Source organism: Wenzhouxiangella sp. 15190 (assembly GCF_003417465.1).
Classification (GTDB): Bacteria; Pseudomonadota; Gammaproteobacteria; order Xanthomonadales; family Wenzhouxiangellaceae; genus Wenzhouxiangella.
This window is the reverse complement of the sequence record NZ_QVMV01000028.1, coordinates 115139-171981: the sequence shown is the minus strand read 5'-3', so window position 1 is coordinate 171981 and position 56843 is coordinate 115139. Positions and strand designations below refer to the sequence as shown.

The window sequence follows — 56843 nt, the reverse complement described above, 5'->3', positions numbered from 1 at the left end:
ACGTTTGGGGTGCCGTGGCGCAACCGACCAGCATGAGCGCGACCAGCCCGAGCAACGTCGAGCCACCGCCCGGCAATCGCGGGCGGTAGGTTTGCCCAGACCGGCCGGGATCAGCGTGCTTCGGCATTCGGATTCTCGCTCCAGTCGAGCAGCAGGGCGGGGTCGATGCGCACTTCGCGAAGATTCATGCGCCAATCCAGGTGAGGCCCCGTGGCTCGCCCGGTCGCCCCCACGTCGGCGATGAGCTGGCCGCGGTCGACCTCGTCGCCGACATCGACGTGAATGGCGTCGAGGTGCAGGAAGGCCGACACCAGACCGTGTCCGTGATCGATGAACAGGGTGGCGCCGGAAAAATACATGTCGGGATGGGCCAGGGTCACGACGCCCGGGGCCGGGGCGCGCACCGGCGTGCCGGTGTCGGCGGCGATATCGATGCCCCAGTGGGGATTGCGCGGCTCGCCGTTGAGAATGCGCTGGCTGCCGTAGACGCCCGTGACCGGCCCTGTAAGCGGCCAGTCAAAGCCGCTCGCCCAGTCGGCGCGTGCGTCACGGCGACGGCGCGCTTCGCGGGCCTGGCGAGCATCGTCGCGAATCCGTGCCAGCACCGACTCCGGCGGGGTAACCTGGTCCTGCGGCAGTCCGTCGATGCGCTGGATATCGAACTCGCGTGGTTGCGGTTCGAGTCGACGTTCGAGGCGCATGCCGGTGGGCAGCGTGACCTCGACCTTTTCCGGCTGAGTCTGTTCGCGCTCGAAAGCGACGAGAAAGCGGCCGCTGTCACTGGTCACCACCGGTTCGCCGTCGATGCTGACCGAGCTGCCGGCGGGTGCCTGGCCGATGACCAGCCCACCCTGAACCATTTCACCCTCGAACGAGACAGGTTCCTCGGCGCCCTGGGTGGTCGTTGTCGCCACGAGCGCGATGACAGCGGGGACGATGCGGAGTGGAGTGGGCTCAGGCATTGCCACCCCCGCGGATTGTCAGAGTCTGACCGGGTCGAAGGATGCTGCCTTCGGCCAGTCCGTTCCAGCGCATCAATTCACCAACCGACACATCGTGGCGCTGGGCGATCGTCCATAGCGAGTCGCCGCTGCGGACCGTGTACTGGCGGGTCTGGCTGGTGCCGGGTTGCGACATGTTGACCAGAATACGATCGCCCGGCCGGATAAGGTCGTTGTTGCCGAGACCGTTCCATTTTTGCAGGTCATCGACCGTCACGTCGTATTGCCGTGCGATGAGCCAGAGGTTCTCGCCCGGACGAACCTGGTGCTGAAAGCGTCTTGTCGGCAGCAGGCGTTGCTGCAGGCTTGTGAGTCGGGCGTAGCGTTCGGCGTGCGGCGAGTTCTCGGGCGTGCGCCCATTGTCGGCCAGACGCAGCGTCTGGCCGGTGCGAAGAAAATCACCGTTGAGGTTGTTGGCGTCGCGTAACTGGCGCACCGTGGTGTTGTGGCGCCGCGCGAGATGCGAGAGCGTATCTCCGGGGCGCACGCGAATTTCTCGCCAGACGATCATATCCTCGGTGTCGAGCTGGTCGATGACCTCGCGTACGCGTTCGGCTCGTGCGGCGGGCACCATCAAGTAGTGGGGCCCGCCCGGTGGCGTAAGATGGCCGTTGAGCCCCGGGTTGATGGCGACCAGTTCGGCGATGTCGATGTTGGCGGCGGCTGACAGGGCAACGATATCGACCGGGCCGTCCAGTTCGATGCGCTCGACCTGTGGACGGTTGTCCCAGATCGGTATTTCGAAGCCGTATCGGGCGGGTTCCTTGAACAGACAGCCGAGCCCGTTGAGTTTGGGTACGTAGCCAAGGGTTTCTCGTGGAAGGGGCAGCACCTCCCAGGTGGTGGCCCGGCCGGCGCGGCGGTTGCGCTCGATGGCCCTTTGGACACGGCCCTGGCCGCCATTGTAAGCGGCCAGGGCCAGGTTCCAGTCGCCGAACTTGTTGTTGAGGTACTCGAGATAATCCAGCGCGGCGCGGGTGGCGGCCCAGACGTCGCGCCGTCCGTCGTAGAAATCGTTGATCTCGATACCGCGCTCGCGCGCGGTGGCGCTGACGAATTGCCAGGTGCCGGCGGCACGCCCGTGCGAGTAGGCGAAAGGGTCGTAGGCCGATTCCACGATGGGCAGCAGCGCGAGTTCGCCGGGCAACTGCCGGCGTTCGAGTTCACCGGCGATGTCGTACAGCCATGGGCGCGCCCGATTGAGAACACGCTCCATGTACTCGTCGCGGTCGCCGTACCAGTGGGCCCACTGTTCGGCCCGACTGTCGGCCGGACACTCGGCAAACGCGAGACGATCGACCACACGCGCCCAGAGATGAGGCGGCCGGGCCGGTTGCGGTTCGGTTCCGAGATCGTTTTCCAGGTGGCGCGTGGCTTCCTCGACCACCGTGAATGGATCGGGCAGGTCCGCAGGGTTGCGTTCGGCAACGGACTCGGCTGCCGGTTGCTCGGTTTCGATCATGGCGCAGCCGGAACCGAGCAGGATGAGGGTGGCGATGCTCAGCTGCAGGACCTTTCGGGTTCCGGGCAGGGCGGAGCGTGACGGATGCTGTGATTGCATGAATTCGTTCGGGCTCGTGCAGCGGCCAATTATGCCGGCATGACAGGTCAGGTCAACCAACGGCGGATGGAAGGTAGATGTGGCATCCGGTGAACGTGTGGACAGGTACAATAAAGGGCATGAGCAAACAATCTTCGCATATCTCGCGCGAACGCATTCGCGCGGCCTTGGACGAGGCTGGTCGACCGGTCACGCGTCGCCAGCTTTCCCACCTTTTCGGCCTGGACAAACCGCAGTCGGACGAGTTTCTGAGACCGGTTCTGATGGAGATGGTTGCATCGGGCGAGTTGGTCAAGAACCGGCGGGCGGCCTATGGACTGCCTTCCCAGATGGATCTCGTCTCCGGTCGGATCAGTGCCCACCCGGACGGCTACGGCTTTGTCGTCACCGACGGCGACAGCGAGGATCTGTTTCTGGCACCCAAGCAGATGCGCCAGGTCTTCAACGGCGACCGGGTGCTGGCGGCGGTTACCGCGGTCGATCGGCGAGGCCGGAAGGAAGGCGCCATCGTCGAGGTCGTCGAGCGCGTCCACGCGCAGGTGGCCGGTCGCCTGCTGATCGAGTCGGGTGTGGCCACGGTCGTGCCCGACGACCCGCGCCTGACACAGGATATCCTCGTGCCAGCCGAGCGCGTCGGCAAGGCCACGCCGGGGCAGGTCGTGGTGGTGCGTATCGACAAGCCGCCGGCCATGAAGCGCGGCGCGGTGGGCGAAATCGTCGCGGTGCTCGGTCACGCCGACGAGCCGGGTATCGCCACGGATATTGCCGTCTACAGCCATCAGCTTCCCTGGGAGTTTCCCGACGAAGTGGTGGGGGAGGCCGACTCGTTCGACGAGACCATCGACGCGGACTCGGTTTCCGGGCGGCTGGATTTGCGTGAACTTCCCCTGGTGACCATCGACGGCGCGGATGCGCGTGACCTCGACGATGCTGTGTACGCCGAGTCCCGGGGCGACGGCTTTCGGGTTTTTGTGGCGATCGCCGACGTCGCCGAGTACGTGAAGCCCGAAAAGCCCCTGGACGAAGAGGCGGAAAAGCGCGGCACTTCGGTTTACTTCCCCGACCGGGTCATTCCGATGCTCCCCGAGGCACTTTCGAACGGCCTGTGTTCGCTCAACCCGAAGGTCGACCGCCTGTGCCTGGTCTGCGAGATGAAAATCGACGCCAAGGGAAAGGTCACTTCCAGCCGTTTTCACGAAGCGGTGATGCGCTCGCATGCACGGCTGACCTATGACCATGTGCGACGAATCATGGAAGCGGGCGACCCGGAACTGGTCGAACGTTTCGGCCATGTGCTGGACAACCTGCAGGCCCTTTACGAGGTCTATCGCCTGTTCTTCCGTCGCCGGGAGCAGCGCGGGGCGCTCGATTTCGATTCGCAACAGGCCTACTTCGAGTTCGACACTGAAGGCAACGTGGCCAATATCCGGCTTCAGCAGCGTCATGACGCGCACCGCCTGATCGAGGAACTGATGGTGGCAGCCAATGTCGAGGCGGCCAAGTTCGTCGGTCGCGGCAAGCTCCCGTTGCTCTACCGCGTCCATGAGCCGCCACCTTCGGAAAAGCTCGAGTCACTCGAGGAATTCCTGCGCTTCAACGGCATCCAGGTACGCTGGTCGGAAACGCCCGACCCGCAGCAATTCGCCGCCATCCAGCGCAAGGTGGCCGGAAAACCCAACGAGTCGCTGGTCAATGCCCAACTGCTGCGCAGCCTGAGCATGGCCGTCTACCATCCCGACAATCAGGGGCATTTCGGCCTGGCGCTGGAGCACTATGCGCATTTCACCTCGCCCATTCGCCGCTACCCGGATCTGTTACTGCATCGCGCCATCAAGCATCTGTGCCGCGGTCGCAAGCGCGGAGACTTCCATTACGGGTATTCGCAAATGGAGGAGCTGGGTCGGCACTGCTCATGGACCGAGCGCCGGGCGGAGGATGCCTCGCGCGACGTCGAGGAGCGCCTGAAGTGCCAGTTCATGCAGCGCCATGTCGGCGATATCTTCGACGGCATCATTTCCGGTGTCACGAGTTTCGGGCTGTTCGTCGAACTCGACGGCCTGGCTGTCAGCGGCCTTGTGCACGTCACCGCGTTGCCCAATGACTACTACCATTTCGATCCGGTCAGCTCGAGCCTGACGGGCAAGCGACGCGGCATCCGCTATCGACTGGCCGACCAGGTGCGCGTCGAAGTCATCGCCGTCAATCTCGAAGAGCGCAAGATCGATTTCCGCCTGGTCGAGCGCCGGGACGACTGACTGCCGGCAGGGTTATGAAGCGCGAGTTGGCAATGGGCGTCAATGCAGTCGAGGGTCTGCTCGGTATCGCGCCCGAACGAATCGTGCGTGCCTGGCTCAAGCCGGGCGGTGGTCGCCTGAATGCGCTGGGCGAGGCGCTGAAGTCAGCCGGCATTACCGTCGAGCACGCCGACGAACATGCCCTTGACCGCATGGCCGGTCGAGTCCGCCACCAGGGGGTGATCGCCGAATTCAAACCGCGCCAGCCCGGCGACGACCGGCGCCTGCAGGAGCTTCTAGAAACGATCGACGAACGGGCCCTGTTCCTGGTGCTCGACGGCGTCCAGGATCCCGGCAACCTCGGTGCCTGCCTGCGTACCGCGGCTGCCGCCGACGTGACGGCCGTCGTCATTCCGCGCAACAAGGCGGTGGGGCTGACGCCCGCAGCGCGTCGAGCTGCCGCCGGAGCGGCCGAACGCGTCGAGCTGGTGATCGTGACCAATCTGGCCCGCAGCCTGCGGTCGTTGGCTGACCATGATGTCTGGCGCGTCGGACTCGCAGCCGGGACGGGGCAGCGTCTTTATGATGCGCGGCTCGACGGTCGACTGGCCATGGTGCTCGGCGGCGAGGAGGGCGGCATGCGCCGGCTTACGCGCGAGCATTGCGATGAACTGGTCGAGATTCCCATGCCGGGCGCCATCGAGAGTCTGAATGTTTCCGTGGCAACGGGAATCGCCCTGTTTGCTGCTGTCGAGAGGAGGATGTCATGAGGGCGGATTTCGGGATTCGGGTGGATCTTCCCGACTGGATCGAGGAATTTGCCGAAAAGCTGCCTGACCGTCTGCCGAGTGCCCGCGAACGGATGGCGGCGGCTATCAGCCTGTCCGACCAGAACGAGCGCCGCAAGACCGGTGGTCCCTTCGGCGCGCTGGTTGTCGTACAAGACAGCGGCGAGGTTGTCGCCCTGGGCGTCAACCGCGTGGAGCACCAGCTTTGTTCGGCGGCCCATGCGGAAATCCTGGCGTTGAGCGTGGCCCAGCGGGTGATGGGCTCGTGGAGCCTGGCCGACACTGGACTTGGCGCGCTCCAGCTCGTCACGTCCTGCGAGCCTTGCGCCATGTGTTTCGGAGCGATCCCCTGGTCGGGCGTGAGCTCGGTTTTGTGTGGTGCAACCAGAGCCGATGCCGAGGCGTCGGGTTTCGATGAAGGGGAAAAGCCGGCCGACTGGGTCGAGGCGCTCGAGCGGCGCGGTATCGAGGTTCGCTCGGGAATCCTGCGCGAGGAAGCGGCCCGTGTGCTGGAGCGCTACGTTGCCCGGGGCAATACGATTTACAACCCCTGAGGTGTTGTCCAGGGGTCAGGGATAAAAAAAACCGGAGCGGTCAACCGCCCCGGTTTTCTTGCTTCAGGTCTCGGCAGAGCCGAGAAATTCGCAGCGAATTACTGCTGAAGCATTTCGGTCAGCTTCTGCTGCAGTTCGGGGTCGTTCTGGATCGCCATGGCGATCTGGTTGAACGATTCCACATCCAGGCCCGCGTCCTCGACGGCAGCGGTCATTTCTTCATTGGCCTGGCGCTGCAGATCCTGAGCCTTCTCCGGATCTTCGACTTCCTGCAGGCGCGAGGAGAAGTCCTGCTGGATGCCGGAGATTTCGGTCTGCGCTTCAGCGAACTGCTCGAGCTGCTGGTCGCTGACGTCGATGGTTTCAGGCTGCTGCTGTTGCGGTTGCGTTTGCTGCCCCTCCTGGGCCACCACGGCCAGGCTGAAGGTCAGGGCAATGAGTGCGGCGAAGAGCTTGGAAGTATTGCCAATGGTCATGTTTCACTCCTTGGTGTCATGTGGGTTTGTCTTGGCGCTTCCGTATATGCAATGCGCGTGCCAAATGCGCCATGGACGAAAAATCAAAGGGTTGCAGCTGCTGGTTGGTTGGCAAGTACCCTTTTTGATGTGTCATAATGAAACATGTGACGTTTTTGAGAGCACTACGAAGCCTTCGTTTGCAGCTCGCACTGCTGGTGGTGCTGCCGCTTGCCGTGTTCGGCACACTGGCGGTGTGGCTGACCTACGCGGCAGTCGAGGATACGGTCGAGAGCCGGCTCGAGAAGGAGATCGAGCTGGTCGCGCGGGCGACCCGTGTGCCGGTGGAGCGGGCCCTGCAGGAAGGCAATCTTGACAGCATCAAGCAGACCCTCGATGCGGTCTTCGAGATCGGAAGGGTTTACGGCGCCTATGTCTACGGTGCGGGTGGGCGGCGCATCGCCGTGGCGGGTGAGGCCTATCCGGGCCGGCGCGAACAGATCGAGGCGGTCGAGCTTGTCGAGATGGGGGAGGAGATGGGTCGTTACGCCCAGCTTGCCGGTGAGGACGTGTTCTCCTATTTCGTGCCTCTGACCGGACGGACCGGCCGTATCGAGGGACTCCTGCAGGTCGTTCGCCTGGAAAGCGAAATCACGCAACGTCTCAATGAGATCCGGAACCGGACCTGGCTGGCGTGGGCAGCCGTGATGGCCGTCATGCTGATGATCGTTGGCATCGGCTACAGGCTGGCCGTGGGGCGCCATGTAGAACGGCTCGTTGGCTCGATGGCGCGCATCGAGTCCGGCGATCGCTCACATCGTGCGGAAACCGACGGCCCGACCGAAATCTCGGGCGTTGCGGCGGCATTCAACCGGATGCTCGACGGTCTCGATCGAATGGCCGGGCAACTGGCCGAGCAGCGCCGGCAACGCCGAAAAATGGAGCGTCGCATGCTGGCCCAGGAGAGCCTGGCCCGGCTGGGGCAGTTTTCCTCCGGGGTTGCGCACGAACTCGGCGCACCCCTGACGGTGATCGACGCCGACACCCGCCGCCTCCAGCGCGACGAGGGCTTGTCGGAGGATTCCGTTCGACGCCTCGAGCGCATTCGAAGGCAGGTGAACCGTACGCGCGAACTGATCAACCAGCTCATGGAGTTCGCCCGCAGCGACCGCTCCGAGCCCGAAGTCGTGGATCTCGATCGCCTGTTGCAGCGCGTGCTGGCCAGTGTGCGACCGGAGTGCGAAAGTCGGGGTATCGAGTTGGCGTACCGTTCGCCCGAGCGCCGGTTGGAGACCATGGGCTGGTCGATACGCCTGGAGCATGCGCTGCTCAACCTGGTCCGCAATGCCGTCCAGGCGGCGGAAACGCGTGTCGTGGTGAGCTTGGCACCCGATGGGCAGGGGCGCATCGTGGCGGCCGTCGAGGACGACGGTCCCGGCGTGCCGCCCACCCAGCGCAAGCGCATCTTCGAGCCGTTCCACACCGCGGGCAAGGGTCGCGGCGGTACCGGACTCGGCCTGGCCATCGTCCACGGCGTGGCCGAGGAGCACGGCGCGTCGATCGAAGTCGGTGAGAGCAGGGCGCTTGGGGGAAGTCGTATGGAACTGCATCTTCCGGAGCAATCGGAATGAACCATAGCGCCCGCATCCTGGTGGTCGAGGACGATCGCAGCCTGGCCGAGCTGCTTGTCGAGGAGCTCGAGACCGAGGGCTGGACGGTCGACGCGCAGCCGAGTGCCGAAAAGGCGCTGGAAATCATTGATGAATTCGAGCCTGACCTGGTCGTCAGCGATCTGCAGCTTCCGGACATGGACGGCCTGGCGCTGCTCGAGCGCCTGCGACAGCGCCATGCGCCGCCGGCGGTGCTGATGATCAGTGCCTACGGCACGGTCGAACGTGCGGTCGCCGCACTTCAGGCCGGCGCGGAGAATTTCCTGACCAAGCCCCTGGACATGGATCACTTCGTGCTCAGTGTCCAGCGCCTGGTCAATAATCGCAGATTGTATGAGGAAGTACGGCGTTTCCGCGAATTGCTCGACGGACCCTCCTTTCACGGCATGCAGGGCTCGAGTCGCGTCATGCGCGTTCTGTTCGATCGTGTTCGTCAGGTCGCTCGGGCCGACGGCCCGGTGCTGATCACCGGCGAATCCGGAACCGGCAAGGATCTGGTCGCCCGGGCCATTCATGCCGAAAGCCCGCGTGTCGACAAGCCGTTTCTGGCCGTCAACTGCGCCGGGATTCCGGCCGACCTGATGGAATCGGAGTTCTTCGGTCATGCCGAGGGTGCCTTTACGGGGGCCGACCGGGCCCGCAAGGGGCTGTTTCGCGAAGCCCAGGGCGGCACGCTGTTCCTCGACGAGATCGGCGAGATGCCGCTTTCCCTGCAGGCCAAGATGCTGCGTGCGCTTCAGGACGGCCAGGTCCGGCCGGTGGGCGCCGAGCGCGAGCACCAGGTGGATGTGCGACTGGTGGCGGCCACCAACCAGGATTTGCACGAGCGTGTCCAGGACGGTCGATTTCGGGAGGATCTGTATTACCGGCTCGAGGCCTTCCAGCTCGAGGTGCCACCGCTTCGAGACCGCGGCGAGGATCTGGAAATGCTGGCCATGCAGTTCGTCGGGCGCTTTGCCGCCGCACGCCAGCGACCGGCACGATCGATAAGCAACGAGGCGCTCATGCTGATTCGGGACTATGCCTGGCCGGGCAATGTACGGGAATTGAGCAACGCCATGGAGCGTGCGGTGACTTTCTGCGAAGGCCGGGAGATCGAGGCAGAACACCTGCCCGAGCGCGTTCGACGGGCCGAGGGGACCGGCGGCGCCGAACAGGGGGGTCCGCTCGCCGCATTACTCGACCAGGGCGAGATGCTGCCCACCCTGGATGAGTTGCGCCGCCGCTATGTGCAGCATGTCCTTGAAAAGGTCGACGGCAACAAGCGGCGCGCGGCCGCCTTGCTGGGCGTGGGACGACGCACCCTTTATCGTTGGCTCGATGAGGGTTGACAACCGCTGTCATTCAGCCGGGGTTGAACGGCTCGCGGTGTACCATCAGACAACAGCATATTGTGACCGGTCGCTGACCCGACCCTATGGAGCGTGTATGAGAACCCTGACACAGAAGATTGCCAAGCTGCTGACCATCGTGATGATCCTGCTGATCAGCGCTTGCGCCACCACCGACCCTTACACCGGTGAGGAACGGACCTCGCGCACCGGCCAGGGTGCGGCCATCGGCGCCGGCGTCGGTGCCGTCATCGGCGCCATCAGCGGTGGCGACCGACTCGAGCGCGCGGCCATTGGCGCCGGGATCGGGGCGCTCAGCGGCGCGGCGATCGGCAACTACATGGATCGCCAGGAAGCGGAACTGAGGCGGCAACTCGAAGGAACCGGCGTGAGCGTGACCCGCCGTGGCGACGAAATCATTCTCAACATGCCGGGCAATGTCACCTTCGATTTCGACAGCGCCAGTCTGCGCTCGGAGTTCTTCGACGTGCTCGAATCGGTCGCGCTGGTGCTCGAGGAATATGAAAAGACCGTGCTGGTCATCGACGGGCATACCGACTCGACCGGCCCGCGCAGCTACAACATGGAACTGTCCGAGCGCAGGGCCGAGGCGGTCGGAGACTACCTAGTATCCCAGGGCATCAATTCCGTACGCCTGGCCACCTACGGCTACGGTCCGGATCACCCGATCGCAAGCAACGAGACCGAGGCCGGCCGCACCGCCAACCGTCGCGTGGAACTGACGCTCATGCCGATCACGGAGGAGTGACGGGCGAAGGTCTGTCAACGACCACCGGCGCCTACGCCGGTGGTCTGCTATTGCGGCTCAAAGCCGGATGGATCGGTCATAAGACCGATTGCTCCAACGCATCAATGTCCAAGTACCAAGCACCAATTCTCAAACAAGGACCAATGTTTCAATGACCGAATGATCAAGACACGGCCTCAGGCGTTCGAAGCGCCCCGATTCGTTTTGATCACTTGAAATTTCGGTCATTGAGATTTGTTTGTTTGTGGTGCTTGGATCTTGAACATTACAAGAGTGATCCATCGCCAAGTAGCGAGGGTTTACGAATCCTCTATCGGGAACTCGAAACCTCTTCCGCCATTAGTTCCACATTTATCGAGGACAGGCCGACGTCCTCGCGCAGGACGCGGTGGTCGGCCGGTGAGAGCTCCTCGTACTGCCCGCTCTTGACGCGGGACGGCAGGAAAACGGGGCCGAATCGCACGCGCTTGAGTCGAGCGACCTGTGCGCCGACGGCTTCCCAGAGGCGGCGGACTTCGCGGTAGCGACCTTCCATGAGCGCCACCGTGTACCAGCTGTGTCCGCCGGTGACTTCTCCGGCCACGATGTCGCTGAATCGGGCCGGCCCGTCGTCGAGCTGCACGCCGCTCAGGAGTTGCTCGATCTGTTCCTCGCTGACCGAGCCGCGGACGCGGCACAGGTACTCGCGGTCGACCTGACCGGATGGATGCATCATGCGGTTGGCCAGTTCGCCGTCGGTGGTCAGGACCAGTAGACCGGCGGTGTTGATGTCGAGGCGGCCGATGGCGATCCAGCGTCCCTGCTGGAGGCCGGGCAGGCGGTCGAATACCGTGCGGCGGCCTTCCGGATCGTTGCGGGTGGTGACCTCGCCTTCGGGCTTGTTGTAGATCAGGGTGCGATGTTCGGCCGGCCGGCTCGTGATACGAAATCGCCTGCCGTCCAGCTCGACCAGACTGCCGTCACCGACGGTCGCGCCGAGTTCGGCGATACGGCCGTCGACGCGAATCTCGCCCGCCTCGATTCTCGCTTCGAGCTTGCGTCGCGAGCCCAGTCCGGCACGGGCCAGTATCTTCTGCAGACGCTCGGTTGCGCCGGACTCAGTCAGTTTTTCGCCGCTCGCCTTCGGCTTCTCCGCCCGGGCCTTCTTCCGACTGTGTTGCCGGTTCATCGTCTTCTTCGACCGATGTTTCGGCCTCGTCGTCTCGCCCGTTCGATTGACTCGGGTACTCCGCTTCCCGCTCTTCTTCGTCGTCGAATTGCGGCTGGTTGTCTTCTTTCTCGTCGACTTGCTCATGGGCGTCCTTCTGTGCATTGGACGAGTCGGGGTCGGATTCCGGACTCTGAAGTTCGAGTTCGGGTTCGAGGTTGTCGATATCCTTGATCTCGGCCAGCGTCGGCAGTTCGTCGAGCGACTTCAGATTGAAGTAGTCGAGAAACGCCTTGGTGGTACCGATCAGCTCGGGCCGGCCCGGTACGTCCCGGTGTCCGACCACCCGGATCCAGTCGCGTTCCTGCAGCGTACGCAGGATGTTGGAGCTGACCGAAACGCCGCGTATCTGTTCGATCTCGCCGCGCGTGATCGGCTGGCGATAGGCAATGATTGCCAGTGTCTCGAGCAGGGCGCGCGAGTAGCGTGGCGGCTTTTCGACCCACAGCTGCGAAATGAAGGGCATCAGGTCGGTGCGGATCTGAATCCGGTAGCCGCTGCCGACCTGTCGCAGTTCGACGGCGCGATCCTCCAGTTCGGCGTCGAGCGCGGCCAGTGCCTCGCGCAACGGGCCGTGGCCGGGTTGTTCGCCTTCGGGGAACAGGCTGTTGAGCTGGTTGAGGCTGAGCGGCTGGCCGGCGGCCAGCAGGGCGCCTTCGACAATGCGTTTGAGGTAGTCGATATCCATCGGGTCGTCTTTGAAATCAGGCGTGAGACGGGGAGCGCACGTAAATGCTGCCGAACAGCTCCTGCTGGACCAGGTCGATCAGGTGCTCGCGCAGCAACTCCAGCATGGCCAGGAATGCCACTACGGCGCCCTTGCGGCCTTCCTCGAGATCGAAACAGGCGTCGAACTCGACGTACTGGTTGTTCGAGACCAGGTCGATGATGCGCGACATGCGTTCGCGCACCGATAGCGGCTCGGCCTGCACATGGTGATGGGCGAATATTTCGGCCCGGGCCATGACATCCTTGAGTGCCAGCAGCACTTCGCGCAGGTCGACTTCCGGCGGCAACTTGACCTGGCCCTGATCTTCCACTTCGGCACTCGCCACGGCCAGGTCGCGTTCCAGGCGCGGCAGCTCGTCGAGTTCTTCGGCCGCCTGCTTGAACCGTTCGTATTCCTGCAGGCGACGGATGAGTTCGGCACGGGGGTCTTCCTCCTCATCCTCTTCGACCTGCGGGCGGGGCAGCAGCATGCGCGACTTGATTTCGGCCAGGATGGCGGCCATCACCAGGTATTCCGCGGCCAGCTCGAGCCGCATCTCCGTCATCATCTCGATGTAGCCGGTGTACTGTCGGGTGATCTCGGCAATGGGAATATCGAGGATATCGAGATTCTGACGCCGGATCAGGTACAGCAGCAGGTCGAGCGGACCCTCGAACGCCTCGAGAAATACTTCCAGCGCGTCGGGCGGAATGTAGAGGTCGTCGGGCAGTTTCAACACGGGAGCGCCCTGCACGATGGCGAAGGGCATCTCTTCCTGTCGGGCCCGGGATTCCGGTGTGTCGCTCATGGGGTGTCAGTTTAGCGGTTTACGCCGATGAAGGTGGCCCGGATATGATGAGATTGCACATCCCGATACAATGCGAAGGCGATCACTTGCCGGAGGAAACATGCTTTACATGATTGTCGGCCGCGATGCCGAGGACGGGCTGCAGCGGCGCGGCAGCGCGCGCGAGGCCCATCTGGCTCGCATCAATGCCCTGCTTGACGAAGGCCGTCTCGTCCTGGCCGGGCCCTTGCCGAAGATCGACGCGGCCGACCCCGGACCGGCCGGCTTTTCGGGCTCGCTCATCGTGGCGGAGTTCAACAGTCTTGAAGCAGCCCGCGATTGGGCCGGTGCCGATCCCTACCTCAACTGCGGAGCCTGGGTCGATACGGAAGTTCACCCCTTCAAGCAGGTGCTGCCGTGAGCGATCGGGCGGCCATGATTCGTGAGCGGCTGGAAGCGCAGCTTCATCCCGACGAGATCGAGATCGTGGACGAGTCCCATCTTCATGTCGGTCATCCCGGCGCTCGAGACGGACGCGGTCACTTTCGGGTTCGCATCGTCAGCGATGTGTTCGCCGGCCTGCCGCGCCTGGCGCGTCACCGCCGGGTCTATGCGGCGGTCGGCGATCTCATGCAGACCGATATCCACGCTCTCAATATCGAGGCTGTTTCGAAAAATGAGCTATAGACTGCTGATTCTATTGGTTGTTATTTTCCTGTTTGCCTGTGAACAACAGGATGGAGAGCCCACCGGGTCCGACGACGAGAACGTGGTGCTGGTCGAGGTTGACGGCAGGCCGATCACGCTGGCGATGCTCGAGCGGGTCATGGAAGTACGCGATATCGAAGCCTCCGATCACGAGCAAATGCGCGAAGTCCTCGATGAGCTCATCCGGATGCAGGCCGTGGCGAACGCCGCCCGATCCGAGGGTATGGCCGAGGATCCGGAGGTTCAGGCCGAACTGCGACTGTCCGAGATCCAGACGATGTATCGCCACTACATCAACCGGGCACAGCGCGCCCGGCCGGTGACCGATGAGGACATCCGTGAGGTCTACCAGGCGCAACTGGAACGCTCCGGTGACACGCAGTACCGCATCGAGACCATCGCCTACGAGGAACAGGCACGAGTGCTGCAGGCCATCAGGCGGCTGCAGGACGATGAGATGGACTACTCCGAACTGCGTGCCGAGGCACAAGCTGACGGCCTGGCCGTCGAGGAACCCGGCTGGATCGATCGCAGCCAGGTGCCGGAGGACTTTGCCGCCCGGCTGGTCGAGACCGAAAGCGGGGAAATCGTGCCTCAACCCCTGGAAAGCAGTCGTGGCTGGCACCTGGTTCGCGTGCTCGACACGCGCGACCTCCAGGTGCCGGCGCTGGAGCAGGTGCGGGAGGGCATTGCCCGCTCACTGCTGCAGCAGCGCCGCGAGGCCCTGACCGATTCGCTCTACGACCAGGCCGAGATCACCCCGATGTTGCCTTTGGACGATGTTGATTGATCCGGGCCTCCGATTGGAATTCGGTGAGACTTTGAGCTTCGAGACATCGGGTGCTGCCGTCCTACGGTAGTGCCACTGGATCGGGCGCCTGCCAGCCTTCCACGCGGTGTTCGGCCACGACCGTGGTGTAAATGCCGCCGCGTACATTGAACTCGGCCGTCAGGCGCATGAAACGCGGCTGGACCGCTTCGACCAGGTCGGCGAGAATGCGATTGGTGACGGCCTCGTGGAAGGCGCCTTCGTTGCGAAAGCTCCAGACGTAGCCCTTGAGCGCCTTGAGTTCGACGCACTCGGCTTCGGGGACGTACTCGAGCAGCAGCTCGGCAAAGTCCGGCTGGCCGGTCTTCGGGCACAGGCAGGTAAATTCGGGGATGCGAATCCGAATGGTATAATCCCGCGCCGGCTGCGGGTTGGGAAACGTTTCCAGATTTCTGCTGGGTTCGATGGCCATTTCGGTCGGCTTCCTGGCGTTGATTGCGCGTACATTACAACAACTCGAAACGATACTCTGTCCAGATGCGACTGACCGCAATGAAACTCTCCGGCTTCAAGTCCTTTGTGGAGCCGACCACGATCAAGTTTCCCTCGAACCTCATGGGCATTGTCGGGCCGAACGGCTGCGGCAAGTCCAATGTCATCGATGCCGTGCGCTGGGTGATGGGCGAGACTTCGGCCCGTCAGCTGCGCGGCGAATCGATGAGCGACGTGATCTTCTCCGGTTCGAGCTCGCGCAAGCCGGTGGCCACCGCCACGGTGGAACTGATCTTCGACAACAGTGACGGCCGGGCCGGCGGAGAGTACGCCGACTACAGCGAGATTTCTGTCAAGCGCCAGGTCACGCGCGACGGTCACTCCATTTACTGGCTCAACGGCACCAAGTGCCGCAAGAAGGACATCACCAACCTCTTTCTCGGCACCGGCCTGGGGCCACGCAGCTACGCCATCATCGAGCAGGGCATGATTTCGCAGATCGTCGAGGCCCGGCCCGAGGAGTTGCGGGCCTTTCTCGAGGAGGCGGCCGGTATCTCCCGGTACAAGGAACGGCGTCGCGAAACCGAGAACCGAATCCGGCACACCCGCGAGAACCTCGAGCGCCTGAGCGACCTGCGCGAAGAGGTGACCAAGCACCTCGACAAGCTCAAGCGCCAGGCCAACGCGGCCGAACGCTACAAGAAACTCAAGGCACGCTACCGCGGCGACGAGGCGCGTTTGATGGCGCTGCGCTGGCGCGAGATGAAGGCGCGCTCCGAGGGTGAGGAGAAGGCCTTGCGCGAAGTCGAGAACCAGTTGCAGGCGGCCTTGTCGACGCAGCGCTCGGCGGAAAAAGAGCTCGAGACGCTCAGGCAGAGCCAGCACCAGGCCCGGGATGCGGTGTCGAATGTGCAGGGCGAGCTCTACGAAGTCGCCGCCGAGATCGCCCGCATCGAGCAGGCCATCGACCACCAGCGCGAGATTCGCAAGCGCCAGCAGGCTGAATACAGCGAGACGGAGTCCCAGCTCAACGAGCTCAAGCAGCACTTGGTGCTGGACAAGGCGCAGGTGAAGGAGACTTCCGAGCTGCTGGCGCGACTCAATCCCGAACTCGAGTCCGCGCGCGAGGCAGAAAAGGAGGCACAATCCGAGGTCGAACGCATCGACGAGGCGCTGGAGTCCTGGCAGGAGCGCTGGCAGGCGCATCAGGAAGGCGCCGGCAATGCCTCCAACGAGGCCGAGCTCCTGCGCCAGCGTATCGAGCATCTCGACGACCGCATGAACCGAGCGGCCGAGCGGCTCAAGGTGCTCGATGAACAAAGCGGTGATGCCGCGGCCGATCGGCTGGGCGAGGAAAAGGCCAGGCTCGAGGAGCAGATTGCCGACAGCGAAAAGCGAATCACCGGGATGCGCGAGGCCATCGATCAAAAACGCACTCGCGTGAATGAACTGCGTTCCCGTATCGAACAGCTGCGCAACGATCTCGAGGCCGCCCGGGCCGAGCGCCACGAGCGCGAGACCCGCATGGACTCCCTGCGCCTGCTCAATCGCGGCGAGGACAATGACGAGAGCATCGCCCAATGGCTGGAGACGCAGGGCCTGGATGCCGAAGCCCGCGTCCTGCACCGAATCGAGATCGCCGACCAGGAATGGAATCGCGCGGTGGAGACCGTACTCGAGGACTGGCTGCAGGCGGTTCGGGTCGACGGTATCGAGGCCCATCTGGGCGATGAACTGCCCGATGCCGGCCTGCGCATGGCCGATGGCAGCGAGACGTCGGCCAGGCCGGGCACCCTGGCCGAGAAGGTCGGCGGCGCCGGGGCACTCGGGGCCGTGCTCGCGCGCGTCCACTGCGTTTCCGACCTGGCCACGGCGCGGAGCAGGCTGGCCGAGCTGGCCGACCACGAATCGGTCATCACGCCCGAAGGCGTGTGGCTGGGCACGGGCTGGCTGCGGCAGCCGGCCGGCGCCGCGGACGACTCCGGCCTGTTGCAGCGTGAACAGGAAATCCGCGAACTCGGCGAACAGATCGAAACCGACGATGAGCGCATCGCCGGGATCGAGGCGCAACTCACCGACTCGCGCGAAGAGCGCGAGCGCCTCGAAGCCGAACTCTCGCAGGAAGGCTCCGAACTCGAAGCCGGCCAGCGCGAGCATGCCCGTCTGCAGGGCCAGCTCAGCAGTCTGGAGTCGCGGCTGGAGAACCTCGAGCGCCAACGCAAGGCCGCTGTAGAGGAAGTCGAGACGCTCAAGGCGCGCCAGGCCGAGGACAGCGAAGCGGTAACGGCGGCCCGGCGTGACATGGAAGCCGCCCTCGAGCGCATGCAGGAAGCCGAGGCCGGGCGCGAGCCGCTGCAGCGTGAGCGCCGTGAACTCGACGAGGCCCGTCAGCAGGCGCGGGCGCGCCTGGCCGAGTCGCGCAAGCAGCGCGAGGAACTGTCGCTCAAGGTCGAATCCAGCCGGGCCGGCCTGGAGTCATTGCGCCAGTCGATCGAGCGCATGGACAACCAGGTCGGACAGTTGCAGTCGCGCTACCTGGAACTCAGCGAGGCGCTGGCCCAGGGCGACGAGCCCGTCGCCGAGCAGCAGAAAAAGCGCGACGAATTCCTCGACCAGCGCCTCAAGATCGAGGAACGCCTGCGTGAAGCCCGGTCGAAGCTCGAATCACTCGAAGCCAAGTGGCGCGAACAGGACGAGATTCGCCAGAAGGCGGCCGCTGACGTCGATCAGATCCGTGGCGACCAGTCCAGCCGCCAGCTCGCGCTCAAGGAAACCCAGCTCAAGGCCGAGACGATCGCCGAGCGTATCGCCGAACTCGACGCCGAACTCGACGAACTGCTGGGCGAATTACCCGAGGGTGCCGAAGCGGAAAAGTACCAGGACGAACTCGAATCACTGGAACAGAAGATCCGCCGTCTCGAGCCGGTCAACCTGGCCGCCATCGACGAATACGAAACCGAGTCGGAACGCAAGGAATACCTCGATCGCCAGCACAACGATTTGTTCGAGGCGCTCGAGACGCTCGAGAAGGCGATCAGCCGCATCGACCGCGATACCCGCACACGATTCCGCGAGACCTTCGAGCAGGTCAACAAGAACATGGAAACCCTGTTCCCGCGGCTGTTCGGCGGCGGCCACGGTCATCTCGAAATGGTCGGCGAGGACTGGCTGTCGGCCGGAGTCGCCATCCTGGCGCGCCCGCCGGGCAAGCGCATCGCCCGCATCCACCTGCTCTCCGGCGGGGAAAAGGCCCTCACCGCGGTGGCCTTCGTGTTTTCGATCTTCAATCTCAATCCGGCGCCGTTCTGCCTGCTCGACGAAGTCGACGCGCCGCTCGATGACGCCAACGTGGGCCGCTTCTCCGACATGCTGCGCGAGATGTCCGAGCAGGTGCAGTTCCTGGTCGTGACGCACAACAAGGTCACCATGGAGATCGCCCACCAGATGCTGGGCGTGACCATGCGTGAACCCGGTGTTTCGCGGCTGGTATCGGTCGACCTGGATCGTGCCGTGGCGCTTGCCCAGGCCTGATGGGGTTCGTATGGTCGGAAGTGTGGTAAGCCGCTTCGGTTACACTCTGGGCACTGCAACGCTCAAGGTCGAAAAACCGTGGAAAATCTGCGCCTGATCCTGATTCTGATCGGTCTGGTGGTACTGGCCCTGATCGTGCTGCTGCACAGGCCGGAAGGGGAATCCAAGCGCAACCACACGCGCTGGCGATCCGCCCGGCGCGAGCCGACTCTGGGCGACCCCGATGGCGAACCCGTCGACCCGGGCGGGGAGAATGCCACCGGGGATATCGGCGGGCACGATACACCGGAGAACGCCTCCCTCTGGCCGGCCGCCGGGGAATCCTCAAATGAGACGGCCGGCGAGCACGTTGCACGCGCAGAGCCCACGGCGCACGAGTCGCCGGACAAGATCGTCTACCTGTATATCTCCCGGCGCGGGGACCAGCGCATCAGCGGATCGGAACTGCTCGATGCCGCCATCAAGGCCGGCCTGAATTTCGGCGAGATGAACATATTCCACCGCCGGCACGAAGGGGCGAAAAACCCGGTCTTTTCCATGGCCAACCTGACCCCGCCCGGACATTTCGATCCCTCGCAGTGGAACGTCTTCGATACCCCGGGCGTGACGCTCTTTCTGACCCTGCCGGCGCCGGTGAGCGCGCTGGATGCCTGGGATGCCATGCTGGCAACCGCCGAGCGGATCAGCCAGCTGCTCGAGGCCGATGTCCTCGACGACGCCAAGTGTCTGCTCACGCGCCAGCGCATCGCTCAGATACGAGAAGAGATGCGCGAGTACGACCGTCAGTCGGGCATGATCAAGCCGGAGTAGGGCCGCCGGTCATGACAGACAAACAATCTGAATCGGCGAAGCGCATCGAACGACTGCGCGAAGAAATCCACGAGCACAATTACCGCTATTACGTCCTCGATGACCCGATCGTCTCCGACGCGGAGTACGATCGCCTGCTGCGCGAACTGCAGGAACTGGAGTCCGCGCACCCCGAACTGATCACCGAGGACTCGCCGACCCAGCGCGTCGGTGCCCGGCCCGCCGAAGGATTCGAGACGGTCGAGCATCGCATCCCCATGCTGTCGCTGGGCAACGCCTTCAGCGAGGAGGAAGTTGCCGAGTTCGACCGGCGTGTACGCGAGCAACTCGATCTCGATGAAGTCGTCTACAGCGCGGAACCCAAACTCGACGGCGTGGCCATCGCACTGCGATACGAGCAGGGGAGGCTGAAACTTGCCGCCACCCGTGGCGACGGGCGCAGCGGCGAGGACGTGACGGCCAATGTCCGAACCATCCGGGCCATTCCCCTGAAGCTGCGCGGCAACGACATTCCGGAACTGCTGGAAGTGCGCGGCGAAATCTTCATGACGCGTTCGGGTTTTTCCGAGCTCAACGAAGGTCTGGCGGACGCCGGCGAGAAAACCTTCGTCAATCCCCGCAATGCCGCTTCTGGAAGCCTGCGCCAGCTCGATTCGAAAATAACGGCGCGGCGGCCGCTGCATTTTTTCTGCTACCAGGCCGCCACCACCGAGGACTTGCCGGGCCGCCATTCCGAAATCCTGGAGCGGCTCAGGGACATGGGTCTGCCGGTCAGCTCCGAAGCGGGCACCGTGCGTGGCCTCGAGGGCCTGCTGGAATACTACGAAACGGTCGGAGAGCGTCGAGACGGGCTCGATTACGACATTGACGGCGTGGTCTACAAGGTCGATGACCTCGACCAGCAGCAGGAGCTGGGCTTCGTCTCGCGCGCACCGCGCTGGGCGATCGCCCACAAGTTTCCTGCCCAGGAGGAAGTGACACGGCTGATTTCCATTGAAGTGCAGGTTGGCCGAACCGGCGCGCTGACACCCGTGGCACGGCTGGAGCCGGTTTTCGTCGGTGGAGTGACGGTCACCAACGCCACGCTGCACAACGCCGACGAGGTGCGCCGCAAGGACGTGCGCCCGGGCGACTACGTCGTCGTGCGGCGCGCCGGCGATGTGATCCCCGAAATCGTGCGATCGATTCCCGAGCGCCGAGCGGGTGAGCTCGAACAATGGGAGATGCCGGATCATTGCCCCGAATGCGGCTCGGCGGTGGAGCAGGTGGAAGGCGAGGCCGTGGCCCGCTGTACCGGCGGGCTGGTGTGTCCGGCCCAGCGCAAGCGTGCGCTGGAACATTTCGCCAGTCGTGCCGCGATGGATATCGACGGCCTGGGCGAGAAAGTCATCGCCCAGCTGGTTGAACAGGATCTGGTGCACAGTCCGGCCGATCTGTATCGCCTGGATCGAGAGACGCTGGCCGGGCTGGAGCGCATGGGCGGGAAGTCGGCCGAGAACTTGCTCGAGGCCCTGGAGAACAGCAAGCAAGTGGCGCTGGGTCGGCTCCTGTTCGCGCTCGGAATACGCGAGGTCGGGTCGGTGACGGCCCAGGCACTGGCGAGGCATTTCGGCACGCTCGATGCGCTGTCCAAGGCCTCGGTGGAAGATCTCGAGTCCGTGCGCGATGTCGGTCCGGTCGTGGCCCGGCATGTGCACGCCTTCTTCGACGAGTCACACAACCGCAAGGTGATCGAGGAACTGCTCGAGGCGGGTGTGCGTTATGAGCCGGAAGAGGCGGCGGCCGACGCGGGTGAACTGCCGCTGGGCGGCTGCACCTACGTGCTGACCGGCTCACTGTCGGGACTGACGCGTTCGCAGGCCAAGAAACGTCTGGAAGCCCTGGGGGCACGGGTGACCGGCAGCGTGTCGAAGAACACCACGGCCGTGATCGCCGGCGACAGCCCGGGCTCGAAGCTCGACAAGGCGAAGGAACTGGGCGTCGAAGTGCTCGACGAGGCGGCGCTGGAGGCGCTGCTGGGTGAGCACGGCGGTTGAACAACTTGCTTCAAATCAAGACAGGCCGACAGCCTGTCTTGCACAATAAACCCGGGTTTTGACAACAATACGCAATGCAGGAGGATCAGCGATGAACCATCCAATCAAGGAGATTCTGGTACCGGTCGACGGCTCCGAAAACGCCAATCGCGCCACCCACTTTGCCGCTAGCATGGCTTCGGCGCTGAACGTGCCGATGCGTCTGTTCTATGTGTTCCCGGCCGCTTCGGTCGAAGTCATCGGCATGGCCGGCATGTCGCGCGACGACATAGACCAGGCTGCCCAGGCCGCTGCCCAGCGTGCTTTCGACAAGACGCGCGAGGAACTCGGCGACGATGCTCCCGGTGACCTCGAGGAAGAAACGTCGATCGGTGATCCGGCCGAAGAGATCGTGCGCTACACCGAGGATGACCCGGGCGTCATGGTCATCATGGGCCGCCGCGGCCTGTCGCGCATGAAGAGCCTGGTGCTCGGCAGCGTCAGCGACAAGGTCAGCCGCCATGCCAAGAGCCCGGTGACGATCATCACCTGATTGGCTTGCGTGTGAGGTTTGGTGTGTCCGCCGGGGGAGGTGCCTCTGGCGGACGGCACTAAATTCGAAATTCCAAGCACCAAATCACAAACAAATTCGAAATTCGAATGTTCGAATGACCGAAACGGAAAACCGCGAGCCTGTCCGTGATTTCCGTGTCTTCCGTGGTTCCATAGGTTTTCAACAGAAGTCCCGCGAGTGGCTGTCGAGTTCGGCCAGCCAGGCATCCAGGCAGTCGATCCGTTCGGCCACGAGGTGGCATACCCCTTCGACATTCTGCAGCTTGCCGCGCACGCGCAGGATGCGGCTGCCGAGGACCTCGCGGCGATAGCGCTCGAGCAGCTTCGGCCAGACCACCACGTTGATGATGCCGGTCTCGTCTTCCAGTGACAGGAAGACGACGCCCGAGGCCGTACCGGGCCGCTGGCGGTGCGTGACCAGTCCGGCCGCCGACATGCGACGCCCGTCGGCCTGTAGCGGCAGTTCATTTGCCCGGAGAGCCTGTCGCCCCAGCCGTGGGCGCAACAGTTTGAGCGGGTGCCGGTCCAGGCTGAGCCCCAGGCTGGCGTAGTCGTCGAGCAACTCGCTCCGGGCGTCCGGCAGGGACAGCTGCACCGGTTGTTCCCTGATTTCCGCATCGGCCAGCAGGTCCCCCTGGCGCCGCGCCCCGAGCGCGGCCCAGCGGGCACGGTGCCGATGCCCGGCCAGCCCCTTCAATGCACCAGCGTCGGCTAGCTTGCGCAGCCCCCGACGATCCAGTCCGGCCCGCTCGACCAGGTCGTCGACATCGCGGAAGGGATACTGCCCCCGGGTATGAACAATGCGTTGGGCCGCGTCCTCGCGAAAACCCTTGATCATGCGCAAGCCCAGGCGAATTAATGGTTCGCTGGTTCGCTGGTTCGCTTGTTGGCTGGTTGGCTTGTTTCGAACATTCGAACATTCGAATTTCGAATTTGTTTGGGATTTGGTGCTTGGTGCTTGGTGCTTGCTCTTTAGTTTGGTGCTTGGTGCTTGGTGCTTGCTCTTCAACGCTTGGTGCTTGCTTTCCAACGTGCAATCCCATTCGCTATAGCGCACATCCACCGGCAATACCCGCACTCCATGGCGTTTCACATCGTTGATGATCTGGGCGGGGGCGTAGAAACCCATCGGCTGGCTATTGAGCAATGCGCAGGCGAAGGCGGCGGGGTGGTGGCATTTCAGCCAGGACGAGATGTAGGTCAGCAGGGCGAAGCTGGCCGCGTGCGACTCGGGGAAACCGTACTCGCCGAAACCGCAGATCTGCTTGTAGATGCGTTCGGCGAACTCGTCGGAGTAACCGCGCTCGCGCATGCCCGTCAGCAGCCGTTCGCGAAACGGCTCCAGGCCGCCGCGCCGGCGCCAGGCCGCCATGGCGCGCCTGAGCTGGTCGGCCTCGCCGGGGCTGAATCCGGCCGCGACCATGGCAATCTGCATGACCTGTTCCTGGAAGATCGGCACGCCCAGGGTGCGCTCGAGAACGCTTTTCAGCTCCGCGCTGGGGTAGGTCACGGCACCGGGGTCGCGCCGACGCTCGAGATAGGGATGAACCATGTCGCCCTGGATCGGACCGGGTCGCACGATTGCCACCTCGATGACCAGGTCGTAGAAACAGCGCGGCTTCAGACGCGGCAGCATCGCCATCTGTGCGCGCGACTCGACCTGGAACACCCCCACCGCGTCGCCGCGGCAGAGCATGTCGTAGGTGCGGGCGTCTTCGCGGGGGATCGTTGCCAGCGTCAGCGGCTTTGAATCATGGAACCACGGAAAGCACGGAATACACGGAAGAGATGAATATCGTGAGTCGGATTGGTCGTTTACGGCGTTTACGCAAGTGGAGCCCGTAGTTTGCAATGCATCGTCATTGTTCCGTGTCCTTCCGTGTCTTCCGTGGTTCCATTGTTCATCCCGGTTCACTAGATCCATAGCCTTGCGGATCACGGTGAGCATCCCCAGCGCCAGGCAGTCCACCTTCAGCAGGCCCAGACTTTCCAGGTCGTCCTTGTCCCACTGGATGATGGTGCGATCGGCCATGGCGGCGTTTTCCACCGGCACCAGTTCGTGCAGGGGCGTATCGGAGATGACCATGCCGCCGACGTGCTGGGAGAGGTGGCGCGGGAAGCCGATCAGGCGGTTGGTCAGCTCGAGAAAGCGCTTCGTGATCGCCGCATCCGGGTCGAGACCACACTCGCGCAGGCGTTCGGGCCAGATACCGGGCCGGTCCCACCAGGCCAGCGAGGCGGTCAGGCGGTTGATGCGCTCGGGTTCGAAGCCCAGTGCGCGACCGACGTCCTGCATGGCGCTGCGCGGGCGGTAGCAGATGACGGTGGCGGCCAGGGCGGCGCGCTCGCGGCCGTACTTTTCGTAGACATACTGCAACACCTCCTCGCGCCGTTCGTGCTCGAAGTCGACGTCGATGTCCGGCGGCTCGTTGCGTTCCTTCGACAGGAAACGCTCGAACAGCAGCTGCTGTTTCGACGGATCGACCTCGGTCACGCCCAGGCAGTAGCACACCGCCGAGTTGGCCGCCGAACCGCGACCCTGGCAGAGGATGCCGCGCGAGCGGGCGAACTCGACCAGGTCATGCACGGTCAGGAAGAAGGCCTCCACGCCCATGTCCTCGATCAGGGCCAACTCGCGCGAGAGCAGGGCGCTGACCTTATCCGGGACGGGATCGCCGTAGCGCTTGCGGGCACCGGCCAGGGTGAGTTGGCGCAGGTGCTGGATGGGGCTGAGCGGTTGCGGCACCAGCTCGCGCGGATAGTGATAGTTCAGCTCGTCGAGCGAGAAGCGGCAGCGTGCACCCAGGTGCAGGGTTTCGGCCAGCCATTCGGCCGGATACAGCTTTTCCAGGACTTCGCGGGGGCGCAGGTGCTGTTCGCCACTGGCAGCCAGGGCCAGGCCGCAGTCGGCCACCGGCCGGCCGAGGCGCAGCGCGGTGAACACGTCGAGCAGGGGCTTGTCGCCCCGCACCGTCAGGCGCACGTCGCCGCAGGCCAGCCTCGGGATGTCGTGACGCTCGCCCAGTTCGTCGAGCTTGCGAAACCATTCGCGCTCGCCGGGGGCGAGCAGGCGGCTCGCGCCCAGCCACAGGCGGTTGCCGAAGCGCGCCTTGAGCCAGGCGGCAAGAACTTCGTTGGCTGGTTTGCTGGTTGGCTGGTTCGCCCGTTCTGTCGTCCCGGAAACCGCGAAGCGGTTATCCGGGACCTCGCACCTGGCGGAGGCTTTCCTCCATGCAGTGCTGCCGTCGAGCATGGGAGGTCCCGGCTCTTCGGCCGGAACGACACGATCAAGTGGGTTCTTCCCCACTTGTCGTGTCGGTTTCCAGATCGCCAGCACGTTTTCCAGGCCTTCGTCCAGGTCTTCCGGGTCGAGCCGGTACTCACCCTTGCCGGCACGTCGCCGGGCGCGGGTGATCAGGCGACAGATCTGTGCGTAGGCACCACGATCGGGGGCGAGCAGCACCAGATGCAGGTCATCGAGGTGGAATTCGCTGCCGACGACCAGGTGGATGCGGCATTCGCGGGCGGCCTCGTGGGCGCGCACCACGCCGGCCATCGAGCACTCGTCGGTGATCGCCAGGGTCGAATAGCCGCACTCGGCGGCGCGCCGGACCAGGGCCTCGGGCTGCGCGGCCGAGCGCCGGAAGCTGAAGGCGCTCAGGGCGTGCAGTTCGGCGTATTCGGGTGTCGGCGTGACTGGATCGGCCAAGACGGGCTCCGGTGAATGGGTGAATTCGCGGGTTTTGAGAAACTGTAAACTTATACAGTATTCTGGTCCACCCGAACGGAGCCCGCAATGTCGGCCGAAGCACGACTCGAACAACTGCTGGATCACCGTCCCGACTTGTGGCGCGGGCGTGCCCGCAGGTCTTTGCCGGCCGTGCCTACCGGCCTGGACTGGCTCGACCGCGGCCTGCCGGGCGGCGGCTGGCCGCTGGGGCGGCTGACCGAGCTTTTGCCGCGCGTGAGCGGCTGCGGTGAACTGGGTTTGCTGCTGCCGCTGCTGGCGCGCTGCACGCAACAGGGGCAGCCGGTGGTGCTGGCCGGCCCGGTCATGGTGCCGGGGCCGCAGGCGATGGCCGGGGCGGGCGTGGCGCTCGAACACCTGCTTGTGGTGCGCGAAGCCACCGAGGTGCTGTGGGCGGCCGAGCAGTGCCTCAAAAGCGGCCTGTGCGGCAGCGTCGCGGTCTGGCCACCGGCCGGGCGGGTAGGGGAGCGCGCCGTGCGCCGCCTGCAGCTGGCCGCCGAGCACAGCCCGGGGCCAACTTTTGTCGTCTATCGCCCTGAGCAGTCGCCGCCGCCGTCCGTTTCTGCCCTGCGCCTGGGCCTGAGCCCCGGTTCCGGCGTCGAGATCCTGCGCAGCCCGGCCGGGCTGGTTGAGTCGAGGCGCCTGGGCCCGGCCTCCGAGTCCGTTCTCGATCTGGAACGCTATCGTCGTCATGCCCACGCCTCATCCTGAACTCTGGCTGGGCCTGCACTGCCCGCAGCTGCCCCTGCTGGCGGCCTGGCAGTGCGACCGGGAGATGCCCGAGCTGCACGCCGTGCACGGCCATCAGCGGGGGCGCCACGTGATCCTGCAGGCCGGCGCGGCCGCGCGCCGGGTCGGGGTGGTGCCGGGCCAGCCGCTGAGCACGGCGCTGGCCGTCGCGCCGGCCCTGCACAGCCGGCCACGTCATTCGGCGGCCGAACGCTCGCTGCTCGAACAGCTGGCGCTGGGCGCCTGGCGCGGCAGCAGCCAGGTGGTGCTGGCGCCACCCGACGGCGTACTGCTGGAAATCGCCGGCAGCCGGCGGCTCTACGGCGGTCTGCGGCCGCTGGTCGAAACGCTCTGCGCGCAGCTCGAGCAAGCCGGCCTGCCGGTGCGAACCGGGTCGGCGCCGGTGGCCGTCACGGCCCGGCTGTTTGCCCGCCACGGCCTGCATGCGGCAAGCCGCGGTGCCATGCGCAAGACCCTGCACGGGCTTGCGCTGACCGCCCTGGCCCTGGACGACAGCCAGGCGCAGGCCCTGGCGGGCTGTGGGCTGAATTCCGTGGCGGAGTTGCTGCGCCTGCCGGCGCCCGAGCGGGCAAGGCGCTTCGGGCCGGAGCTGAACCGGCACCTGGCTTGCCTGGAAGGGCGGGTGTCGACGCCGCTGATCGCCTGGCAGCCGCCGGAAACGTTCCGGCTGCGTCTGGAGCTGCCCGCGGCCAGCAGCGACAGTTCGGCCCTGTTGTTCGTGCTGCGCCGTGCCGTCGCCCGCACGGCACACTGGCTCGAAGTCCGTGACCGGGCGCTCACGCGCCTGCACATCGCGCTTCAGCGAGAGGACGGCGGCGGCAGCGTACCCGTTCGGGTCGGCCTGTCGCGTCCCGGCATGGATGCCGAGCGCTTGCTGGAGTTGCTTGCGCTCAAGCTCGACAAGCTCGAGTTGCCCGGTCCGGTGGAAGCCGTCGAGCTGCGCGCCGAAAGCACCGATGAGCATCGCCCGCCCCAGGCGGACCTGTGGAACGGCAACAACCGCGGCGATGCCTGGCCGGCGCTGCTGGACCGGCTCAAGGCGAGGCTCGGAGATGAGGGCCTGTCCGGGCTGGCCCCGCAGTCCGACCACCGCCCGGAAAAGGCCTGGCGCTGGGTCGAGCCGGGCACGCCGGCAAGCTGCAGCGACAAACGACCGCGCCCGACCTGGCTATTGCCCGAGCCCCGGCCCTGCCGGCGCGAGAACTTGCGCCTGGAGGATGGGCCGGAACGCATCGAGGCCGGCTGGTGGGATGAACAAGACTGCCGACGCGATTATTTCGTCGCCCGCGACCGCCACGGCCGTCGGCTATGGGTTTTCCACGAACACCAGCCGCGGGAGGGATGGTTTATTCACGGTCTGTTCGACTGACCGAAATTTTCAAATCCGAAGCACCAAATCCGAAACAAATTCGAATGATCGAAATTCGAATGTTCCAAACGAAACCCGCGTAGGTCGGCGTTACATCGCCGACGGACGACCTACGCGGGCTTCGACGAGCCACTGGTTTTTCGTTTCGGTCATTCGAACATTGGTGCTTCGAATTTGTTTGTTATTTGGTGCTTGAGATTTGAGATTTCTCTTGATCGAAGCCCCTAAAAGCCCAGCCTGGCCTGACCTTTGGACACTTCGATGGGCTTAAGCAAATCTTCTTCTTGATATTCGGGATTGTTGACGCGGGTCGTGACCGGCTCGGCGCGCAGGCTGCCCTCCGGCGGTGGCTCGAGCAGTCGTTCGGCTTCCTCCGGCGAACCACCCAGCCAGGTGGACCACTGACCTTCGTCGAGCATCACCGGTGCGCGGTGGTGACCGATGTCGCGCAGCAGGCCGTTGGGTTCGGTGGTAATGAGCGTGAACGAGCGGCGTGTTTCGCCCTCGGGGGTGGTCGAGACGTCCCAGAGCCCGGCGAATATCAGCATCGGGGCGGCGGCCGGCATCACGCGCCAGGGCTGCTTGGGCTTGCTGCGCTGGTCCCACTCGTAGAACCAGGAAAAGGGCACCAGGCAGCGCCGGCCGTGCTTCCAGGCGCTGCGGAAAGTCGGTTTTTTCGAGACGGTCTCGGAAAACGGGGTATCGGGCTCGCTGCGACAGTTGGCGGTCGAGAACTTCGGCAGATCGCCCTTCATCCAGGCGGGAATCAGCGGCCAGACCATGTGATCGAGCACGCGGCGGCCCTGCTCGTCGAGGATGGCCGCCGGCAGGACGGTCCAGCGGACGGTATCGCCACGACGCGTGGACGGCGCGACGTTGAGCAGTCGCAGCCCGTCATCGGGCGGGTTGCCGAACAAGTCGAGGTATTCATGAACTTGCCGCCAGGAAAACTCGTGACCGCCGCGTCCGCACATCGGGCATACCCCGGAAAAGAAAAAGGCCCTGTACGGATGATACCGTGCAGGGCCTTTTCGAATCTGGCTCCCCGGGTCGGATTCGAACCAACGACCTAGTGATTAACAGTCACCCGCTCTAACCAGCTGAGCTACCGGGGAATCGTGAAGCCGCATATTTTGCTGGTTGAGCACTGATTCGTCAAGCGACTCGACGGAAATTTTTGCCGTACTCGGGGAGCCGTCCACGTTCTTGCCTCAGGACCCGTCGACGATGCGGTTGCGTCCGCTGGACTTGGCCTGGAAGACCGCATTATCGGCGCCGCGCAACAGTCGGGCTGCGAACTCGTCTGCATCGTCATCGTCGGATGTTCCGGTGGCCGTACCAATGGAGATTGTCACGCCCAGCGTGCCGCTTTCGTCGGGAACTTCGAAGGCCAGATCCGCAACGGCTCTACGCAGTTCTTCGGCAAGCTTGCGCGCGCCTTCCCCGTCGGTGTCGGGGAGCACCAGGAGGAACTCCTCGCCCCCGTAGCGTCCCAGTGCATCGACGGCACGCACGCGTTCGCGCATCACTTCGGCGACGCGGGCGAGGATGCGGTCGCCGAACAGATGGCCGTGGGCGTCATTGACGGCCTTGAAGTGATCGAGGTCGATCATGCACACGGACAACGGTGTGTTCTTGCGAACGGCGCGGGCAGCCTCGGTATCGAGCTGGCGCAGAACGACTTCGCGGCGCAACAGGCCGGTGAGCTCCTCGTAGGTCGCGTCCTGGAACAGGCGCAGGTTCTCCAGGCTCGTGGCGATCTGGTGCGAGAACAGGTCGAGCAGTTCGATTTCTTCACGGCGGAACAACTCGCCGTTGAGTTTCCTGCCCAGGCAGAGAATGCCGATCATTCGGCGCTGGAAATAAAGGGGAAGCAGGACCTCGGCACCCGCCGTGCTCAGATCTTCGGCCGCTTGCTCATTTTGTCGCCGAAGCCGGTTGACCGTGATCGGGCGACGCAGGCGGTCGAGGATCTCGAACGCCTCGGAGCGTTCGTTGAGTAGCCAGGTCAGTCGATCCCGCTGTTTCGGCTCGATACCTTCGCTGAATGCCGTGGCCAGGCCTTTCTGTGGCTCGTCCACGGCCACGACTGCCGACCAGCTCAGATCCATCGCTTCCCGGGTGTCATTGGCAAGCTGCTGGATGAGGCTTTCGAGCCGGTTCTGCGTGGACAGGCCGCGTGCGACCTGGATGAGGAGATAACGCAACGCGCGGCGTGAGGGGAAGAATCCTCGCTCGACCAGGCGTTCGATACCGTGTCGGAGCGGGCGAAACAGAACACCGATCAGTAGTGCGCAGGCCGTGATGATCCACTGACCGGTCTGGGTGCCCAGCTGGCGTTCGACCAGAGGCAGCGCCGTGGTGAGCAGCGTATATAGCACGACGATGACCAGGACGGTCACCGAGCCGTAGACCAGGCCCCGCCGGACAAGTGTTTCGACGTCAAACAGGCCGTACCGGAAGATGGCCAGGAAGACCGTGGCCGGGAAGATCAGCAGAACGATGTTTTCGATCTGTTCGGCGATGTCCGGATCCAGCCCGGCCCAGCCCGACCACAGGCTCGAGACAATGACGTAGATGGCCCAGGGCAGAAGGCCGGCGAGCACCATGAGTGCCTGGTTGGTCGCGCGTGCAGAGTCCGCGCGCCAGGCCTGCCAGGAGAGAATACCGACCGCCGATATGGCCCAGGTGAGAAAGACCGTCGTCTCGGCCACGCCCAGCAGATCGGGTCCACCGGGGGCCGCGAAATACCATTGGTGGACGGCCAGGCCCGTCAGCCCCAGGCCGGCTCCGGCTCCGATTGCGTAGTAGCCCCAGACCAGTCGAGGATGCCGCTTCAGGACGGGCAATCGCCCCGGGATGAGGCTGACGAGATGCAGCTCCATGCCGATTTGCGCACCCGTCGACAAAAGCCAGAAGAGCACGCTGGCGGTAATCGCCAGTGTGCCCAGCGTGTGACCGTCTGGAATGGCCAGTTCGATCGCAACGAGGGCGACGAAGATGGTGAGGATGCGCGCCCGTAGGTCCTGCTTTTGATAACGGCCCGCCAGGGCTGCAAGCCCCAGATACGCGGCAACGAGTACGAATTTGGCGAGCAGCCCGGCGAGATCCAGGGCGGTGCCGGGGGTCAGTTCGATATCGACCGTGCGGCCGTCACGTTCGATTCGGCCCCGAAGCGGCTTGCCGGGCTCCTGGTGTCGCTCGAGTATCTCGTCCAGTTCGGAAAGGGTCGAAAAGGCGTTACCTTCAAGGCTGAGGAGCCGGTCGCCGACCTGCAACCCGGCCTGAGCCGCCGGCGTGTCCGGCTCGACGACATCGATCATGAGCCCCTGTTCGGTTTCGTCGATGGCCACGCCGATTCTCTGCTGCGCAAATCGCCACTCGTCGACGACCGACCAGATCAGCAGGGCGGCCACCAGCAAGCTGATGGCCGTCGGCACGAGGATGCTGCCGCCGCGACGCCTGGTGAGCGGGAGACGACTCATGCGCAGTTGCCTTCCAGGCAGGCGGACACACAGGCGGCGAATGCGTGGCCGGCGAGCCGAATGCATTCGAACGGATTCAAGACCTTATACCCCTTTTTTGGATCCTTGACCAAGCAGTATAGCGAAGTCATGGCAGGCGTGAATCGCGGTGTAGCGCAAGTTTCTCCGGTGTTCGGGCGTTATTTCACGAATTGCTCGTGGAACCGTGCATTGCGACTCGATTCCGGCCTTCAGCCTTGGCCTGCATGAGCGCCTGATCGGCCTGTCGCAGCAGATCTTCATAGCTGTTCGCGTGGCGGTTGTCGCTCACGCCGAAACTGGCCGTGATGTGCAATCCGTGGGCGAGCTGACCGAAATCGGTGGTTTCGATCGACTTGCGGATACGCTCACTGATCTGCGCGGCCCGGTCACTGTCGATATCGTGGAAGGTCAGCGTGAATTCCTCGCCGCCCCAGCGCGCCGCCTGATCGCCGATGCGCACGTGCTCGCGCAGTACGTCGGCAACGACGCACATCACTTCGTCGCCGATGAGGTGCGAGTATTCGTCGTTGATCTGCTTGAAGTGGTCCAGGTCCATGACGACCAGGCTCAGTGGGCGGTTATCCTCGTGGCTGCGTTGGAATTCCTTCGCCAGCCACTCGTCGAATGCCCGCCGGTTGGCGAGGCCGGTGAGCTGGTCGATGCGGGCCTGGCGCTCGAAGTCTTCAGCCTGTTGCTTGAGTTCGCGGGTTTTTTCCTCGACCTGGGCGCGCAATTGATCGGCGCGCATCTCGAGTCGGCGCATCCGCCATTGCGTAGCGAGCGCGATCAGGCCCACCAGTCCCAGGGCGACCAGCACCCAGAACCAGGCGCGCTGCCAGGGCAGGGGTGCAATGGAGAAACGCAGGGTGGTTTCGGAACCGTTCCAGTTGCCGTACGGGTAGGCGGCGGATACGCGAAAGACGTATTCGCCTGGGCCGAGGTTGGTGTACTCGGCGACATTCTGTCCCTGGCGTTCGACCCAGTCGTCGTTGAAGCCTTCGAGCTGCGTCCGATAGCGGATTCGCTGCGGCATGATGAAACCGAGCCCGGCATACTGGACGACCACGCGTTCGGTGCCCGCCTTGAGACTGACGGGCCCGTCGATCGGCATGACTCGTCCGTCGGCCTCGAAGTGCTCGATGCTGACCGGTAGCGTGGTGTTTTCGTAGCGGGTGAGGTGTTCGGGATCAACGCGCGCTAGGCCCGCCGACGTTGCGACCCAGACCCTGCCTGCGTGCCAGGCGGCCGGCGGGCCGGCGCCACCGTTGGCTTGCGCGCTGAGCAGGCCGTCACCCTCGGTGTAGAGCTCGAAGTCGATGGTCTCGCGCCGGCCATCGGCCACGGCTTCGGCCTGACGCTTGATAACCCGGATAATGCCGCGATTGCTGGTCAGCCAGAAAGCACCGTGACGGTCGTCAACCACATGGAACAGCTTGTCGACTGGCATGCCGGCGTCGCGACCGACCAGATCGCCGTGTCCTGACTCCGGGTCGTAGCGGATTAGCCCGCGGTCGGTCGCCAGCCACAGCAAGTACTGCTCACGGTCTTCATGGATGCCGTAAACGTACATGGTTTCGTCGAGGTGGTAGAAGGAGATCGGCTCGAAATCGCTCCCTTTGAAACGCGCCAGGCCGAAACCCGTGCCGACCCAGATTTCGCCCCGGCTATCTTCCTTGACGGCGATGACAAAATCACCGGGCAACCCGTCTTCGGGCATGTAGACCTGCGTTCCATCACGATGGATTCTCGCCAGGCCGCTGGCCGTCGCCACCCATATCGCTGCCTCACTCTTCGCGTGCAGATAGCGGATGTCGTTCGACGGCAGGCCAGTGCTGCGATTGTGGCGCGCCACGATTCGGCCATCCCGCCAGTGGAGGACGCCGTCGGAATGGGTGCCGATGAGCACATCGCCCCCCGGTAATTCGGCAAGGCTGAGGGTGGACAGGGGCAGGGCGCGTTCGCCATCGCGTATGGTCGTTATCCGGTCTCCGTCAATCCGGCTGACACCCTCGCTGGTTCCGACCCAGAGGCTGCCGTCCGAGTGCGGCATGACGGCGCGCACATAGTTGCCGACCAGGCCCTGATCGCGCGTGGTGGTCACGAACGGTGCCGAGCGCAGGCGCAACAGACCACCATTGGTGCCCACCCACAGACTTTTTTCGAAATCCTGAAACAGCGATACGACGCGGTTGTTGGGCAGGCCTTCATCGGTATCGAGTCGTTGCACGCCCCGTTTGTTGAGACGAAACAGGCCCGAGTTGATGGTGCCGATCCAGAGTGCGCCGCTGTCGTCCTCGAGTAGCGTGCTTACGGCCAGGTTTTCGAATGCTTCATGCAGAAGTTCGAACGGCTTGTCGGCGGCGTTACGCACGTAAAGCCCCTGTTCGGTACCCACCAGCAACCCCCTGTCGGAGCTCTCGAGCAGGCTGAGTACCGGGGACGGGGGCAGTTGTTCGGCACCGACCAGGCTGTGTTCTCCGTCATGGGTGATTCGTAGCAGCCCCCTGGAGGTACCCGCCCAGAGCCCCCGATCGTCCTCGAGAATCTGATAGGCGGAAGCGCCTGGCAGAAGCGTTTCCCTGGCCACGGTGCTGCCGTCCTCCCGGAATTCGCGGTGAATGACGCCGGCGCCCTGGGTCGCAATCCACAGTTGGCCGCGGCTGTCGATAAGCGCGTGCGAGATCATGGTCGGAGCGGTAGGCAATGGCTGCCACCGGGGGCCATCGGCGACGGAAAGCCCGCCGCGGGCGCCGGCTGCCAGTAGCCGGCCCTGATCGTCGACCGAAAGCGACAGGGAGCCTGCATCGGGTAAGCCCGTGGTCGGGCCGCGCTGAAAGATTCTGAAGCGGTGACCGTTGAATCGCGCGATGCCTTCCCAGGTCGCGAACCAAAGGTAGCCGTCGGGTGTCTGGGCTATATCGTTGACGGTGTTGTGCGGGAGGCCCTGACGGGTGGTCCAGGTCTGGCGATGCAATTCATCGAACGGCAGTTGGCCGACCTGGGCAAGAGCCAGGCCGGGCATGATTGACCACAACAGCACACAAGCTGCCGTCACACCGATGAGTTGGCGCATTATCCCTTCCCGAAAAATGCAGCCGGACGCTGTTCGGATCGTGTGCATACGGGTATTAATCTGTTCCCCCGGTTTGCGCAGCGCCCGGATCCGGAAAGTTCATTATGAGCACCCAATATCCTCGGGTACAAGCCCTTTTGACGGGCTGATTGCGGAAAACAACCGGGTCGGGGCATGAATCGGCAGCCATTCAGGTATACAATTCGCGGTTTGCCCGATGGCGTCAAAAGGCCGTGTGGGCGAGTTACTTATTTCCAGTTTGATCCCAAGGAGCAGGAATGGAACGCACACTGTCCATCATCAAGCCCGATGCCGTGGCCAAGAACATCATCGGTGAAATCTTTACGCGCTTCGAGCGCGCCGGCCTGAAAATCGTCGCCGCACGAATGAAGCATCTTACCCGTGAAGAGGCCGAAGGATTCTACGCGGTCCATCGTGAACGGCCCTTCTTCAACGATCTGGTTGAGTTCATGACCTCGGGCCCGGTGATGGTCCAGGTGCTCGAAGGTGAGGATGCCGTCGTCCGAAACCGCGAATTGATGGGTGCCACCGACCCGCGCCAGGCCGCTCCCGGCACGATTCGGGCCGATTTTGCCTCCAGTATCGACGCCAACGCCGTGCACGGCTCGGACGGCGAGGATACGGCAAAAGAGGAAATCGCCTTCTTTTTCGGCGCTGATGAGATATACTCGCGGTAATTATCAGCGAAATCACGCACATGCCCGCAGGGCCTCAAGAAATCACGAACCTGCTCGGTCTTGATCGGGCAGGGCTGGAGCGATTTTTCGTCGAACTCGGCGAAAAACCGTTTCGTGCACGCCAGTTGCTGCAGTGGATTCACCAGCGCGGCGTGACCGATTTTTCGGAGATGACGGATCTGTCGAGGGCGTTGCGCGAGCGCCTGGCGACAGCGGCGGGTGTCGCGCCGCCGTCGGTCACGCGTGAACAGCGATCGGCGGACGGCACCATCAAGTGGCTGATGTCGATCGCCGGCGGCAACGCTGTCGAGACCGTCTACATCCCGGAAACCAGCCGCGGCACGCTGTGCATTTCCTCGCAGGTGGGCTGCATGCTCAACTGCACGTTCTGCTCGACCGCCACGCAGGGTTTCAGCCGCAACCTGGATTCGTCGGAAATTATCGGCCAGGTCTGGCAGGCCGCTCAGCGCTTGCATGAACTTTACGGCGACGAACAGCGCATAACCAACGTCGTGTTCATGGGTATGGGCGAGCCCATGCTCAACCTGAACGCGGTGAAGCCGACGCTGTCGCTCTTGCGTGACGACCTGGCCTACGGTCTGGCCGCACGCCGCGTCACGATTTCCACCTCGGGCGTCATTCCCGGAATCGACGCCCTGTCGGACGGCGAGGATTTCGCGCTGGCGGTATCCCTGCACGCCGCAGACAACGATTTGCGCTACCGGCTCGTGCCGCTCAACCGCAAGTATCCGGTCGAAGAGCTCATAGCGGCCTGCAAGCGCTTCATCAAGGCGCGCCCGCGACGCTCGGTCACCTTCGAATACACCATGATCGATGGCGTCAACGACCGCCCGGAGCACGCGCGTGCGCTGGTGCGTCTGCTCAGCGTACTGCCGTCGAAAATCAATCTGATCCCCTTCAATCCGTTTCCCGGCACGCCGTTTCGCTGTTCTTCGGACGAGGCGATCTACGAGTTCCAGAGCATCACCCGTGCGGCCGGCTTGATCACCACGGTGCGCAAGACGCGCGGCGAGGATATCGATGCGGCCTGCGGCCAGTTGGTGGGCAAGCTTCTCAGTCCGAATCAGCGACGCCAGGTTGTCCAGCAGCAACTCGCTCGCCAAGCGGTGGCCTCATGACCGGGTTTCGCCTGTTCGTGCTGTTGCTCCTGGTCGTGGTCGTCGGCGGATGTGCCACCACGCAGTCCCAGCCGGGGCAGAGCGGGCGAAAGGGGATGGACCGGGTCAGTCCGGTGCAGGCCGCCGACGTCAACACACGCCTGGGCGTGGGCTATTTCGAGCGCGGCGACCTGGAAGTGGCCATCGACAAACTGGAACGGGCGATCGAGCTGGACCCGGCACACGTTCCGGCCTATGTCACCCTGGCCCTGATCCAGGAGCGGCTCGGCCGCGAATCGCGTGCACGGCGCTATTTCAGTGAAGCGGTTCGCCTGGCGCCCGAGGACGGCGCAACGCTCAACAGTTACGCAACCTTCCTTTGCCGCGAGGGTGAGTACGAGGAGGCCGACGAGCTCTTTCGGCGCGCCATCGACGATCCGTTTTACGATACGCGGGAAGTTGCTTACTCGAATGCCGGTTCCTGCGCCATTCGCAGCAACCGGTATGATGAAGCGGAGGATTATTTGCGCGAGGCCCTGGATATCAATTCAGAGCATCCCAACGCGCTCTACCATCTGGCACGCCTGTTCCTGCAACGAGACGAGGCCTTCAAGGCCAGAGCGTTCATGCAGCGTTACGAGGCGGCCGCGGGGGTCGATCCGGAAGCATTACTGCTGGGGTACCGGATCGAGCAGCGGCTTGGCAACGAGCGGGAAGCCGCCCGCTACTTCAGACGACTCGAGGAGGAATTTCCCGAGTCGGCCGAAGCTCGAGACATAAGACAACAGACCAGCCAAGATGACTGAACACACCAGCGCAAACAACGAACAGGCACAACAGGAAGAAGCGGAACGGAAATACGAGCGTATCGGCGCTGAACTACGGCGTCGACGAGAAGAACTTGGTCTCGAACAGGACGACGTTGCCCGGCGATTGCACCTGCCCGGCATGATCATCAACGATATCGAGACCGGCCAGGTCGACCAGCTTTCCAGCATCTATCGACGTGGCTATATCCGCAATTATGCGCAGCTGCTGGATATCGAGCCCGATGCCCTGCTGGTCGATGCCGGCGAAGATATACTGCCCGAATTGCAAGAGGTTCTGCCGGTGTCGAGGGGTGAATGGCGGCTCGAGCGGTACCTCAAGATTGCAACCTATGCGCTTGTAACTGTTGCTATTGTTCCACCGCTCGTCTATTTCTTCATTGCCGGCGGGACCCGCATGCTGGAGCGTGACGTCGCCGCCGAAGAGCCGCCGACCGTGGCCGGTGCGCCCGAGGCGGCACAACAGCGTGACGCCACAGAGAATCGATCAAGCAGCGAGGAATTGCCTTCCGACGAGGCTGCGACGAATCGCCACGTCTCGGCCTCGGCCATACCACTCAAACCCATCCGGCCGGCAAGAGAATCCCGCCGTGAGCCCGCCGTGGACGCGGCTGCGGCGGAAGTCGGGAATGCATCCGATGAAGCTTTGGCCGAGGAGGCCGGGCCGCCCCCGAGTGCACTGGAGCTGGAACTGCTCGAGGACAGCTGGATCGAGATTCATGATGCCGAAGGGACCCGCCTGGAGTACGATCTGTTGCGCAGTGGGCAGACTCGAAACTACGAGGGTGAACCACCCTTTCGCCTGCTCGTTGGTCGTTCCAGTGCCGTCAAGCTGCGGTTCAACGGCCATCCCGTCACCTGGGAAGGCGATGAGAGCGGTGACATGGCCGAAATCGCCATTTCCGGTGACGGCGAGGTTCAGCGTTGAGCACTGGCTGACGAGAGACTTTAACGGTAGCCCGGGCCCGCCGTCGGCGGGCTTGTCATTTCTGACGGAAGCAAACAGATGAACAACATCCAGTCGATTCGCGGCATGCACGACATCCTGCCGGACAAGACGCCCATGTGGCGTTGGCTGGAAGGGCGTCTGGCCCGTGTTTTCGCGGCCTACGATTTCCACGAGATCCGCCTGCCGATACTGGAAAAGGCCGAGGTCTTCTCACGCGCCATCGGCCAGGCCACCGATGTCGTCGAGAAGGAGATGTACGCTTTCGAAGATCGTAACGGTGAGCTGCTCAGCCTGCGTCCGGAAGGCACGGCAGCGGTCGTGCGCTCGGCCATCCAGCACGGCTTGCTGCATTCTCCGGGCCTGAAGGTCTGGTATCAGGGGGCCATGTTCCGCCACGAACGTCCGCAGAAAGGACGCCAGCGCCAGTTTCACCAGTTCGGGGCCGAGGTGTTCGGCCTGGAACAGCCCACTGCCGATGTGGAACTGATTGCGCTGGGTGAACGGCTCTGGCGCGAGCTTGGTCTTTCGGGACGGATTCGTCTCGAGATCAACACGCTGGGTGATCGCGAGGACCGCCAGCGTTACCGGCAGAAACTCGTCGAGTACCTGACGCCGCTGAGGGATCGCCTCGATACCGACAGCCAGCGGCGACTGGATACCAATCCCTTGCGCATTTTCGACAGCAAGAACGAGGAAACGCGCGCCATCATGGCGGATGCGCCCCGGCTGGCCGACGAGCTCGGCGATGCCGCCCGCGAACATTTCCGGAACGTATGTTCGCTGCTCGATCGCCTGGGCATCGAATACAGCGTCAACACCGGCCTGGTGCGCGGGCTCGACTACTATTGCCGCACCGTTTTCGAGTGGGTAACCGACGATCTCGGCGCCCAGGGCACGGTATGTGCCGGCGGTCGCTACAATGACCTGGTGGCAATTCAGGGCGGTCGCGACACACCCGGCATTGGCTTTGCGCTGGGCGTGGAACGACTCCTGGCGATGCTCGAGGCGGCCGGCGTCGAGCATGTCCAGAATGCCGACGTCTTCCTGGTCAGCCAGGTCGATGCCGGCGATATGCTTTCGCTGGCCGAGAAGTTGCGTGACGACTTGCCGGGCCTGTCGCTGGCCACCGCGCTGGCCGGCGGCAGCATGCGCTCGCAATTCAAGCGCGCTGACCGCAGTGGCGCACGCTGGTGCGTCATCCTGGGAGAAGCCGAATTTGCCCGTGGAGAGGCGGCGATCAAGGATCTGCGTGGCGACGCCGATCAGGAAGTGGTCGCCCTCGAACAGTTGCCGCAACGCTTGCAGTCATTGATTGCCGCGCAGCGCGATGACTGATTTATCATAGACAGCTGGCTTTTTATCACGCCGACCGCAAGGATCAATTTGAAATGGCTGTAGAGCTTTACGACGAACACGAACAGGGTGAGCGCGTCCGACGCTGGATCAAGGAATACAGCTCGGCGATCATCGTCGCCCTGATACTGGCATTCGGCGGTATCTTCGGATTTCGCCAGTGGCAGGATTACCGCGCCGAACAGCAGTTGATGGGTTCGGATTACTATCAGGTCGTGCGCCAGCAAGTGGCCGACGGCAACCTTGAATCCGCGGCGTCGGAGTATCAGGCCATGCAGGATGCGGTGGGCGAGACGGCCTACACCGGTCTGGCCGGCATGCACTTGGCCGCCGCCTGGATCGAAGCGGGTCGGCTGTCGCCGGCCGCCGATGTCTACCGCGGCATCCTCGACAACGGCCGTCTTGAATCCCTCTGGCCGGTGGCCAAGCTTCGTCTGGCGCGTGTACTCGAAGCCCAGGGCCAGTACGAGGAAGCGCTGGGGCTGCTGGAAGAGTCCGCTCCCGAGGGATTCGAGGCGACATGGGCTGAGGCACGCGGTGATCTGCTGTTCGAGCGCGGACGCGTGGCCGAAGCGCGCTCAGCCTGGGAAGAGGCGTTGTCGCAGCGCACGGCCGACGGTGGGAATCCGGGGTTGCTGCAGATCAAGATCGACGCCGCGACGACGGACGGAGATGCTTCATGATCCGGCTTGGACGACTACTCGCTCTGGTCCCCGTGCTCTTGTTGTTGGCAGGCTGTCAGACGATTGGCGGCTGGTTCAGCGATGACGACGAACTCCAGCCGGCTGAATTGACCGATATTCAGCAATCGGTGCCCATTGACCGCGTCTGGTCCGTCGATACCGGTGACGGAATCAACCGCAGTCAGCCGCGCATCCGGCCCGTGGCTGCCGGCGACCAGATCTGGGCTGCCGATCACAAGGGGCGGATCACGGCCGTCAATCGCGAAACCGGGCGGATCGAGCGTGAAATCGATATCGGGTTGCCGATTTCCGCGGGACCGACCATAACGGATGAGTTGATTATCGTCGGCACTTTCGACGGTGAGCTGGTGGTCATCGACCGCAGTTCCGGCGCGATCCGCTGGCGCGCCCAGTTGTCTTCCGAAATTCTCTCCATGCCGGTACTGCATGACGGCATCATCATCGCGCGCTGTATCGATGGCCGGGTATTCGGCCTGGATCGCAGCGACGGCGCGCGCCTCTGGGTGCATGACCGCAGCGTTCCCCTGCTGACGCTTCGCGGCAACGGCGATCCGCTGACGCGGGCCGGTCAGGCCTACATCGGCTACGACGATGGGCAGGTGACGACGCTTCGCGTTTCGGATGGATCGGTGCTGTGGGAACAGCGCGTCAGTGCACCCGAAGGACGCACGGAGCTGGAACGTCTGGCCGATATCGACGGCCCGATGCTGGTCGTCGGTACCGAACTCTACGTGGTGAGTTACCACGGTCGACTGGCGGGCCTGGCACTGGAATCCGGCCGTACGCTTTGGGTCAAGGAGATTTCGTCGTCGAGCGGATTGAGTTTGCGTCGCACGCAACTGGCGGTCACCGACAAGGACGACAACGTCTGGATGATCGATCGTCGCAACGGCACCACCCTCTGGCGTGACAATCAGCTTCTGCGTCGCGACTTGACCCGTCCGGTGTTCCTGGGCGGCCTGGTTGCGGTTGGCGATTTCGACGGTTACCTGCACTTCTTCGACGCCGACAACGGCGAGATCGTTGGACGTGAAAAGGCCAGCGGCAGTGCACCGGTCTCGGCTCCGCTGGTTGTCGGGGATACGCTTTACCTGCTGGACGAAGACGGAGAGCTGAGCGCCTGGCGAGTCAGCCGCTCGGGCTAGGGCGGCCTTCCATGTCTACGCTGCCGGTGGTCGCCATTGTCGGGCGGCCGAATGTCGGGAAGTCAACGCTGTTCAACGCGTTGACACAGACCCGGGACGCGCTGGTGGCGGATACACCCGGTGTCACCCGCGACCGCATCTACGGTCGCGCCACGGTGGGCGCGAGAAGGGTGATTCTGGTCGATACGGGCGGGCTGGACCAGGCGGGTGGCGAGATCGAACTGGGCGCCCAGGCCCAGACCCGCCTGGCGATCGACGAGGCCGACGCGGTCCTGTTCCTGACCGACGCGCGTGCCGGAATTCTTCCGGTTGAACACGAGATCGCGACCGACCTGCGCAATCGCGGGAAAGCGGTCGTTCATGTGGTCAACAAGTCCGATGGGTTGGATCCCGACCTGGCGATTGCCGAAGCCGCGGAGCTGGGGCTGGGCGAAATCTGTCCGATTTCGGCCAGCCACCGGCGCGGACTCGATCACCTCGGCCAGGCACTTGCCGAGTTGCTGCCCGAGGCGGAAGAAAGCAGTGTGCCCGACGACGACGGCCTGCGTCTGGCGCTGATCGGTCGGCCGAATGCCGGCAAGTCGACGCTCATGAATCGCCTGCTGGGCGAAGAGCGAGCCCTGGCCACGTCGGTGGCCGGCACCACCCGGGATCCCATTCACGCCACCATCGAGCGCGACGGCGTCCGCTATCACCTCATCGACACGGCCGGTATTCGACGCCGCCGGGGCAGTCACGAGGGCGTGGAACGCTTCAGCACCATCAAGGCGCTACAGTCGCTCGAGCAAGCTCGCATCGTCTGCCTGATCTGTGACGCCGTCGAAGGCATTACCGAACAGGATGCCCGCCTGGCTGGTCATGTCATCGAGGCCGGACGCGGACTGGTCATAGCGATCAACAAATGGGATGCCATCGACAATGACCGCCGCCGCGCGGTGCTCGTGGAGGTTGCCGAGCGGCTCGATTTCGCCCGTTTTGCGCCGGTGGTGACAATCTCCGCCTTGCACGGGAGCGGGCTGGGCGAGCTCACCGATGCCATCGAGCACGTGCATGCCGCCGGCGAGCAGGAACTGCCCACCGGCGCACTCACCCGCACACTGCGCGATGCCGTGGCGGCTCATCCGCCGGCGGCGGTGCAGCGCAAGTCGCCCAAATTGCGCTACGCCCATAGTGGGGGTCACTTTCCGACCCGGATCGTGATTCACGGCAATCGGGTGCGGGGTATTCCCGACCAATACCAGCGCTACCTGGTCAACACCTTCCGAAAGCACTTCCGCCTGACCGGCATGCCGGTACGGCTGGTGTTTCGTGAGGGTGACAACCCGTATGCCGGGCGTCGCAACAAGCTCACGCCCCGGCAGGTCGAAAAGCGCAGGCGGCTCAAGAAGTTTGTCCGCAAGAACCGGAAACGCTGAGCGCCTGTTTGCCTAGAGGCTCCCCAACTGCTGATTGACGCAGCGAATCAGCATCGGGTCGTCGGGCAGGGTTTCGGGCGGGAAATGCTCGGCCAGCTCGCCATGACGATCGAACAGGTACTTGTTGAAGCTGCCGCGGGGCAGGATGGAGGCGCCTTTTTCCTGCAGCATCTCGCGAAAGAGTGAATGAGCCTCCGGGCCAGTGACCGAGTAGCGTTGCGTGATGATGAAGCTGAACGGATAGTTTTCGCGCAGGAACGCCTCGATTTCCGCCTCGTCGCGCGGTTCTTCATCGAAGTCGTTGGAGGGAATGGCGATCACCACCAGGCCATGGCGATTGAACTGCGTGTGCAGTTGTTGCATTCGCTTGATTTGGGGAAGGAAGCGACTCTCAGTCGCGATGTTGACGATGAACAACGGTTGGTGACGATAGCGCTCGAGGTAGATGTTTGCGCCCGAGAGATCCTTGAAGTGATGATTGAACAGGTTCACGTCCGGTCTGACTCCGAGTCGGTTTCCCACCAAATCCTACCTTACAATATCGGTCATGACGAAATCTCCCGCCCGTATTCTGGATGGTCGAGCGGTTGCCGACCGACTGATCTGCAACGTCGCCGATGCCGTGTCTTATCACGTGGACGCTGGCGGCAGGCCGCCCGGGCTTGCCGTGGTCCTGATCGGTGACGACCCGGCCTCCGAAATCTATGTCAAAAACAAGATTCGTGCCTGTGAGCGTGCCGGCATGGTCTCGACCACCCATCGTCTGGCACACGGCGTGGGTCGCAGCGAATTGCTGGCGCTGATCGACGCCCTCAATCGCGACGAGGCGGTCGATGGCATTCTGGTGCAGCTTCCGTTGCCGGCCCATCTCGATGAACACGCCGTGACCCGGCGTATTGCACCGGACAAGGATGTCGACGGTTTTCATCCGGCCAACATGGGTCGGCTTGCCCTGCGGGACCCCGGCCTGCGGCCGTGCACACCACGCGGGGTGATGACACTGCTTGCCGCACACGATATCGATACCAAGGGCATGAACACGCTGGTGGTGGGTGCGTCCAACATCGTCGGCCGGCCGCTGGCGCTGGAATTGCTCCTGGCCGGTGCCACGGTTTCCATCGCCCACCGGTTCACCCGGGACCTGCGCGCCCACGTCGAACGGGCGGAAGTGCTCTGCGTTGCCGTCGGCAAGCCCGGCATTGTCGATCCGGACTGGATTGCCGAGGGCGCCATCGTCGTGGACATCGGTATCAACCGTGGTGAAAACGGAAAGCTGCACGGCGATCTCGACTACGAAACCACGGCAAGGCGCGCCGGCTGGATCACACCGGTTCCGGGGGGCGTGGGACCGATGACGGTCGCAACCCTGATGCAGAATACGGCCGAAGCGGCCGGGCTGGTCGTTCGCGCGCCGTGATCTCCCGCACGGGGTGCGACGCTTGCGCGGGCTGGGAGGGCGCCCGCAAGGCGATCAAGTGCCGGGGATTGAGGGACGCCGAACCGGAGCGAATGCGTGTCCGGGCCTGATCGCGACCAGGATCCGGCGACGCGATCGATTCGATGGATCGAATCCGGCACGCTCACCGTCCTGTTTCTGATCCTGCTGCTTCTCGGGCTGGCCGATATTGGATTTCGGGCGTTGGCGGGCATGACACTGCCGTGGATCGACGCTGCGATGCGTGCCGTGGTTTTGTGGCTGGTCATGACCGGCGCCGTGGTCGCCACGGGACGATTGCGTCATATCCGCATCGGTGTTCTGGAGTGCCGGCTGCCGGCGGTAGCCGTGGTCTGGCTGCGGCGCGTGTTGTTCGCAGCCACGGCCCTGATCTGCCTGGCGCTGACCTGGACCAGTCTCGACATCGTTGCGCTCGAGTACGAGTTCCAGGCCGTGGCGTTTCTGAATGTGCCCATGTGGGTGGTGCGGGTAATCATTCCGATCGGCTTCGCCATGATGGCTGCCCGCTTTCTGGCCTGGGCGGTGTCTCCCCCTTCGGCGGCCCTGTCGCCGGTCCCCGATCAGGGTGAACCGGAATGATGGTCTTCGTGCTGATCGTCCTGGCGCTCCTGGGCATGCCATTGTTCGCCGTGGTTGCCCTGGCCGCACTGGGTGGCTACTGGCAGGCGGGACTGGATCCGCTGCTGGCCAGCATGACGTTCGTGCGCATCGGTGAGCTGCCGTTGCTCGTGGCGCTCCCGCTTTTCTCCTTTGCCGGGATGTTGCTGGCACGAAGCCGTGCGCCGGGGCGTTTGCTGGGCCTGATGCAAGCGATGCCGGGCCGGCTCTCCGGTGGCGCGGTGTTTTTCGTGCTTATCCCTTGTTCGTTGCTCACGGCATTCATGGCGACCGCCAGCGTTGCCGTCATCGTCCTCGGCAGCCTGTTGCTGCCCGTCCTGATCCAGAACGGTCATTCGCGGCATTTCGCCCTCGGTGTCGTCACGGCCGGTTCCAGCCCGGGCGTCCTGTTCGCGCCTTCGTTGCCGTTGATTCTCTACGCGGTTGTCGCCCAGCAGGTCGCGCCGCGCGCGGCGTTGAGCATCGAAGCGTTGTTCCTGGCGGGACTGTTGCCGGGGCTCCTGATACTGGCGTTGATGGGCGGCTATGCCGCGTGGGATCACCAGGGATTGCCTCGCGGCAAGGGGTCCCGCAAGCCGATCGGGCGGGCATTGCGCGACAACGCCCTGGAACTGCCGCTGCCTTTCGTGATCCTCGGCGGCATCTACTCGGGCTACCTGCGCGTGGTCGATGCCGCGGTGATCGCGGCAGCCTGGGTTCTGATCACCCTGGTTTTGGTCCGTCGTGACATCCGTCCGTCGAAGTTGCCGGAGATCGTTACCGCGGCGATGATGCCGGTGGCCGCCATCGTCCTGGTGCTGGGCATGTCGATGGCCTCGGCCAACGTCATGATCGACGCGGGCGTGGTTCAACGCTTGTACGAGTGGCTCGAACCGCTTGTCGCCAGCCGCCTGATCTTTCTGCTGGCCGTGATCGCGCTGCTGCTCGCCGCCGGGATGATGATTGATATTGGCGCTGCGGTGGTTATTCTGGCTCCGCTGATCATCCCGGTGGCCACGGCCCTGGGCGTCGACCCGGTTCATCTCGGAATCGTGTCGGTGGTCAGCCTCCAGATCGGTTACTGCACACCGCCGCTGGCGAACGATCCTCTGCTGGCCGGCCCTCGTTTCGAACGTGATATTCCCACGCTCCACCGTGCCGTGCTGCCGTTTCTGGCCATCCTGTTCGTGGCGCTGTTGATCATCACCGCCTGGCCGGCACTGAGCCTGGCCTTGCCGTCCCTGTTCGACGCATGAGGCGACACGCCGCGGTTGCGCTACACTGAAAACTTGAAAGCAATGAGGTCCTGAATGTTGTCCGAGCGACGCGTCCAACTCCGATACTTCGTGCTGGCCGCGGTCTGCCTCACGCTGGCGGGCTGCCAGTCGTGGCAGAGCCGCCCCTCGGATGAAACCACTTCGGAGCCCTCCGTGGATCAGGTTCCTGATGGCCAGCAGGAAGCGCCTTCCGTCACGGTCGGCGCCGCCATCGGCCTGTTGCAGGAAGGCGAAGAGGCACAGGCCGAGGACCTGCTCGAGCAGATTGCCGATGAGCGTCCGGGCGATGTGACGGCCCAGCTCTTACTTGCCCAGATCCGGCAGCCCCCGGAGGAGTTGCTGGGTACGGAATTCGAGCAGATCGAAGTCAGGGCCGGCGAAAGTCTGTCGGTCATCGCCGAGCGTAGTATCGGAAATGGCCTGCTTTTTTACTCGCTGGCGAAGCTCAATGACATCGAAATCCCCCGATTGCTGCAGCCGGGTCAGCGGCTCAAGGTTCCGAATACATCCGCCAGTGACCGCGCGGCAAGCACCGAGGCGCCCCCGGAGGCGGATGCTCCGGCCGAGTCCGATGGCAGCGCCGACCCGAACCAGAGCGCACGAAGGCTCGTCGAGCGAGAAGCGCATGGCCAGGCATATTCAATGCTGCTCAGCGCGGCCCGGGCCGACGAGCTCAATGACCCCGGGAGAGCTACTCTGGCCCGCGCCGCAGTGCATTTGGCGCAGGATGCATGCCGGGAGGACGACCCGGACAGTGCCGATCAGTATCTCAGGCAGGCGTCGCCCTGGCTGGGGGGATTGGCCAATGAGGGTGAATTCGCCCGGCAGCGCAGCCACGTCGACGCACGCCTGAAGCTCGGGGAGGCCGAGCAATTACTGGCTCGCGGTGATGAGCGGGCAGCATTCGAGACGCTGATCGCGGCGCGGGAACAGTCGGTCGATCTGTCCCGGGCGCACGGGGCAAGACTGTCACGGCTCGAGCGTTTGCTGGTCGAGCACTATCATGATCTGGCGCTTACGGCCTGGCGCGATCAGCAGGTCGAACTCTCGGTGAAATTGTGGAACCGTGTCGTCCGGATCAATCCGGATTTCGAGCCGGCGATTCGGTATCTCGAGCGGGCTCATCGGGCCCAACAGAAACTGGAATCCTTGCAAAGCGGCTGAATCTAGTCCCCGCCCGATTTTTTCCGCTCCGAAAGCGGCAGGACATTGTCGGTCTCGTCGATCGACCAATCCATCTCCATCGTGTCGTCGCCATCGATGTCGGTGCGATCACCGGGATGGGGTAACGGGCGACGCGCCGGCTTGTGCTGCAGGTAACCGTGGCGTTCTTCGAGCCGATTGGCCATGTCGTTGAACACCCGGAAGAGCGGCGCGAAGACGTCCTGTCGGTTGCTCTCCAGCCGGGCGTCGTACTGGCCGCGGGCGATGCGCTGCAGGCCGCGACTGACCCGCTGAATGGAGCGCTGCTGGCGCCGGACCAGCAGACTGAACCCGATTCCGACCACCACCAGCGTGATGGCAAAGATGAGCGCAAGCATCGTGAGCGTCGTCTGTGCGGCGGATTCGAGCTGATCGCCGTCGATACCCAGCTGGACCTCGCCCATGCGCTGGGCCTGAAAGCGGATCGGTGTCTGGAATTCCAGATTGCCGTCCTCTCTCGCCAGTAGCCGTACGCCGCCCTGTTCACGTTCGATCGTGGCTCGACCCGGCTTTGGGCGGGGCTCGCCCTGCAGGAACGGATCGGTCGAAGCCAGGACTTGTCCGTTACGATCGCTGATATGCAGGTAGGTGATGCGGGGGTTGACGGAAAAATCGGAGACCAGGTTGGACAGTGCCGTCGTGTCGTCGAGCATCATCGCTTCGGCGGTCTCCCGTGCGACGACGCTTACCAGAGCGTCGGCGTAGCCGTAGGTGGATTCCGTCATGGCACGGGTCTGGCTGTGATAGACCCATACCAGACCGCCGCCGAGCACGACGGCCAGGGCAAGCCAGAGCGCCGCCAGCCAGCGCCAGGTGCCCGGCTGACTGCGCACGGTATTGAGCAGGCCACGGTCGAGGTCGGCGCGAATCTCCTGCAGTTCTTCGAGGACCAGCGAGCCGCTGGCCGGTCGTGCCTCGGGGTCCTTGGCCAGCAGGCGATGGACCAGTTCGATCAGGTCGACCGGTGTGCGGTCGTCTTTCGGCTGCAGGCGGGGCGGCGGGCGATGAACGATCTGATGAATCAGGGCGCCGATCGATTCGGCCTTGAAGGGGACGGCTCCGGTGAGCAGGCCGTAGAGTACGACACCGAGTGCGTACAGGTCTGCTCGGCCGTCGAATTCGCCGCCCTGGATTTGCTCCGGCGCCATGTACTTGGGGGTGCCGACGATCGTTTCGGGTTCCCCGCCGCCGACTTGCTTGGCGTCGCCGATGGCGGCGATGCCGAAGTCCACCAGCTTGACCAGGCCGGATTCCGGATCGAAATAGATGTTGGACGGCTTGACGTCGCGGTGAATCACGCCGCAGCCATGGGCATAGTCGAGGGCGCCGGCCAGCTGGATGCCAATCTCCAGGATTTCGCGGGTATCCAGATGGCCGCCGTCGTTCAGATACTCCTCCAGGCTCTGGCCCCTGAGGCGTTCCATGACCAAAAACGGCAGGCCCTCGTACTGACCGACATCGAAGACGGTAACGATATTGGCATGGCTGAGGCTGCCGGCCGAACGGGCTTCTCGCAGGAAACGCTGGCGGCTCTTGAGATCGCGCGCATATTGCTCGCGCAACACCTTGACCGCGAGATGACGGTTGATATGAGGATCGAACGCTTCATAGACGATCGACATCGAACCCCGACCGAGTTCGCGCTCGATTTTGTAGCGACCGATGCGTTCCAATGCGTTCCCTTTCCTGACCCTTGCGACGACATGGTAACCCATCGCCGCTCAAGTTCATTAAGAATGACTCAGGGAGGCCCTAGCGGCGCAGGTAGAAGTGGATCGCAACCCAGTCGTAGAGCGCGTGGACGACGATGGGCACCAGCAGGTTCCCGGACCAGTGATACAGCAGGCCGAGATACAGCCCCATCAGTGTTGCCAGAACGAAGTAGCTCGACGATACGGCGTGGGCGGCACCGAACAGGAGCGAGGCGAGTAATATACCGACGAGCGGATTCCAGTTCTCCGTCAGACCGTATTGAAGGACGCCGCGGAAAAGCAGTTCCTCGCCGATACCCGCAAGGATTGAAACGATGAGAACCGCGCCCGGCCAGGCATTGTGAAAAAGGATTCGCAGGAAGCGGCGAACCAGGCTGGTGAGTTGTTCGGCCCACTGCCAGCGGGCTGCAGGCAAGGCGACCAGGCTTGCAGCGAGCGGTAGCGTGGCCGCCAGGCCGATCGCCAGCGCCGGCCAGGTCAATTCGATGTCCCGCCAGGGAGACAAGCCGGACAACCATCCCAGGCCCACAGCCAGGACGACCAGGCCGCCCTGGAAGAGCAGGGCGGTAGTCAGTGGGTGCGAACGTGCGTTCAGTCTTCCCGGGCCCCGGTCGATTCATCGCCCGGGGCCGCTGACGGGCTCGTTTTCGTGGCGGTTTTTTTCTTGCCGGATTTTTTCGCGCCCTTCTTTTTCGGGCTCTTCTTTCGGGTCGTCTTCTTCGACGTGCCGCCGCCCGAACCGTTGTTGTCGCGCTCGAGGATCGCTGACACGCCCATGCCGCCGGCCGTGCAGATCGAGATCAGGCCCCGGCCGGAACCGGCTTTCTCGAGAATGTGGGCCAGGGTGGCGACGATTCGCGCCCCGGTGGCGGCGAAGGGATGACCCATGGCGACCGAGCCGCCGTGGACGTTCATGCGGCTGCGATCGATGCTGCCCAGCGGGCCATCCAGGCCCAGGCGTTCGGTGCAGTAGATTTCGCTCTCCCAGGCCTTGAGCGTGCACAGCACCTGGGCGGCGAAGGCTTCATGGATTTCGTAGAAGTCGAAGTCCTGCAGCTTGAGGCCGGCTTGTTGCAGCATTTCGGCAACGGCCACGGTGGGTGCCATCAGCAGGCCCTCGTCGCCGTCGACGAAATCGACCGCTGCCGTGCGTGAATGCGTCAGCCAGGCCAGAACCGGCAGGTCGTGTTTGCGAACCCAGTCCTCGGAAGCCAGCAGAACCGCGGCTGCGCCGTCGCTGAGCGTGGTCGAGTTGCCGGCGGTCAGGGTGCCGTGTTTCGAGCGATCGAAGGCCGGCTTGAGACTGGAGAGTTTCTCCATCGTCGTGTCCGGGCGCACGATGTTGTCGCGCAGGACGCCGTTGTGCGGCTTGACCAGGTCATCGAAGAAGCCCGAGTCCCAGGCCTCGGCGGCCTTATGGTGGGACTCCAGCGCCAGGTCATCCTGTTCCTTGCGGGTGATGTTCCACTCGCGCGCCATGCGTTCGCAGTGCTGGCCCATCGACAGGCCGGTCCGCGGCTCGGAATTGCGCGGCGGCTGCGGCGCCAGTTCGGAAAAGCTGAACCCCTTGAATGCTTTCAGTCGCTGACCGAAGGTTTTCGCCTTGTTGAGCTGCATCAGTCGCTGGGCGAAGCGGCGCTTGAATACGATTGGTACGTCCGAGGTCGTGTCCGTACCGCCGACAAGGGCGCATTCGATTTCACCCGAGGCGATCTGGCTGCCGGCCAGGATGGCTGCCTGCAGACTGGTGCCGCAGGCCTGCTGCATGGTAACCGCCGGCGTCAGCGGCGAAAGGTCCGTCGAGAGCACGGCCTCGCGGGCCAGGTTCCAGTCCTTGGAGTGGGTGGTCACGGCGCCCGCGATGACCTGGTCGAGTTTCTTGCCGGACAAGTTGTAGCGATCCACCACGCCCTGGAAAGCGGCGGTGAGCATGTCCATGTTGGTCTGGTCGGCGTACAGAGTGCCGGATCGGCAGAACGGGATGCGGCTGCCGCCGACAATGGCGATTCGGCGCAGGTTCTTGTCGGGCATCAGGACGCCTCCTTGTCGGCTTCACGGGTTTCGAGATAATGCATCGGGCCGCCGCGGAAGGGCGCGAACCCGGTACCGAAAATCATGCCGGCGTCGAGCAGGTCTGCATCCTCGACGACCTTGTCGGCCAGACAGGATCGGCACTCGTCGAAATAGGGCTGCATGAGCTGTTCGGCCAGCTTCTTGAGGTCGTGGCCCTTGTGGGCGTCGTCTTCGCGCTGGGGCTTGCCGTCCTTCCAACGGTAGAAACCCTCGCCCGACTTCTTGCCCAGCTTGCCGGCTTCCACCATTTCCTCGAGAACCTTGCGGTCTTCGCCGGCGTCGTCGCCCATCAGGGTCTTGATGACGCCCAGCCCGACATCCAGGCCGACGGTATCGGCCAGTTCCACCGGCCCCATCGGCATGCCGAACTGCTCGGCCGCCTTGTCGAGCGCTTCCTTGGGTACCCCTTCGCGGTGCATCTTCATGGCATTGCGCATGTAGGGGCCGAGTACGCGGTTGACCAGGAAGCCGGGGGTGGAGGTGACGGGCAGGGCGTACTTGCCGATCTGGGTGGCGAAGCTCGAGCCGTCGTTGACCCGGTCGCCGTCGGACAGCTTGGCGTCGTAGACGACTTCGACCAGCGGCATCTTGGCCACCGGGTTGAAGAAATGCAGGCCGATCAGGCGGGATGGATCGTTCAGCGCGTCGGCCAGTTCGGACAAGGGAATGGCCGAGGTGTTCGTGGCGATCAGCGCCCCGCGCGAGGCTTTCTTGTCGACCTTGGTGAACAGTTCGCGCTTGGCGTCGCGGTCTTCGAAGATGGCCTCGATGATCACGTCGGCCTGGGACACGCCCTTGCCCTCGACGTCGGCGATGAGCCGGGACTTGGCGGCGGCAACGGCCGTCGGCGTCTTGAGCTTGCGCTTGAACAACTTGCCGGCGCGCTTGAGCGCCGGCTCGATGTACTTCATCTCGCGGTCCTCGAGAGTGACCTCCAGTCCGCGCGAAGCGCACCAGGCGGCAATGTCGCCGCCCATGACACCGGCGCCGATGACGTGCACGCGTCGCGCGCTGAAATCGCTGCGCTTGCCCTGACCCTTGAGCATCTCCATCAGGCGGAAGACGCGCCGCAGGTTGCGCGAGGTTTCACCGGCCAGCAGCTTGGGAACCTCTTCGGCCTCGATGCGGATCATGCCGGAGCAGGAGTCGCCTTCGGCCTCGAAGGCGTCGATCAGCGCGTAGGGAGCGGGATAGTGTTCCTTGCGAGCCTTGCCGGCGGTCTGCTTGCGCATTTGCCCGGCGAGAATCTTGCGCACCGGGCCCCAGGTGGTGGCGCGTGCGGTCAGGCCCGGCTTGCGCGACTTGCGCTTCTTGAGGACCGCGTTGCGCGCCGACCAGCGCAGGGAACCGTGAATGTCGACGGTCTGGTCGATCAGGCCGAGGCCTTTTGCGGCCCGGGCCCGAAGCATCTTGCCGGTGAGCATGATCTGCATCGCCTGCAGGCCGCCGATGGCGCGAATGCTGCGCCCCGATCCGCCGAAACCGGGATAGATGCCGAGGTTGACTTCCGGAAAGCCGATGCGGGTGTGATCGGCGTCGAGTGCGATGCGGTAGTCGAAGCACAGCGCCAGTTCCAGACCGCCGCCCAGGCAGTAGCCCTCGAAGGCGACCACGGTGGGGAAGGGCAGATTGTCGATGCGCTGGAATAATGCGTGGACGTTCCGGACGTTGCTGCGCAGCTCATCGACATCGTCGGTGGCGTCGAATTCGCGTACGTCCGCGCCGACAATGAAATTCCCGGGCTTGCCCGACATCATCACCAGGCCCGTGGGGTGGTCGGCTTCGAGCCGGCCGATGATCGTGTCGAGTTCCTCGAGCACCTGCGAACTGAGGCTGTTGGTTTTTTCGTCTTCGCGGTCGAGGTAGAGCCAGGCGATGCCTTCGAGATCGGATTCCAGCCGCCAGTGCCTGCCGGCGCCGGTTTGCGAGGCAGTTGATGCCATCCGAAACTACTCCATTCTGGTGCGTATGGTTAGCTTATCACCTTGCTCCCGGGTTTGTGCGTTACCGGTGGTTCACGGCAGGTCGATACCCAATCGGGCCAGCAGCGTGACGACCCTCGTCAGCGGCAAACCGACCAGTGCGGTCGGGTCATCGCTGTTGATGGACTCGACCAGGCTGATTCCCAATGCCTCGCTCTTCATGGCGCCGGCGCAGTCAAAGGGCCGGTCGGCGTCGACGTAACGTTCGATCTGGTCCCGTTGCAGGGAGCGCATTGCGACACGGGTGGGCACCGAGTCAGTGAATGCCTCATGGTCACGGCGGACGGCGACAGCGGTGTGGAAGATGATTTCCGAACCGCTGCAAAACGACAGCTGCTCGATGGCGCGATCGCGGTTGCCGGGCTTGCCCAGAAGGCGACCGCGGCACTCGGCCACCTGGTCGGATCCGATCACGATTGCTCCGGGGCGGTAGCCGGCGACGGTGGCGGCCTTGGACCCGGCGAGACGCCCCGCCAGGGCCTCTCCGCATTCCCCCTCGGTGGGAGATTCGTCGATATCCGGCGAGAGCTGCTCGAAGTCCCGTCCGAGCCGGGCGAGCAGTTCGGCACGATAGGGGGAGCCGGAGGCGAGCACGATCGGGTGCGGGGAGTGAGATTCAGGCATCGCGCAAAGTGTTGTGAAAGCTGTTTGAGTGGTACAATGAGCGGCTTATGTCGCGAGACTTTCCAGACTGGATCGACCCGCACAAGGCGGCAGCCGCCGGGCGGGAATTCAGCGGTACGGTCCCGTTGGCGCGTTTGTCTCGCCTGGAAGGCATGATAGCCGATCCCGGCGATGCGGAAATCGGGTTCCGGATTGTATTCGGGTACGACGAACAACGCCAGGTTCGGGCAGAGGTTGCTGTCAGCGGGCGAGTGTCGCTTCGCTGTCAGCGGACCCTGAAGGTTTTCGAGTATCCGATCGAGAGCCGTTCGACGGTGGGCATCGTGCCCGACGACCGAACGGCCGATTCGCTGCCCGAGGACTACGAGCCGCTGCTGTGCCCGGACAACAAGGTTGAGCTGGTTCGCCTCATCGGCGAGGAGGTTCTGCTGGGGTTGCCGCTGGTGCCGATCGACCCGGCGTCCTCCCGAGTGGGGGAAGAGGCGCCGACGTCGGATACCTACCGGCCCTTTGCCGAACTGGCCGACGAAATGCGCAAGAACCGCGACAAGGACAAGTGACCCCAAGGAGTAGTGAACAATGGCTGTTCAGAAGAATCGAAAGACCCCGTCGAAGCGGGGCATGCGCCGCTCGCATGACCGCCTGAGCGGTCCGGCGCTGTCGGAAGAATCCACCACCGGCGAAATCCATCGTCGCCACCACGTCTCCGCCGAAGGCTTCTACCGTGGTCGGCAGGTCGTGGAAGTGGCCCCCGAAATCGACGAAGAAGAACTCGAAGAATCCCAGGGCTGATCGACCCGACCTGAATCGTGGCTGCGCAGGAATCTGCCAGTGTCGCCGTCGACGTGATGAGCGGCGACGGCGGGCTCGACACCGCACTGGCCGCAGTGGCTCACGCCCTGAAGGACGATGCCGCGCTGCGTGTCGATCTGGTCGGCGATCCTCGCCAGCTGCGTGAGGCGCTGAAGTCGGCCGGGCTGACCGAGGGCGATCGCATCAAACTGGTGGCCGCCGATCATGTGCTGCCGATGGACGCGGGCGCGGCCACGGCGCTTCGCCGCGGTGGTGGGAGCAGCATGCAGGTCGCGCTCGAGCGAGTCGTCGACGGCCTGAGCTCAGCGGTCGTCAGCGCCGGCAACACCGGCGCCCTGATGGCCCTGTCGCGACAGGTGTTGGGCATGCTGCCAGGCATCGAGCGGCCGGTACTGATGGCGGCGCTGCCGACAGCGGCCAGTCCCGTGTGGGTGCTCGATCTGGGCGCAAACGTCGGTGTCAATGCGCATCGCCTGTGCGAGTTCGCCCAGCTGGGCCATACAGCGGTGCGCGTTCTGCGTGGCCGTTCGCCGCGCATCGGACTGCTTAACATCGGTCACGAGGCGAACAAGGGACCCGACGTGGTTCGCGAGGCCGCCAGGTTGATCGACGCGGAGACCGACCTGGTGTTCGAGGGCTTCGTGGAGGCCGACCAGGTGTTCACCGGAGCGGTCGATCTGGTTGTCTGTGACGGCTTTGCCGGCAACGTGTTGCTCAAGAGCGCCGAAGGCATGGTGCGCCTGCTTTTCGGGCGTCTGCGCGAGGAAATGGGCGGTTGGCGTACGCCGCTGACCCGGCAACCGCTCAGACGCCTGTATGACAAGCTCGACCCTTCCCGGCATAATGGGGCCCCGCTTCTGGGTGTGCGCGGTGTCGTGATCAAGAGTCATGGCGGTGCCTGCGAACGCGGCTTCGCATCGGCCATCAGCCTGGCCTCGCTGGAAGCCCGCCGCAACCTCATTCCGGAGCTCGAACAAGCGTTTTGGGCCGGCTACTGATCGATATGCAGGGACAATAACGACAATGTACGCTCGCATCATTGGAACCGGACGCTATCTGCCCGAGAAGATCCTGACGAACAAGGATCTCGAACAGATGGTCGACACCAGCGATCAGTGGATCCAGGATCGAACCGGTATCCGAGAGCGGCATGTCGCCGCCGAGGACCAGACGACCTGTGATCTGGCCGAAATGGCGGCCCGCCAGGCGATGGCGGATGCCGGTCTTAAGCCCGGCGATATCGATCTGCTCCTGGTTGGTACGACGACGCCGGATGTCATCTTTCCGTCGACGGCCTGCCTGCTCCAGCACCGAATGGGCATGGCCGAGTGCGGCGCCTTCGATATCAATGCAGCCTGTTCCGGCTTCATCTATGCACTGTCGGTGGCCGACCAGTACATCCGCAACGGGAACGCCCGAAATGTGCTCGTTGTCGGTGCCGAAACGCTCACGCGCATGCTCGACTGGAACGATCGCTCGACCTGCGTCCTGTTCGGCGACGGGGCGGGCGCGGCGGTGCTGACCGCCGACGAGAACCCGGGCATCCTGTCGACGCATATTCACGCCAACGGCGGCTACAGCGACTTGCTCAAGGTCGATGTCGGCGTCTCGCGCGGGTTCAAGGCCGAGGAGCGCGGTGGCGTTTCGGTGTCGATGAAGGGCAACGAGGTGTTCAAGGTGGCAGTCAACACCCTCGGCCGCATTGTCGACGAAACGCTTGCGGCCAACGATCTCGACAAGGAAGACCTTGACTGGCTGATTCCGCACCAGGCCAATCTGCGCATCATCAAGGCGACGGCCAAGAAGCTGAAGATGTCGATGGACCAGGTCGTGGTCACCGTCGATCGCCACGGCAATACCTCGGCGGCTTCCGTGCCGATGGCTCTGGACGAAGCACTTCGCAGCGGGCGCATCCAGCGCGGTGACAAGCTGCTGCTGGAGGCTTTCGGCGGTGGCTTCACCTGGGGCGCGGCGCTGGTCGCCTACTGATCGCCTTTCCACTAGCCGCACTCATTCCATAGCATTTCATTGCCAGGGGAGGACGCATGACGGATTTTGCATTGCTGTTTCCGGGGCAGGGTTCGCAGTCGGTGGGCATGCTGCAAACACTGGCCGACCGATACGATCGGGTTCGGGAGACGTTCGAAGAGGCCGGCGAAGTTCTGGACACCGACTTGTGGAAGGTGGTCAGCGAGGGGCCGGACGAAGTGCTCAATCGCACCGAGATCACCCAGCCGGCCGTGCTCACCGGCGCCACCGCGGTGTGGCGGATCTGGCAGGACCTGGGCGGACCGGTTCCCGCGCGCCTGGCCGGACACAGCCTGGGTGAATATTCGGCACTGGTTGTGGCCGGAGCGCTGGATTTTTCCACTGCCGTCGCCCTGGTCGCCGAGCGCGGTCGACAGATGCAGGCCGCCGTGCCCGAAGGGGTGGGCGCAATGGCCGCCATTCTCGGGCTCGAAGACGAAGTCGTTACCGCCATATGCC

The 56843-nt window shown here is 64.0% G+C and carries 50 protein-coding genes and 1 tRNA gene (2 of these 51 running past the window's edge); 32 read left to right on the top strand and 19 right to left on the bottom strand.

Annotated elements, in window-relative coordinates:
- The 3 genes in view from DZK26_RS07840 to DZK26_RS07830 are tightly spaced (each overlapping or abutting the next) and all read right to left on the bottom strand, a layout consistent with a single transcriptional unit that may run on beyond the window.
- Window positions 1–127, bottom strand: partial view of a hypothetical protein gene (locus DZK26_RS07840; RefSeq protein ID WP_147306615.1) — the start only. Its footprint begins 791 nt before the window's first position; the window shows 127 of its 918 coding nt (coding positions 1–127); the start codon lies at window positions 125–127; the stop codon falls past the left edge of the window.
- Window positions 111–962, bottom strand: a complete 852-nt coding sequence (locus DZK26_RS07835) for a M23 family metallopeptidase (protein ID WP_116897621.1) — start codon at window positions 960–962, stop codon at window positions 111–113. The genes DZK26_RS07840 and DZK26_RS07835 overlap by 17 nt, the downstream gene beginning before the upstream one ends.
- Window positions 955–2562, bottom strand: a complete 1608-nt coding sequence (locus DZK26_RS07830; protein WP_117238646.1) for a LysM peptidoglycan-binding domain-containing protein — start codon at window positions 2560–2562, stop codon at window positions 955–957. Before DZK26_RS07830 ends, DZK26_RS07835 begins: the two co-directional genes overlap by 8 nt.
- Before the next feature lie 119 nt (window positions 2563–2681).
- Here DZK26_RS07830 and rnr point away from each other — a divergent pair, with 119 nt between their 5' ends.
- Genes rnr through DZK26_RS07815 form a run of 3 tightly spaced genes read left to right on the top strand, consistent with a single transcriptional unit; the run spans window position 2682 to window position 6138 of the window.
- The gene (gene rnr / locus DZK26_RS07825; protein WP_181918312.1) at window positions 2682–4817 is read left to right on the top strand and encodes a ribonuclease R; all 2136 of its coding nucleotides are present in this window, start codon (window positions 2682–2684) and stop codon (window positions 4815–4817) included.
- A gap of 14 nt (window positions 4818–4831) precedes the next feature.
- Window positions 4832–5566, top strand: coding sequence for a 23S rRNA (guanosine(2251)-2'-O)-methyltransferase RlmB (gene rlmB, locus DZK26_RS07820; RefSeq protein ID WP_116897618.1), 735 nt, complete (start codon window positions 4832–4834; stop codon window positions 5564–5566).
- Window positions 5563–6138 (top strand): nucleoside deaminase, encoded by a 576-nt coding sequence (locus DZK26_RS07815; protein WP_116897617.1) that lies wholly within the window; start codon window positions 5563–5565, stop codon window positions 6136–6138. Before rlmB ends, DZK26_RS07815 begins: the two co-directional genes overlap by 4 nt.
- A 98-nt stretch (window positions 6139–6236) precedes the next feature.
- On the opposite strand, the gene DZK26_RS07810 is transcribed toward DZK26_RS07815, so the two are convergent.
- Window positions 6237–6614: a DUF4168 domain-containing protein gene (locus DZK26_RS07810; protein WP_116897616.1), complete on the bottom strand. Its 378-nt coding sequence runs from the start codon at window positions 6612–6614 to the stop codon at window positions 6237–6239.
- Between the two features lie 179 nt (window positions 6615–6793).
- Between DZK26_RS07810 and DZK26_RS07805 the strand changes: the two genes are divergently transcribed.
- The 3 genes from DZK26_RS07805 to DZK26_RS07795 all read left to right on the top strand — a co-directional run bounded on the left by DZK26_RS07805 (window position 6794) and on the right by DZK26_RS07795 (window position 10363).
- Window positions 6794–8224: a HAMP domain-containing sensor histidine kinase gene (locus DZK26_RS07805; RefSeq protein WP_116897615.1), complete on the top strand. Its 1431-nt coding sequence runs from the start codon at window positions 6794–6796 to the stop codon at window positions 8222–8224.
- Entirely contained in the window at window positions 8221–9594 is a 1374-nt protein-coding gene (locus tag DZK26_RS07800; RefSeq protein ID WP_116897614.1) for a sigma-54 dependent transcriptional regulator, read from the top strand. The genes DZK26_RS07805 and DZK26_RS07800 overlap by 4 nt, the downstream gene beginning before the upstream one ends.
- Window positions 9595–9691: 97 nt before the next feature.
- Complete coding sequence (locus tag DZK26_RS07795) at window positions 9692–10363, top strand: OmpA family protein (RefSeq protein WP_116897613.1); 672 nt, start codon at window positions 9692–9694, stop codon at window positions 10361–10363.
- A gap of 310 nt (window positions 10364–10673) precedes the next feature.
- Here DZK26_RS07795 and rluB read toward each other — a convergent pair whose 3' ends face one another.
- The 3 genes from rluB to DZK26_RS07780 are packed head-to-tail and all read right to left on the bottom strand — an operon-like array spanning window position 10674 to window position 13087.
- Window positions 10674–11531 (bottom strand): 23S rRNA pseudouridine(2605) synthase RluB, encoded by an 858-nt coding sequence (gene rluB, locus DZK26_RS07790; protein ID WP_116897612.1) that lies wholly within the window; start codon window positions 11529–11531, stop codon window positions 10674–10676.
- A complete protein-coding gene (gene scpB / locus DZK26_RS07785) occupies window positions 11461–12258 on the bottom strand; it encodes an SMC-Scp complex subunit ScpB (protein WP_116897611.1) in 798 nt (265 codons plus the stop codon). The genes rluB and scpB overlap by 71 nt, the downstream gene beginning before the upstream one ends.
- Window positions 12259–12274: 16 nt before the next feature.
- On the bottom strand, window positions 12275–13087 hold the full coding sequence (locus tag DZK26_RS07780; protein WP_220337054.1) for a ScpA family protein: 813 nt from the start codon (window positions 13085–13087) through the stop codon (window positions 12275–12277).
- A gap of 100 nt (window positions 13088–13187) precedes the next feature.
- Here DZK26_RS07780 and DZK26_RS07775 point away from each other — a divergent pair, with 100 nt between their 5' ends.
- Genes DZK26_RS07775 through DZK26_RS07765 form a run of 3 tightly spaced genes read left to right on the top strand, consistent with a single transcriptional unit; the run spans window position 13188 to window position 14564 of the window.
- Window positions 13188–13487, top strand: a complete 300-nt coding sequence (locus DZK26_RS07775; RefSeq protein WP_116897610.1) for a YciI family protein — start codon at window positions 13188–13190, stop codon at window positions 13485–13487.
- Window positions 13484–13753, top strand: coding sequence for a BolA family transcriptional regulator (locus tag DZK26_RS07770; RefSeq protein WP_258870828.1), 270 nt, complete (start codon window positions 13484–13486; stop codon window positions 13751–13753). The genes DZK26_RS07775 and DZK26_RS07770 overlap by 4 nt, the downstream gene beginning before the upstream one ends.
- The gene (locus DZK26_RS07765) at window positions 13743–14564 is read left to right on the top strand and encodes a peptidyl-prolyl cis-trans isomerase (protein WP_181918311.1); all 822 of its coding nucleotides are present in this window, start codon (window positions 13743–13745) and stop codon (window positions 14562–14564) included. The genes DZK26_RS07770 and DZK26_RS07765 overlap by 11 nt, the downstream gene beginning before the upstream one ends.
- Window positions 14565–14625: 61 nt before the next feature.
- On the opposite strand, the gene queF is transcribed toward DZK26_RS07765, so the two are convergent.
- A complete protein-coding gene (queF, locus tag DZK26_RS07760) occupies window positions 14626–15015 on the bottom strand; it encodes a preQ(1) synthase (RefSeq protein WP_116897608.1) in 390 nt (129 codons plus the stop codon).
- A gap of 65 nt (window positions 15016–15080) precedes the next feature.
- Here queF and smc point away from each other — a divergent pair, with 65 nt between their 5' ends.
- The 4 genes from smc to DZK26_RS07740 all read left to right on the top strand — a co-directional run bounded on the left by smc (window position 15081) and on the right by DZK26_RS07740 (window position 21944).
- On the top strand, window positions 15081–18566 hold the full coding sequence (gene smc, locus DZK26_RS07755; RefSeq protein WP_116897607.1) for a chromosome segregation protein SMC: 3486 nt from the start codon (window positions 15081–15083) through the stop codon (window positions 18564–18566).
- Between the two features lie 78 nt (window positions 18567–18644).
- Complete coding sequence (zipA, locus tag DZK26_RS07750; protein ID WP_116897606.1) at window positions 18645–19376, top strand: cell division protein ZipA; 732 nt, start codon at window positions 18645–18647, stop codon at window positions 19374–19376.
- Window positions 19377–19387: 11 nt separating this feature from the next.
- Complete coding sequence (ligA, locus tag DZK26_RS07745; protein WP_116897605.1) at window positions 19388–21412, top strand: NAD-dependent DNA ligase LigA; 2025 nt, start codon at window positions 19388–19390, stop codon at window positions 21410–21412.
- 91 nt (window positions 21413–21503) lie between these two features.
- Complete coding sequence (locus tag DZK26_RS07740) at window positions 21504–21944, top strand: universal stress protein (RefSeq protein ID WP_116897604.1); 441 nt, start codon at window positions 21504–21506, stop codon at window positions 21942–21944.
- A gap of 180 nt (window positions 21945–22124) precedes the next feature.
- Here DZK26_RS07740 and DZK26_RS14430 read toward each other — a convergent pair whose 3' ends face one another.
- Window positions 22125–25673, bottom strand: coding sequence for an error-prone DNA polymerase (locus DZK26_RS14430; RefSeq protein ID WP_220337052.1), 3549 nt, complete (start codon window positions 25671–25673; stop codon window positions 22125–22127).
- A gap of 87 nt (window positions 25674–25760) precedes the next feature.
- Between DZK26_RS14430 and imuA the strand changes: the two genes are divergently transcribed.
- Together imuA and DZK26_RS07715 are read left to right on the top strand one after the other, a co-directional pair.
- Complete coding sequence (gene imuA / locus DZK26_RS07720; RefSeq protein ID WP_116897603.1) at window positions 25761–26423, top strand: translesion DNA synthesis-associated protein ImuA; 663 nt, start codon at window positions 25761–25763, stop codon at window positions 26421–26423.
- Window positions 26404–27831 (top strand): DNA polymerase Y family protein, encoded by a 1428-nt coding sequence (locus DZK26_RS07715; protein WP_116897602.1) that lies wholly within the window; start codon window positions 26404–26406, stop codon window positions 27829–27831. The genes imuA and DZK26_RS07715 overlap by 20 nt, the downstream gene beginning before the upstream one ends.
- 224 nt (window positions 27832–28055) lie before the next feature.
- Here the strand turns inward: DZK26_RS07715 and DZK26_RS07710 are convergent, their stop codons facing one another.
- The 4 genes from DZK26_RS07710 to DZK26_RS07695 all read right to left on the bottom strand — a co-directional run bounded on the left by DZK26_RS07710 (window position 28056) and on the right by DZK26_RS07695 (window position 34410).
- A complete protein-coding gene (locus tag DZK26_RS07710; protein WP_116897601.1) occupies window positions 28056–28805 on the bottom strand; it encodes an SOS response-associated peptidase in 750 nt (249 codons plus the stop codon).
- A 64-nt stretch (window positions 28806–28869) separates the two neighbouring features.
- Window positions 28870–28946 (bottom strand) — tRNA-Asn (locus tag DZK26_RS07705).
- 96 nt (window positions 28947–29042) lie between these two features.
- On the bottom strand, window positions 29043–31316 hold the full coding sequence (locus DZK26_RS07700; protein WP_181918310.1) for a diguanylate cyclase: 2274 nt from the start codon (window positions 31314–31316) through the stop codon (window positions 29043–29045).
- Window positions 31317–31500: 184 nt separating this feature from the next.
- Window positions 31501–34410 (bottom strand): diguanylate cyclase, encoded by a 2910-nt coding sequence (locus tag DZK26_RS07695; protein ID WP_181918309.1) that lies wholly within the window; start codon window positions 34408–34410, stop codon window positions 31501–31503.
- Window positions 34411–34688: 278 nt separating this feature from the next.
- Here DZK26_RS07695 and ndk point away from each other — a divergent pair, with 278 nt between their 5' ends.
- The 8 genes from ndk (at window position 34689) to der (ending at window position 42619) form a co-directional block, all read left to right on the top strand.
- Window positions 34689–35108, top strand: coding sequence for a nucleoside-diphosphate kinase (ndk, locus tag DZK26_RS07690; protein WP_116897598.1), 420 nt, complete (start codon window positions 34689–34691; stop codon window positions 35106–35108).
- Window positions 35109–35128: 20 nt separating this feature from the next.
- Window positions 35129–36247: a 23S rRNA (adenine(2503)-C(2))-methyltransferase RlmN gene (gene rlmN / locus DZK26_RS07685; protein WP_116897597.1), complete on the top strand. Its 1119-nt coding sequence runs from the start codon at window positions 35129–35131 to the stop codon at window positions 36245–36247.
- Window positions 36244–37032 carry a type IV pilus biogenesis/stability protein PilW gene (gene pilW / locus DZK26_RS07680; protein WP_116897596.1) on the top strand — a complete coding sequence of 263 codons (789 nt, stop codon included), beginning with the start codon at window positions 36244–36246 and terminating at the stop codon, window positions 37030–37032. Before rlmN ends, pilW begins: the two co-directional genes overlap by 4 nt.
- Window positions 37025–37981 carry a RodZ domain-containing protein gene (locus tag DZK26_RS07675; protein ID WP_116897595.1) on the top strand — a complete coding sequence of 319 codons (957 nt, stop codon included), beginning with the start codon at window positions 37025–37027 and terminating at the stop codon, window positions 37979–37981. Before pilW ends, DZK26_RS07675 begins: the two co-directional genes overlap by 8 nt.
- 78 nt (window positions 37982–38059) lie before the next feature.
- Window positions 38060–39337, top strand: a complete 1278-nt coding sequence (gene hisS, locus DZK26_RS07670; RefSeq protein ID WP_116897594.1) for a histidine--tRNA ligase — start codon at window positions 38060–38062, stop codon at window positions 39335–39337.
- A gap of 53 nt (window positions 39338–39390) precedes the next feature.
- The gene (locus DZK26_RS07665) at window positions 39391–40038 is read left to right on the top strand and encodes a tetratricopeptide repeat protein (RefSeq protein WP_116897593.1); all 648 of its coding nucleotides are present in this window, start codon (window positions 39391–39393) and stop codon (window positions 40036–40038) included.
- A complete protein-coding gene (gene bamB, locus DZK26_RS07660; protein WP_116897592.1) occupies window positions 40035–41204 on the top strand; it encodes an outer membrane protein assembly factor BamB in 1170 nt (389 codons plus the stop codon). Before DZK26_RS07665 ends, bamB begins: the two co-directional genes overlap by 4 nt.
- An 11-nt stretch (window positions 41205–41215) precedes the next feature.
- The gene (gene der / locus DZK26_RS07655) at window positions 41216–42619 is read left to right on the top strand and encodes a ribosome biogenesis GTPase Der (protein WP_116897591.1); all 1404 of its coding nucleotides are present in this window, start codon (window positions 41216–41218) and stop codon (window positions 42617–42619) included.
- 12 nt (window positions 42620–42631) lie between these two features.
- Here the strand turns inward: der and DZK26_RS07650 are convergent, their stop codons facing one another.
- A complete protein-coding gene (locus tag DZK26_RS07650; RefSeq protein ID WP_181918308.1) occupies window positions 42632–43111 on the bottom strand; it encodes a hypothetical protein in 480 nt (159 codons plus the stop codon).
- Between the two features lie 55 nt (window positions 43112–43166).
- Between DZK26_RS07650 and folD the strand changes: the two genes are divergently transcribed.
- The 4 genes from folD to DZK26_RS07630 all read left to right on the top strand — a co-directional run bounded on the left by folD (window position 43167) and on the right by DZK26_RS07630 (window position 47113).
- Window positions 43167–44036: a bifunctional methylenetetrahydrofolate dehydrogenase/methenyltetrahydrofolate cyclohydrolase FolD gene (folD, locus tag DZK26_RS07645; protein ID WP_116897589.1), complete on the top strand. Its 870-nt coding sequence runs from the start codon at window positions 43167–43169 to the stop codon at window positions 44034–44036.
- 96 nt (window positions 44037–44132) lie between these two features.
- Window positions 44133–44654 carry a TRAP transporter small permease gene (locus DZK26_RS07640; RefSeq protein WP_116897588.1) on the top strand — a complete coding sequence of 174 codons (522 nt, stop codon included), beginning with the start codon at window positions 44133–44135 and terminating at the stop codon, window positions 44652–44654.
- Window positions 44651–45928 carry a TRAP transporter large permease subunit gene (locus tag DZK26_RS07635; protein ID WP_116897587.1) on the top strand — a complete coding sequence of 426 codons (1278 nt, stop codon included), beginning with the start codon at window positions 44651–44653 and terminating at the stop codon, window positions 45926–45928. Before DZK26_RS07640 ends, DZK26_RS07635 begins: the two co-directional genes overlap by 4 nt.
- A gap of 54 nt (window positions 45929–45982) precedes the next feature.
- The gene (locus tag DZK26_RS07630; RefSeq protein WP_116897586.1) at window positions 45983–47113 is read left to right on the top strand and encodes a LysM domain-containing protein; all 1131 of its coding nucleotides are present in this window, start codon (window positions 45983–45985) and stop codon (window positions 47111–47113) included.
- A gap of 2 nt (window positions 47114–47115) precedes the next feature.
- Here DZK26_RS07630 and DZK26_RS07625 read toward each other — a convergent pair whose 3' ends face one another.
- From DZK26_RS07625 to DZK26_RS07605, 5 genes are all read right to left on the bottom strand, one after another.
- Window positions 47116–48825, bottom strand: coding sequence for a serine/threonine-protein kinase (locus DZK26_RS07625; protein WP_181918307.1), 1710 nt, complete (start codon window positions 48823–48825; stop codon window positions 47116–47118).
- A 79-nt stretch (window positions 48826–48904) separates the two neighbouring features.
- Entirely contained in the window at window positions 48905–49459 is a 555-nt protein-coding gene (locus DZK26_RS07620; RefSeq protein WP_116897584.1) for a CPBP family intramembrane glutamic endopeptidase, read from the bottom strand.
- Window positions 49456–50895, bottom strand: a complete 1440-nt coding sequence (locus DZK26_RS07615) for an acetyl-CoA C-acetyltransferase (RefSeq protein WP_116897583.1) — start codon at window positions 50893–50895, stop codon at window positions 49456–49458. The genes DZK26_RS07620 and DZK26_RS07615 overlap by 4 nt, the downstream gene beginning before the upstream one ends.
- On the bottom strand, window positions 50895–52880 hold the full coding sequence (locus tag DZK26_RS07610) for a 3-hydroxyacyl-CoA dehydrogenase NAD-binding domain-containing protein (RefSeq protein ID WP_116897582.1): 1986 nt from the start codon (window positions 52878–52880) through the stop codon (window positions 50895–50897). Before DZK26_RS07610 ends, DZK26_RS07615 begins: the two co-directional genes overlap by 1 nt.
- Window positions 52881–52952: 72 nt before the next feature.
- The gene (locus DZK26_RS07605; protein WP_116897581.1) at window positions 52953–53543 is read right to left on the bottom strand and encodes a nucleoside triphosphate pyrophosphatase; all 591 of its coding nucleotides are present in this window, start codon (window positions 53541–53543) and stop codon (window positions 52953–52955) included.
- A gap of 47 nt (window positions 53544–53590) precedes the next feature.
- Here DZK26_RS07605 and DZK26_RS07600 point away from each other — a divergent pair, with 47 nt between their 5' ends.
- The 5 genes in view from DZK26_RS07600 to fabD are tightly spaced (at most 56 nt apart) and all read left to right on the top strand, a layout consistent with a single transcriptional unit that may run on beyond the window.
- On the top strand, window positions 53591–54103 hold the full coding sequence (locus DZK26_RS07600; protein WP_116897580.1) for a DUF177 domain-containing protein: 513 nt from the start codon (window positions 53591–53593) through the stop codon (window positions 54101–54103).
- A gap of 19 nt (window positions 54104–54122) precedes the next feature.
- On the top strand, window positions 54123–54335 hold the full coding sequence (gene rpmF, locus DZK26_RS07595) for a 50S ribosomal protein L32 (protein WP_116897579.1): 213 nt from the start codon (window positions 54123–54125) through the stop codon (window positions 54333–54335).
- Window positions 54336–54352: 17 nt separating this feature from the next.
- On the top strand, window positions 54353–55354 hold the full coding sequence (plsX, locus tag DZK26_RS07590; RefSeq protein ID WP_116897578.1) for a phosphate acyltransferase PlsX: 1002 nt from the start codon (window positions 54353–54355) through the stop codon (window positions 55352–55354).
- A gap of 25 nt (window positions 55355–55379) precedes the next feature.
- The gene (locus tag DZK26_RS07585; protein ID WP_116897577.1) at window positions 55380–56345 is read left to right on the top strand and encodes a beta-ketoacyl-ACP synthase III; all 966 of its coding nucleotides are present in this window, start codon (window positions 55380–55382) and stop codon (window positions 56343–56345) included.
- Between the two features lie 56 nt (window positions 56346–56401).
- On the top strand, window positions 56402–56843 hold the 5' end (the start) of the coding sequence (fabD, locus tag DZK26_RS07580) for an ACP S-malonyltransferase (RefSeq protein WP_116897576.1). It continues 503 nt past the right edge of the window; 442 of the gene's 945 nt are visible here — the first part of the coding sequence; the start codon lies at window positions 56402–56404; its stop codon lies off the right edge, out of view.

Excerpts from the sequence above, each read along its gene's own strand:
- der (WP_116897591.1), top strand. The coding sequence starts at position 41,216 with ATGTCTACGCTGCCGGTGGTCGCCATTGTCGGGCGGCCGAATGTCGGG.
- DZK26_RS07765 (WP_181918311.1), top strand. The coding sequence starts at position 13,743 with ATGAGCTATAGACTGCTGATTCTATTGGTTGTTATTTTCCTGTTTGCC.
- DZK26_RS07810 (WP_116897616.1), bottom strand. The coding sequence starts at position 6,614 with ATGACCATTGGCAATACTTCCAAGCTCTTCGCCGCACTCATTGCCCTG.
- bamB (WP_116897592.1), top strand. The coding sequence starts at position 40,035 with ATGATCCGGCTTGGACGACTACTCGCTCTGGTCCCCGTGCTCTTGTTG.
- DZK26_RS07600 (WP_116897580.1), top strand. The coding sequence starts at position 53,591 with ATGTCGCGAGACTTTCCAGACTGGATCGACCCGCACAAGGCGGCAGCC.
- DZK26_RS07715 (WP_116897602.1), top strand. The coding sequence starts at position 26,404 with ATGCCCACGCCTCATCCTGAACTCTGGCTGGGCCTGCACTGCCCGCAG.
- DZK26_RS07585 (WP_116897577.1), top strand. The coding sequence starts at position 55,380 with ATGTACGCTCGCATCATTGGAACCGGACGCTATCTGCCCGAGAAGATC.
- smc (WP_116897607.1), top strand. The coding sequence starts at position 15,081 with ATGCGACTGACCGCAATGAAACTCTCCGGCTTCAAGTCCTTTGTGGAG.
- DZK26_RS07710 (WP_116897601.1), bottom strand. The coding sequence starts at position 28,805 with ATGTGCGGACGCGGCGGTCACGAGTTTTCCTGGCGGCAAGTTCATGAA.
- DZK26_RS07610 (WP_116897582.1), bottom strand. The coding sequence starts at position 52,880 with ATGGCATCAACTGCCTCGCAAACCGGCGCCGGCAGGCACTGGCGGCTG.
- DZK26_RS07800 (WP_116897614.1), top strand. The coding sequence starts at position 8,221 with ATGAACCATAGCGCCCGCATCCTGGTGGTCGAGGACGATCGCAGCCTG.
- DZK26_RS07675 (WP_116897595.1), top strand. The coding sequence starts at position 37,025 with ATGACTGAACACACCAGCGCAAACAACGAACAGGCACAACAGGAAGAA.
- DZK26_RS07635 (WP_116897587.1), top strand. The coding sequence starts at position 44,651 with ATGATGGTCTTCGTGCTGATCGTCCTGGCGCTCCTGGGCATGCCATTG.
- DZK26_RS07630 (WP_116897586.1), top strand. The coding sequence starts at position 45,983 with ATGTTGTCCGAGCGACGCGTCCAACTCCGATACTTCGTGCTGGCCGCG.
- DZK26_RS07700 (WP_181918310.1), bottom strand. The coding sequence starts at position 31,316 with ATGAGTCGTCTCCCGCTCACCAGGCGTCGCGGCGGCAGCATCCTCGTG.
- imuA (WP_116897603.1), top strand. The coding sequence starts at position 25,761 with ATGTCGGCCGAAGCACGACTCGAACAACTGCTGGATCACCGTCCCGAC.
- DZK26_RS07780 (WP_220337054.1), bottom strand. The coding sequence starts at position 13,087 with ATGAGCGACACACCGGAATCCCGGGCCCGACAGGAAGAGATGCCCTTC.
- pilW (WP_116897596.1), top strand. The coding sequence starts at position 36,244 with ATGACCGGGTTTCGCCTGTTCGTGCTGTTGCTCCTGGTCGTGGTCGTC.
- DZK26_RS07605 (WP_116897581.1), bottom strand. The coding sequence starts at position 53,543 with ATGCCTGAATCTCACTCCCCGCACCCGATCGTGCTCGCCTCCGGCTCC.
- DZK26_RS07665 (WP_116897593.1), top strand. The coding sequence starts at position 39,391 with ATGGCTGTAGAGCTTTACGACGAACACGAACAGGGTGAGCGCGTCCGA.
- DZK26_RS07835 (WP_116897621.1), bottom strand. The coding sequence starts at position 962 with ATGCCTGAGCCCACTCCACTCCGCATCGTCCCCGCTGTCATCGCGCTC.
- queF (WP_116897608.1), bottom strand. The coding sequence starts at position 15,015 with ATGGCCATCGAACCCAGCAGAAATCTGGAAACGTTTCCCAACCCGCAG.
- DZK26_RS07775 (WP_116897610.1), top strand. The coding sequence starts at position 13,188 with ATGCTTTACATGATTGTCGGCCGCGATGCCGAGGACGGGCTGCAGCGG.
- rlmB (WP_116897618.1), top strand. The coding sequence starts at position 4,832 with ATGAAGCGCGAGTTGGCAATGGGCGTCAATGCAGTCGAGGGTCTGCTC.
- DZK26_RS07740 (WP_116897604.1), top strand. The coding sequence starts at position 21,504 with ATGAACCATCCAATCAAGGAGATTCTGGTACCGGTCGACGGCTCCGAA.
- rnr (WP_181918312.1), top strand. The coding sequence starts at position 2,682 with ATGAGCAAACAATCTTCGCATATCTCGCGCGAACGCATTCGCGCGGCC.
- DZK26_RS07815 (WP_116897617.1), top strand. The coding sequence starts at position 5,563 with ATGAGGGCGGATTTCGGGATTCGGGTGGATCTTCCCGACTGGATCGAG.
- scpB (WP_116897611.1), bottom strand. The coding sequence starts at position 12,258 with ATGGATATCGACTACCTCAAACGCATTGTCGAAGGCGCCCTGCTGGCC.
- ndk (WP_116897598.1), top strand. The coding sequence starts at position 34,689 with ATGGAACGCACACTGTCCATCATCAAGCCCGATGCCGTGGCCAAGAAC.
- ligA (WP_116897605.1), top strand. The coding sequence starts at position 19,388 with ATGACAGACAAACAATCTGAATCGGCGAAGCGCATCGAACGACTGCGC.
- DZK26_RS07830 (WP_117238646.1), bottom strand. The coding sequence starts at position 2,562 with ATGCAATCACAGCATCCGTCACGCTCCGCCCTGCCCGGAACCCGAAAG.
- rpmF (WP_116897579.1), top strand. The coding sequence starts at position 54,123 with ATGGCTGTTCAGAAGAATCGAAAGACCCCGTCGAAGCGGGGCATGCGC.
- rluB (WP_116897612.1), bottom strand. The coding sequence starts at position 11,531 with ATGAACCGGCAACACAGTCGGAAGAAGGCCCGGGCGGAGAAGCCGAAG.
- rlmN (WP_116897597.1), top strand. The coding sequence starts at position 35,129 with ATGCCCGCAGGGCCTCAAGAAATCACGAACCTGCTCGGTCTTGATCGG.
- hisS (WP_116897594.1), top strand. The coding sequence starts at position 38,060 with ATGAACAACATCCAGTCGATTCGCGGCATGCACGACATCCTGCCGGAC.
- DZK26_RS07795 (WP_116897613.1), top strand. The coding sequence starts at position 9,692 with ATGAGAACCCTGACACAGAAGATTGCCAAGCTGCTGACCATCGTGATG.
- DZK26_RS07615 (WP_116897583.1), bottom strand. The coding sequence starts at position 50,895 with ATGCCCGACAAGAACCTGCGCCGAATCGCCATTGTCGGCGGCAGCCGC.
- folD (WP_116897589.1), top strand. The coding sequence starts at position 43,167 with ATGACGAAATCTCCCGCCCGTATTCTGGATGGTCGAGCGGTTGCCGAC.
- DZK26_RS07695 (WP_181918309.1), bottom strand. The coding sequence starts at position 34,410 with ATGCGCCAACTCATCGGTGTGACGGCAGCTTGTGTGCTGTTGTGGTCA.